We start from the raw sequence: 54,350 nt of genomic DNA, 5'->3' as shown, positions 1-54,350 counted from the left end.
CGTGGCTGCATCGCGGCCTGGCGGCGGCCAGCGGCGCCGCCGGCGGCGGCTTCGGCCTGCCCGGCACGCTGCTGGAGCTGCCGGTCTCCACCGCCCTGCTGCTGCGCCAGATCGCGGCCGAGGCGAAGGCGGCGGGGGAGGATCCGTCCGCCCCGGAGACCGCGATCGAATGCCTCAAGGTCTTCGCCATGGGCCGGCCCGATCCTTCGGACGACGCGGTCGAGACCGGCTATCTGGCCACCCGCATCGCGCTGGCCCGGGTGGTGCCGAACGCGACCGCGTCGGTGATGCCCCGGCTGGTCTCGGCCGTCGCCGCCCGGTTCAGCGGCCCGGTGCTGCTGAAGCTGTCGGCCCAGGCGGCGCCGGTCCTGGGCGCGGCCGCCGGCGCCGCGGTCAACCTGGCCTTCCTGGAGCATTTCCGGCGCCTGGCGCGGGCCCATTTCACCGTCCGGCGGCTGGAACGCACCCATGGCGCCGCGGCGGTCCGGCTGGCCTATGAGAGCCTGCGACCGGTCCCGCCGCCCGACCTGACGGCGCTGCCGCAGCGGCGTGGCCGTGCCTGATCCGGCAGGCATAATTATCTTATAAATGTTGTTATATAAATCGACATGCTGTCGGGATATGTAAATTAACGGATGGCGCGACCTCGCGCCGATGATTCTGCCCGAGGTGACCATGGCCACCGACACGCTCGCCCTTCCCCTGCTCGACCTGTCGCAGCTCGACGCCGGGCCGGCGGCGCGCCAAGCCTTCCTGGAGCGGCTGCGCGCGGCGGCCCGTGACGTCGGCTTCTTCTATCTCGGCGGGCATGGCGTGCCGGAGACGTTGGTGGGCCAGGTGAAGGCCGAGGCGCGCCGCTTCTTCGCCCTGCCGGAGGCCGACAAGCTGGCGATCGAGATGGTGCATTCGCCGCATTTCCGCGGCTACACCCGTGCCGCCTGGGAGCGGACGCGCGGCGAGCCGGACTGGCGCGAGCAGTTCGACATCGGGGCGGAGCGGCCGGCGATCCCGCAGGGGCCGGGCGTGCCGCCCTGGCTGCGGCTGCAGGGGCCGAACCAGTGGCCGGCGGCGCAGCCGGAGCTGAAGACCGTGCTGCTGCGCTGGCAGGCGGAGCTGACGCGGGTGGCGATCCGGCTGCTCGAAGCCTTCGCCGCGGCGCTGGGCCAGCCGAAGGATGCGCTGGAGCCGATCTATGGCGACACGCCGAACCAGCACATCAAGATCATCCGCTATCCGGGGCGCGAGGCCACCGGCAGCGACCAGGGCGTCGGCGCGCACAAGGATTCGGGCTTCCTGACCCTGCTGCTGCAGGACACGCAGCGGGGCCTGCAGGTCGAGGGCGAGGACGGGCGCTGGATCGATGCCGAGCCGGTGCCGGGCACCTTCGTGGTCAATATCGGCGAGCTGCTGGAGCTCGCCACCAACGGCTATCTGCGCGCCACGGTGCACCGGGTGATCACGCCCCCGGCCGGGACCGACCGGCTGTCCGTGGCCTTCTTCCTCGGCGCCCGGCTCGATGCGACGGTGCCGCTGCTCGAGCTGCCGCCGGCCCTGGCGGCGGAGGCGCGCGGCCCGGCCAGCGACCCGCAGAACCCGCTGTTCCACGATGTCGGCCCGAACTACCTGAAAGGCCGGCTGCGCTCCCACCCCGATGTGGCGCAGCGCCACTACGCCGATGTCCTGGCGGCGCAAGCCGCCTCCGCCTGAACACGCCGCGCCAACCGAACCCACAGGTCTATTATGATCCGTACCCTGGCCGCCCGCCTGGCGCGGGCGGCGATCGCTGCCGCCTTGCCTTTCACCCTGGCCGGCGCCGCCCTGGCGCAGGACGCGCCGCTGAAGGTCGCCGCCGACGCCGTGCCGCATGCCGAGATCCTGGCCTTCGCGCAGAGCCAGGCGCCCGACCTGAAGCTCGAGATCATCGAGCTCTCGACCGCCGTGAACCCGAACGAACTGCTGGCGCATGGCGACGTCGACGCCAACTACTTCCAGCACCTGCCTTATCTGCGCTCGCAGGAGGAGGCGCTGGACGAGACCTTCGCCGTGGCCGCGACCGTGCATATCGAGCCGCTCGGCGTCTATTCGCGTCGGGCGAAGAGCTTCGCCGAGGTGAGGGACGGCGGCACTGTGGCGGTGCCGAACAACGTCACCAATCTCAGCCGTGCCCTGTACCTGCTGCAGGACCAGAAGCTGATCCGGCTGAAGGACGGCTTCGCCGAGCCGGACAAGCAGCTGGCGACGCCCAACGACATCGCCGAGAACCCGAAGCATCTCAAGGTGCTGGAGGTCGAGGCGGCGCTGCTGCCGCGGGCGCTCGACGACGTCGACCTGGCGGTGATCAACGGCAACTACGCGCTCGAGGCTGGGCTGACCCCGGCCAGGGACGCGCTGGGGCTGGAGAAGGCCGAGGGCAACCCCTACGCCAACATCCTGGTGACCACGCCGAAGCTGGCCGGCGACCCGCGGATCAAGCGGCTGGCGGAACTGCTGGCCTCGCCGGCGGTCGCGAAGTTCATCCGCGACCGCTACCACGGCTCGGTCATCCCCGTGAACGACTGACGGGATGGTGAGTGGGTGCACTGCAGCTCCCACACAACATCGTCATGGCGAGCCCCGAAGGGGCGTGGCCATCCAGTGGCGCCGCCCTCTGGATGGCCACGGCGCTGCGCGCCTCGCCATGACGGTGTGGGAATCGGCTTGAACCGTTCGGCCTCGTCGGCCCATCAGCGCCGGCTGACGGCCAGGTTGTCGGCGCGGATGAAGTCGACGAAGGCCCGCAGCGCCGCCGGCATCTGGCGCTGGCGCGGATAGTACAGGAAGAAGCCCGGGAAGGGCGGCGACCAGTCCTGCAGCAGCGGGACCAGCCGGCCGTCGGCCAGCTCGGCCGTGATCATGCCTTCGAAGACGAAGCCCAGCCCGGCGCCGTCCAGCACCGCCTGGATCAGCAGCCGCTGGTCGTTGACGATCAGCGGCCCCTCCGGGCTGACGGTCAGCTCCCGGCCGTCCTTCTCGAACTCCCAGGCATAGACCACGCCGCTCGGGAACCGGTAGCCGATGCAGGCGTGCTCGGTCAGGTCGCGCGGCGTCCGCGGCGGCGGCCGTCCGGCGAGATAGGCGGGGGCGGCGACCACGACCAGCCGCTGCTCGCCGCCGAATCGCACCGCCACCATGTCCCGCTCCAGCTGCTCCCCCAGGCGGACGCCGGCGTCGAAGCCGCCGGCCACGATGTCGATCAGGGCGCTGGTGACCGACACCTCCAGCCGGATCTCCGGATAGGCGGCCAGGAACCGGGCCACCATCGGCGCCAGGATCAGCGCCGCCGCCGGGATCGAGGCGGTGATCTTCAGCGAGCCGGCCGGCCGGTGGCGGAACTGGTCGATCTCCTCCACCGCGCCCGCGATGTCGCGGAAGGCGGGCTCCAGCCGCGCCAGCAGACGGTCGCCGGCCTCGGTCGGGGTGACGCTGCGGGTGGTGCGGTTCAAGAGCCGCACGCCCAGCCGTTCCTCCAGCCCGCGGATCGCATGGCTGAGGGCAGAGGCGGACAGGCCCAGCTCGATCGCCGCCTTGCGGAAGCTGCGGTGCCGCGCCACCGCGGCGAAGGCGGCCAGGTCGGGAAGGTCGGGGCGGAGCATTCCTGAATCCTGCTCATCAGCTCATGTCGATCTCTACGGGTTATCGCACGATCGTGCAGCCCCCATTCTCCTGCCCGTGCCGTGCCGGCCTCCACGAACCGGGCGGCAGAGATCAAGGAGAGAGACCATGGACAGACGCTCCCTCGGTCAGGACGGCACCACCGTCTCCGCCATCGGCCTCGGCTGCATGGGCATGTCCGAATTCTACGGACCGCGCGACGACGCCCAGTCGCTCGACACCCTCGCCGCGGCGCTGGAGCACGGCATCGACTTCCTCGACACCGCCGACATGTACGGGGCGGGGCACAATGAGGAGCTGATCGGCCGTTTCCTGAAGAACCGTCGCGACCAGGTGGTGCTGGCCACCAAGTTCGGCATCGTGCGCGAGCCCGGCCGCTACGAGCGGCAGGTCGACAACTCGCCCGCCTATATCCGCGCCGCGGCCGAGGCCTCGCTGAAACGCCTCGGCACCGACGTCATCGACCTCTACTACATGCACCGCCGCAACCCGGACGTGCCGATCGAGGACACGGTCGGCGCCATGGCGGATCTGGTGAAGGCCGGCAAGGTGCGGCAGATCGGCCTGTCGGAGGTCTCGGTCGAGACGTTGCGCCGGGCGCATGCGGTGCATCCGATCGCGGCGGTGCAGAGCGAGTATTCGCTGTGGACCCGCGACCCGGAGCAGAACGGGATGCTGCAGGCCTGCCGCGAGCTGGGTGCCACCTTCGTCGCCTATTCGCCGCTCGGCCGCGCCTTCCTGGCCGGCGCGGTGACCGACACCTCGTCGCTGGCGCCGGACGACTTCCGCCGCGTCAACCCGCGCTTCGCCGAGGAGGCGCTGACGCAGAACCGGCGCCTGGCCGAGGCGCTGGCCGACATCGCCTCCGGCCTCGGGGCCAAGCCGGCCCAGGTGGCGCTCGCCTGGCTGCTCGGCAAGCACGGCCACGTCGTGCCGATCCCGGGCACCAAGCGCCGCGCCTATCTGGCCGAGAACGCCGCGGCCGCGTCGATCCGGCTGACGCCGGAGCAGGTGGCCGCGCTCGACGCCCTGTTCGCGCCCGGCGCCGTGGCCGGCGCGCGCTACACCGAGGAGGGCATGAAGGGAGTGGGGCTGTAACGATCGGACGCGTTGCCGCCTGGATAGGCTCCGGTTATCCAGGCGGCATGCGCATCCTGTTCGTCTGCACCGGCAACATCTGCCGCTCGCCGACCGCCGAGGCGGTGATGCGGGCCAAGCTCGCGGCCGCCGGGCTGGACCACGCGGTCGGCAGCGCCGGCACCCACGGCTTCCATGCCGGCGAGCCGCCGCATCCGCCGGCGATCCGCGCGGCCGCGGCGCGCGGCTACGATCTGCGCCCCTTGCGCGCCCGCAAGCTGGAACGGGCGGATTTCCGCCGTTTCGACCTGCTTCTGGCGATGGACCGCACGCATCTCGACCGGATGCGCCGGATCGCCGTCGCCGGTCCCGGCCGAATCGGCCTGTTCCTCGATCACGCGCCGGGGCTGGAGGGACGGGACGTGCCCGATCCCTATTACGGCGGCAGCGCCGATTTCGAGCACGTGCTGGACCTGATCGAGACCGGCTGCGACGGGCTGATCGCCGCGCTGCGCGAGGGGCGGCTGGGGTAGGGAGGCGATCCGTCCGTCGGTCAGCCCTGGGCGTATTGCGCCGCGTATTCGGGCGCCGGCGGGATAGGCTTGATCACGTCGATCAGCACGCCGTTCGGATCCTGCGTGATGAAGTGGCGCTGGCCGAAATCCTCGTCGCGGAGGTCCAGCAGGATCGGCAGCCCGGCCGCCTTCAGCCGCTCGTATTCGGCGTCGACATCCTCCACCTCGAAATTCAGCAGCAGCCCGGACACGCGGCCCCGGCCGGCCGCAGGAATGGTGCCGTGGCTGCCGTCGAGGATGGCGAGGTTGACCTGCGTCTCCTCGGCCGACTGCAGATGGACGTACCACTCGGCCTCGAACAGCGGCCGGAACCCGAAGTGCCGGACATAGAAGGCGGCGGTCGCGGCGACCTCCGGCGTCATGATCACGGGATAGTAGCTGGTGGTCCTCATGGACTTTTCCTCCCGGCCGCATAAACATGCAAGGTGCATGTTTTTGGGTTAACATACAGGCTGCATGTATGCAAGAGCGAGGACGCAGAACCAATCGGGAGCGGTCGGACCGGACGCAGGCCGCGCTGGTCGCGGCCGCGCGCCGGCTGTTCGTCGAGCGCGGCTACGCCGAGACGGGAACGCCGGAGCTGGTGGCCGCCGCCGGCGTCACGCGCGGGGCGCTGTATCACCACTTCGCCGACAAGCAGGCGCTGTTCCACGCCGTGATCGAGGCAGAGGCCGCGGCCGTGGCCGAAGAGATCGAGCAGGCCGCCCCGGCCGGCCTGCCGCCCCTCGAAGCGCTGGCCCGGGGCGGCGACGCCTTCCTCCGGGCCATGGTGGTGCCGGGCCGGACCCGGCTGCTGCTGATCGAAGCGCCGGCCGTGCTGGGGCGGCAGGCGCTGGACGAGATCGATGCCCGGCACGGCGGCCGGACACTGCGCGAAGGGCTGGCGGCGGCGATGGCGGCCGGGGCGCTGCGCCCCCTGCCGCTGGACGCCGCCGCCCAGCTGCTGGGTGCCGCCTATGACCGCGCGGCGCTCGCCATCGCCGGCGGGGCCGACCCGGCCGAGTGGCGGGCGGTGCTGGCGGCGCTGATCGACGGGCTCACGCCTCCGCGGTCTGCGCCCGGCACGACCGGGCCGGGCCGAAGATCGCGAAGCTGAGCGCGGCCAGGACCCAGGCGCCGACGCCGCCATACAGCATCACCCAGCCGAAGCCCTTGACCAGGGCCGTGTGCACGGCGGCCCCCGACGGGTCAAGCGTCGCCAGCGCCGGATAGGCCTGCGGCAGCGCGCCGAGATTGCCGGCGGCGACGGAGGCGGTCAGCGCCTGCAACTGCGATGCGTCGAGAGCACCGGCCATGGCGTCCGGCAGCGACCAGCGGATCCCTTCCACCAGGATCAGCCCCATCACCGCGATGTTGATGGCCAGCGTGATCAGCCGGGCGCTGATATCGATGCCGGACGCCATGCCGGCCCGGTTGGCGGGGACCGAGCCGGTGGTGGTGTTGGTCACCGGCGTGCTGGTCAGGCCCAGCCCGATGCCGGCCAGCAGCGTGCCGGGCAGCACGGTCAGCCAGCCGGCCTGCTCGACCCCGCTGCCGAGCCACATCAGGAGGAAGCCGGTCCCCATCACGGCCATGCCGAACGGGATGATCATGTGCGGGCCGCGGCGCTGCAGCAGGCGGTCGGCCAGCGGCGGCGTGACCAGGAACGGAATGGTGTAGGCCAGCAGCAGGAGGCCCACGGTCCGGCTGTCGAGGCCGAGCCCGCCCTGGAAGTAGATCGGCAGGTAGATCATGAACGGCCAGTAGCAGCAGTTCATGCCGATGCAGCCGATGATCGCGCCGCTGAACCGACGGATCCGGAACACCGAGAAGTCGAACATCGGATGCGGGCTGATCCGCTCCGCCACCAGGAATCCGGCGAAGCTGGCGACGGTCAGGACGGCGAGCCCGATCGCCGTGGCGCGGCCCAGCTCCGCCCCCTGGGTGATCAGATAGGCTAGGCCGAACACCGCCAGCGTCAGGGTGACGATACCGGCGACATCCAGCTTCTGGGCGTGCGGGTCGCGCGATTCGCGGATGCCGATCACGGCCGGGATCAGCGCCAGGACGGTCAGCGGGACATGGATCAGGAACACCCACTGCCAGCTCGACCAGGTGACGATCAGGCCGCCGATGATCGGGCCGAAGCCGAGGCCGATGCCGCTGATCACGCCCCAGGTGGAAAAGGCGCGGCCGCGCTCGCGCCCGTCCTGGAACTGGTGCGAGATGATCGCGACCACGCAGGTGAACATGGCGCCGCCCGCCAGGCCCTGCAGGAAGCGGGCGGCGATCAGCACCGACGCGCTCTGGGCCAGGCCGCAGATCAGCGAGGTCATCCCGAAGGCGACGGTGGTGACCACGAAGACGCGCTTGCGGCCGTAGCGGTCGGCCAGGGTGCCGGTCGCCATCAGCACCGTGGTGCAGGCGATGGTGTAGGCGTTCATGATCCATTGCAGGCCCCTGAAATCGGCCGGCAGCGCCGTTTCCAGGGTCGGCAGGATCACCGGCACGCTGGAGATCTCGAGGCCGAACATCAGCGAGGCCAGGCAGACGCCGACCAGCGCGGCCATGTTCCGGGCAGATGGGGACAGAGCCATGATCCTTCTCTCGAAGCGACAGGCCGCGCCGCCGCGCAAAGAGCTTGCGCGAACCGGTACCGGCGCGGCGGAGGGTGTCGGTGTGGGCCGCTCGAGCGGGCCTGGACCGGACTCTCTCCAATCCTGGCTCATGATGGAAATGAATTAATTTTGTGGCGTCCATTTTCCGCCATCATATATTTGGGTCATGGATTTCGACCCTGCCCTGCTGCGCGCCTTCGTCGCCGTCCATGAGGCCGGCGGGTTCACCCGTGCGGCCCAGCGGCTGCACCTCACCCAGTCCGCGGTCAGCCACCAGATCCGGCGGCTGGAGGAACAGGTGGGCCGGCCGCTGCTGCACCGGACCACGCGCAAGCTGCTCCTGACCGAGGACGGCGAGGAGTTCCTGCGCCATGCCGAGCAGATCCTGCAGGCGCAGGACGCGCTGACCCGGCGCTTCCAGCCGTCCTCGGTCTCCGGCGTCGTCCGCTTCGGCGTGCCGGAGAACTTCATGGGCGACCGGCTGCCGCTGCTGCTGCGCCGCTTTGCCCGCGGCTTCCCCCAGGTGCGGCTGGAGGTGGCGGTCAGCGTCTGCCTCGACCTGCGCGCCAAGGTCGAGGCGGGAGAGCTCGATCTCGCCGTGGTGATGTCCCGGCCGGGCGAAACCGGCGGCACGGTGCTGCGACGGGCTCAGTTCGTCTGGGCCGCGGCCGAGACCTTCGACTGGCCGCCGGGCACGTCGCTGCCGCTCGCGCTCGCCCCGCCTCCCTGCCCGTGCCGGGCCATCGCCGTCGACGCCCTGGCGGGGGCGGCGGTGGAGTGGCATGTCGGCTTCACCTCGGGAAACCAGCACGGCCTGCGCGCGGCGGTGCTGGCGGGGCTGGCCGCGTCGAACTTCACCTGTGACGAGCTCGAGCCGGGGATGAAGATCCTCGACGGCCGCCACGGCCTGCCGCCCCTGCCGGAGGTGGAGTTCAGCCTGATCTGGCGGTCGGGCACCAAGGCCGCCTGCGCCTGCGAGCTCGGCCGGCTGATCGTCGAGGCGGCGGACGCTGCACCCGCGCTCGCCCGGGCGGTTTAGGCCGTGGCCACCCCGGCGGCTGGCCTCAGTCGGGAGCCATCTGGCAGTTCGGCCCGACCCATTTGCCGGTCGAGATGTCGAGCTCGCTATCCATGTCGGCGGCGCTGCACACCGGATAACGATCGTCGCCGCGCCGCTCCATGCTGAGGGCCCTGTACCGCTTCACCAGGGTGTCGTGATCCGGCGGCTGCTCGCGCTCCCGCTTCATCGAGAGCTTCATCACGCAATCGGCGAAGGGATCGGTTCCGTCCTGAAAGCCGAACTCGCTGCATTTCTGCCGGTCGGCAGTCAGCTGTTCAGCGTGGTCCGGACCGCCGCCGATGCAGCCCGGCAAGAAGAGGAGAAGAACAGCAGACCAGGCTGAGCGACGCATTTCCCCCTCGCGATAGCTGTAAGGCCGCTATGCATCAGCCCATGGCGCAGACGTGCAGTCAAGACGATGGCAGACCGGACGAGACTTATCCCTTGATCGCTCCCGCAGTCAGCCCGGCCACGATCTTGCGCTGGAAGATCAGCACCAGGGCGATCAGCGGCAGGGTCACCACCACCGAGGCCGCCATGATCGGGCCGAAGGGATACTCGTAGCGGCTGCCGCCGGCGATGGTGGCGATCGCCACCGGAACGGTCCGGTTCTTGTCCGACAGGATGAAGGTCAGGGCGAACAGGAACTCGTTCCAGGCCTGGATGAAGGCCAGCAGGCCGATCGAGGCCAGGGCCGGCCCCATCAGCGGCAGCAGCACGCTGACCAGCACCCGGCCGCGGCCGGCGCCGTCCATCAGCGCCGCCTCCTCCAGCTCGCGCGGGATGTCCTGGATGAATCCGGCCAGAACCCAGACGGTGAAGGGCAGGGTGAAGATCAGATAGGCGAAGGTCAGCGACCCCAGCCGGTTGTACAGGCCCAGCCAGCGCACCAGCTCGAACATCCCGGACAGCACCACGATCTGCGGGAGGATCGAGATCATCAGGATCACCAGCAGCACCGTCCGCCGCAGCGGGAACTCCAGCCGCCCCAGCGCATAGGCGGCGCCGATGGCGAGCAGGAGCGAGATGCCCGTGGCCGAGCCGGCGACGATCAGCGAGTTGACGATCGAGCGCAGGAACACCGGGTCCTGCAGCATCTGCCGGTAGTAGACCAGCTCGAAGGCCGGCAGCAGCGTCGCCTGGAACAGCGACGCCCCGGTCTTCAGCGAGGAGACGATCGCCCAATAATAGGGGAACAGGGTGTAGACCAGCACCAGCGCCACGGCGACGCCGAGGCCGATCGAGCGCAGCAGCCGGCGCCGGCGGTGCCGGGCGGCGGCGCGGGCCAGGGCGAGATCGGGAGCCGCGACGAGGGTCATCGCACGGTCGCCCGGTCCAGCCGGATCGCGCCGATGATGACGATCGCGATCAGGGCGATCAGCAGGAACACCCAGGTCGAGGCGGCGGAGCCGTAGCCCAGCTCCTGAAAGCTGACCAGCTGGTTGCGGGCGTAGATCGTCATGGTCATGGTCGGCTCGCCGTTGCCGCCGAGGACGTAGCTGAGGTCGAACATCCGGAGCGCGTCGAGGGTGCGGAACAGCACGGCGACGCCGATCGGCACCCGCAGCATCGGCAGGGTGATCGAGGTCAGGCGCTTCCACCAGGACACCCCGTCGACCCGTGCCGCCTCATGGATCTCGGTCGGGATCAGCTGCAGCCCGGCCAGGATCAGCAGGACCATGAAGGGTGTGGTGATCCAGACATCGACGAAGATGACGACGCCCAGCGCCAGCGACGGGTCGGCGGTCCAGGCCACGCCGTTCCCGATCAGGCCGAGATCGATCAGCAGGCGGTTGATGATGCCGAACTGGTCGTGCAGCAGCCATTCCCAGATCTTGGCCGAGACCACGACCGGGATCGACCAGGGCACCAGGATGGCGGCGCGCAGCACGCCGCGGCCGGGGATCGCCTCGTTCAGCAGCAGCGCGATGGCGAGGCCCAGCAGCGTCTCCAGCGCCACCGAGACGACGGTGAAGACCAGCGTGTTCTCCACCGCTCGCCACCATTGCGGATCGCGGGCGACCTCGACGAAGTTGTCGAGCCAGACGAAGTCGTAGTTCGTCGGGTCATCGAGCACGGCGTCGGTGGTGGAGAAGAACAGGGTGCGCAGCAGCGGCCACAGCGCCACCAGCACCAGCGCCGCCAGCGTCGGCGCCAGGAACAGCCACCCTGCCCGCCGATGCGACCGCGCCACCCGGCCGGTCATCGACGAAGTCCCCCGATCGAGTCCCCCCTCCCCTTGCGGGAGGGGGGTAGGGGGAGGGGGTTTTCTCGGCGAGGGCCGGCGATGGGATTTGGCAGATCAGTGGGGCCGGCCGGCGCACCAAAGGTCATTCGCGCACGGACGCGCGCAGACCCCTCCCCCTGCCCCCCTCCCGCAAGGGGAGGGGGGACAAGGATGGGAAAGCCGGTTGAAGATGCCGGCACCGGCCTATCCTCGTTGCCCGCTCACCACTTCGCCCGCTGGCGCAGCCGCTCCAGCTCCTTGGCCAGATCGGCCACCGCGGCGTCGGGCTTCTCGTCGCCGGTCAGCACGGCATGCACCGATTTGGAGAAGGCCTGCGACACCCGGTTGTAGCTGGCGCCGGTGACGGCGGAGGGGCGGGCGATGCTGTCGGCGAAGGCGGCTTCCGTGTCCTTCAGGAAGGGCAGCTTCTTCAGCACCTCCGGGTCCTCGTACAGCGCGGCGATGGTCGGGTTGTAGGCGCCCTGGATCGCCCGGCGCTTCTGGTCGGCGGCGCCGGTCATGTAGCGGATCAGGTCGACCGCCGCCTCCTTGTTCTCGGAGTATTTCGACACGCCGAGATAGGCGGGCCCGAGGCAGCCGCTCGACTTCTCGCCTTCGGCGCCGACCGGCAGCGCCGCCACCCCGACCTTGCCGACCAAGGCCCCGCCCTCGGCCTGCGAGGTGCCCCAGACATAGGGCCAGTTGCGCAGGAACACGGCCTTGCCGCTCTCGAACACGGCGCGGGAGGCCTCCTCGTCGTAGTTCAGCACGCCCTGCGGGCTGATCGTGTCGATCCAGCCGCGGGCCAGGGTCAGCGCCTCGGCCGCCTTGGGGTTGTCGATGGTGACGTCGCCCTTGGTGTCGATGATGGTGCCCCCGCCATGGCTGGCGACCCATTCGATGGCGTCGCAGGTCAGCCCCTCATAGGACTTGCCCTGCCAGACGAAGCCCCACATGTCGGCATTGCCGGCCTTGCGCTCGGCCTCCTGCACCGCCTTGGCCGTCTCGGTCAGCTCGGCCCAGGTCTTCGGCACCGGCTTGCCGTGCTTCTCCAGCAGGTCCTTGCGGTAGAAGATCAGCCCGGTGTCCATGTACCAGGGCAGGGCCAGCAGATGGCCGTCGATCGTCGCCGCGTCGATCGTGGTCGGGAAGTGCGCCGCCACCTCCTCCTTCGGCACCATCGGGCCGAGGTCGAGCAGATGGTTCTTCAGCATGCCCATCCAGATCACGTCGATCACCAGCACGTCGATGTCGGTCGACTGCGCCGCCAGCATCTGCTGGTACAGCGGCACGGCGTCGTCCCACACCGCCGGCATCTTGTTGATGGTGACCGCGTTGCCGGTCTGCTTGGCCCAGGCCTCGGCGGCGCTGCTGCACAGATCGTAGTCGGTGGCGCCGCAGAACAGCTTCACGGTCGCGGCCTCGGCCCCGCCCGTGGCGAAGGCGGCCAGCGCCGCGGTCAGGGATAATGTTGCGATCTTCACGGTTCCCTCCGTTCAAGCCCCTGTCTGAACATCTTGTCGTTGCGGGCGGGTTGGGTCCCGCCGCTCAGGTGGAGGCCGGAGCCTCGAGCCGCGCCAGCGCCAGCAGCTCGGCCTCGCGCGGCAGCGCCCTTCCGCCGTAATCGGTGGTGGCGAGCGCGCCGCAGGTCGCGGCCAGGGCCAGGCTGTCGCGGAAGCCGAAGCCGCGCAGCCGGCCGTAGAGGAAGCCGGCGTTGAAGCTGTCGCCGGCCCCGGTGGTGTCGACCACCCTCACCGCCGGGGCCGGCACTTCGCAACGCTCGCCGCGGCTGAGGCCGACCGCGCCGGCGGCGCCGCGCTTGACCAGGACGGTCGGAACCATGTTCGCCATCCGCTCCAGCGCGGCGTCGACATCCGGCGCCCCGGTGAAGGCCAGCGCCTCGGATTCGTTCGGGGCGAAGACATCGATCTCGCGGAACAGCTCGGCCACGCCCGGCGTGTCGATCTGGTGCGGCACGTGCTGGCAGTCGAGATAGACCAGCACGCCCCGCCGCTTCGCCGCCCGTGCCAGGGCCAGCAGCTCCGGCTGCAGCCGGAAGCTCTGCAGCAGCAGGGCCTTCGGCACGACCGCGGCCAGCGCCTCCGGCGTCGGCGGCAGGTCGTCGCGCACGGCGTAGGTGACGAAGCCGCGGTCGTGGTCGAAGGAGAAGGCGGCGCTGACCCGCTCCAGCGGCTGGTCCAGCCGGCGGAACAGCCGGTCATCCAGCCCTTCCGCCTTCGCCGCCTCCAGCGCCAGCCGGCTGAACAGGTCGATGCCGAAATCGGCAGCCCAGACGGTCCTGAGGCCCAGCCGGTGCGCCGCGGCGGCGGTGGTGAAGCTGGCGCCGGGCAGGGTGGCGAAGCCGCGCGCGAACAGGTCGGCGCCCAGCCGCGGCACCTCCGGCAGGCCGGTGAAGATCAGGTCCCAGTAGTATTCGCCGACCACGACAACGTCGCAGCCTGTATGCGCCGCGCCGGTCATTGCCAATTGCCGACATAGGGGGCATGGACGGCGAGGTATTCGTCGACCAGCGCCTCGGCCCGGGAATAGGACAGCACCAGCGGATGCGCCACCAGCGCCTCGACCGCAAGGTCGCGGTCGCGCTCGCGGATCGCCCGCACCGCCAGCCGCTCGTAGCGCTTGACGCTGTGCACCAGCTGGGCCTGCGCCTCCGGCATCGCGCCGATCGGCAGCGGCCGCACCCCGTCGCGGTCGACGACGCAGCTGACCTCGACCACATCCTCTTCGCGCAGCCCGTCGATGGCGCCCTGGTTCGGCACGTTCAGCCCGCTGTGGAGCGGCTTGCCGGTCTCCAGCGCGTCGACCAGGTCGAGCGCGACACCGGCATAGCCCTCGCCCTCATCGCCCAGCGGCGCATGGGCGCCGGCGGCCAGCGCCCGGTCCGCCTCCTCCATGCTCGGCGCGCCCTCCTGGGCGTAGTGCATGTAGGTGGCGTTGCGGCGATGGGCATAGGCGTAATAGGCCTCCAGCGCCTTCTCCGGGTTGCGGCGCCAGTCCAGCGCGGTCAGCTGCTCGATCAGGGTCCGGTTCAGGTCGCGCACCTCCTCGCCGCGGGTGCGGGCGTCCGACCGGATCGCCTCCACCGCCTTCTCCGCATAGTAGAAGTAATAGAGGTACTCGTTGATCCACATCCCGTGGCGGCGGACCACGCGCGGGCTGAACACCTTCTGGGCCGAGGCGGCCAGGAACGCGTCGTCGGCCAGAAGCCGCGGCAGCACGTCCTCGCCGCCGATCTCGGCGCGGCGGGTGAAGGACAGGTGGTTCAGCCCGAACACCTCGGTCCGCACCGACTTCTCCGGCACGTCGAACCAGCGCGCCACCGCCGACTGGGCGGCGTTGGCGCCGTCGCAGATGCCGACGGTGCGGTCGAAGCCGGCGTCGCGCAGCGCCTGGGTGACGAGGCCGGCCGGGTTGGTGAAGTTGAACAGCCAGGCGTCCGGGCTGACCCGCTTCAGCAGCTCGGCATAGCCCAGAATCGTCGGGATGCTGCGCAGCGCCATGGCGAAGCCGCCGGGCCCGGTCGTCTCCTGCCCCAGCACGCCATGCGCCAGGGCGATCCGCTCGTCCTTGATCCGGCCTTCCTCCAGCCCGGGCCGAACCGTGGTCACGACATAGGCGGCGCCGGCCAGCGCCCGCTCCGGGTCCAGGCTGGTGGTGATTTTCACCGGCGACTTCATCCGCCGGGCGATCTCCGACCCCAGCCCGCCGAACAGCTCCAGCCGCGGGCCGTCGATGTCCAGCAGGCACAGCTCGGTGAGGTTGCTCCACTCCGCCCGGCGCAGCGCCGATTCGATGAACAGGGGCGCGCGGACTCCGCCGCCGCCGACCAGGGTCAGTTTCATGCCGCCTCCCACGTGCCGGTCAAAGTTATGACTGGTTATAACCAGTCATGTCAATTGTGGCCGGGCCGTGGATTTGCGTGTATGCAGCGAGGATGATCCCCGCTCCCTCCGAGATGCCTCGCACGCCATGAATGATGGCCTGAGACGCGACGATCCGCAGCCCCTCTACCGCCAGATCAAGCAGCGAATCCGCGCGCAGATCGAGCAGGGCCAGCTCGGCACCGACGCCAAGCTGGAGTCGGAGCGCGGGCTGGAGAAGCGCTACGGCGTCAGCCGCATCACCGTCCGCCAGGCGGTGCGCGAGCTGGTGCAGGAGGGCTGGCTGCTGAGCCACCCCGGCAAAGGCTTCTTCGTGGCGCGGCGGGAGGAGACCTACGAGCTGCACCTGCTGCGCAGCTTCACCGCCATCGCCGAGGCGCATGGCCGGACGCCGACGAGCCGGCTGATCGAAGGCCGGCTCTGCCCGGCGCCGGCGGAGATCGCACGGCCGCTGTTCCTGCCGACTGGCGCCGAGGTGGTGATGCTGAAGCGGCTGCGCTGCCTCGACGGGCTGCCGATGGTGCTGACCCAGGACTGGTTCGCGGCCGGTCTGGTGCCGGGGATCCTCGAGCTCGACTGGTCGACCGGCAACCGCTCGCTCTACGCCGAGATCCGCGACCGCTATCGGCTGCGCCCGGACCGCGGCCGCACGACTCTCAGCGCCCGGCTGGCCAATACGGAGGAGGCGGATCTGCTGGAGCTGACCCCGCCGGCTGCGGTGCTGACGGTCGAGCAGATCGCCTATGACCGGCAGGGGCGGCCGGTGAACATGACCTTCTCCAGCCACCATCCGCTGCGCTATCCGCTCAGCCTGGATCAGCGGGGCGGGAGGGACGATCGTGGCTGACGGGCTCGATCCCGTCCTGGCCGACCGTATCGCCGCGGCGCTCGGCGTGCGCCCGGTGGCGGCCGAGCCGCTGCCGGGCGGCTCGACCGTCGCGGTGCTCCGGGTCGATCTCGCCGATGGCGGCCGGGTGGTGGCCAAGGCCGGCCCGGGACCGCTGCTTCTGGAAGCCTGGATGCTGGGCCAGCTGGCGCGGCATTCCGCCCTGCCGCTGCCGGCCGTGCTGCACGCGGCCGAGGACCTGCTGCTGCTGGAGTATATCGAGCACGAGCCCGGACCGCCGCCGGAACCGGCGCAGCTGCACGCGGCGGAGCTGCTGGCGGCGCTGCACGCGCCGGCCTGGCCGCGATTCGGCTACGACCGCGACACGACAATCGGCAAGCTGCCGCAGCCGAACCCGCCGGCCGACCGCTGGGTGCCGTTTTTCCGCGACCACCGCCTGCTGCACATGGCCCGCGCCGGCCATGCCGAGGGCACGGTCGACTCCGGGCTGCTGCGCCGCATCGAGGCCCTGGCCGGGCGGCTGGAGGCGCTGCTGTCGGAGCCGCGCCATCCGGCGCTGCTGCACGGCGACATCTGGACCGGCAACCTGCTGCACCGGGGCGGACGAGTCGTCGCCTTCATCGATCCCGCCATCTCCTGCGGTCATCCGGAGATGGAGCTGACCTACCCGACCCTGTTCGGCACCTTCGGCGAGGCCTTCTTCCGCCGCTACGCCGAACTGGCGCCGCTCGATCCCGGCTTCTGGGACGACCGCCGTCCGATCTACCTCCTGTACCCCCTTCTGGTGCATGTCCGGTATTGGGACCCGGCCTATGCCGGGCCGATCCGCCGGATTCTCGACCGCTACGGCGCCTAAGCGTCGGAAAGGTCTTACGATTCATTGCGATTGTAACGGTGCATTTTCTTCGCCATAGTCGCGCCAATCCGACGCTGACGCGGAGCTTGAACAGAGAAACGCCCTCGGTCTAAACGGCGAGCGAACAGAGAGGTCGACCATCCGCGGATGGTCTGTGGAGGCAATTCGGCGCGAGCATGGAATATTTCCTGCAGCAGCTCATCAATGGGCTGACGCTGGGCGCGATCTACGGTCTGATCGCGATCGGCTATACGATGGTGTACGGCATCATCGGCATGATCAATTTCGCCCATGGCGAGATCTATATGATCGGCGCGTTCATCGCGGTGATCGGATTCGTCGTGCTCGGCGCCTTCGGCGTGCCCGGCGTGTCGGTGGCCCTGGCGCTGGCGATCGTGCTGATCATCTCGGTGGTGGTGACCGCGGCCTATGGCTGGACGGTCGAGCGGCTGGCCTACAGGCCGCTGCGCAACTCCACCCGCCTGGCGCCGCTGATCTCGGCGATCGGCATGTCGATCTTCCTGCAGAACTACATCCAGCTGCTGCAGGGCGCCCGGCGCAAGCCGGTGCCGCCGCAGATCCCGGGCGGCTTCCAGCTGACCTCGGGCGGCGGCTTCGACGTCAACCTGTCCTATCTGCAGATCGTCATCGTCGTGCTGACCTTGGCCCTAATGCTGGGCCTGACCTGGGTGATCAACAGCACCTCGCTCGGCCGGCAGCAGCGCGCCTGCGCCCAGGACCGCACCATGGCGGCGCTGATCGGCGTCGATGTCGGCCGCACCATCTCGATGACCTTCGTCATCGGCGCGGCGCTGGCCGCCGTCGCCGGGGTGATGGTGACGCTGTACTACGGCGTGATCGACTTCTACATCGGCTTCCTGGCCGGCATCAAAGCCTTCACCGCCGCGGTGCTGGGCGGCATCGGCTCGCTGCCCGGGGCGATGTTGGGCGGCGTGCTGATCGGGCTGATCGAGGCCTTCTGGTCCGGCTACTTCTCGTCGGAATACAAGGATGTCGCCGCCTTCACCATCCTGGTGCTGGTGCTGATCTTCCGCCCGTCCGGCCTGCTCGGCCGCCCCGATATCGAGAAGGTCTGACGCCATGGCGACGATCGCGCAATCCGACGCGGCCGCCGGGCGCCGCTTCGACCTCGCCGCCATGGTGAAGGAGGCGGGGGCCACCGCCCTCATCGCCCTGGTCCTCACCGCGCCCCTGGTCGGCATCCGCACCATCGAGCAGAGCGGCGCGCTCAACTACCAGACCGATTTCACCGCGGTCGCCATCGCGGTGGCGTTGGTCTTCCTCGGCCGCATCGGCATCATCCTCAACCGCGAGGGCATGCCACGGCCGGTGTTCTGGGCCAGCCTGCTGTTCCTCGTCGTCTTCGCCCTGCCGCCGATCTACGAATATCTGCGGCCGTCGATCTCCGACGCGCTGCCGCCGCTGCCGGTGCAGGACCTGCACTCCGTGCCGCTGCTGCTGATCGGGTCGCTCGGCGCCGCCTGGCTGCTGATCCAGTCGATCCTGGTGCAGCGCCGCGCGCGGACCAGCCTGTCGCGGCAGGAGCGCGACCGGGCGATGGACCGGATCGGCGCCCGGGTGCAGCGCCTCAGCGTCTATGTCGGGCCGATCCTGGTCCTGCTGGCGGCCGTCTTCCCCTTCACCGACCTCGCCACGCGCAGCACGCTCGGCGTCGCCACCATCGTGCTGATCTACATCATGCTAGGCTGGGGGCTGAACATCATCGTCGGCCTCGCCGGCCTGCTCGACCTCGGCTACGTCGCCTTCTACGCCGTCGGCGCCTACTCCTACGCGCTGCTGTCGACCACCTTCGGCTTCAGCTTCTGGCTCTGCCTGCCGCTGGCCGGGCTGCTGGCCGCGGCCTTCGGCCTGATCCTGGGCTATCCGGTGCTGCGGCTGCGCGGCGACTATTTCGCCATCGTCACCCTCGGTTTCGGCGAGATCATCCGCATCGTCCTGATCAACTGGGCGCCGGTGACCGGCGGGCCGAACGGCATCAACAACATCCCGCGGCCCAGCTTCTTCGGCTTCCCCTTCGACCGCAGCCCGGAGGAGGGCGTGACCGCCTTCCACCAGCTGTTCGGCCTCGACTACGACCCGACGCACCGGATCATCTTCCTCTACCTGCTGATCCTGGCGCTGGCGCTCCTGGTCAACTTCATCAGCGTGCGGCTGCGCCGGCTGCCGGTCGGCCGCGGCTGGGAGGCGCTGCGCGAGGACGACATCGCCTGCCAGTCGCTCGGCATCAACCGCACCAACCTGAAGCTGGCGGCCTTCGCCACCTCGGCGATGTGCGGCGGCTTCGCCGGCAGCTTCTTCGCCACCTATCAGGGCTTCATCAGCCCCGAGAGCTTCTCCTTCATCGAATCCGCGATCGTGCTGGCGATCGTCGTGCTCGGCGGCATGGGCAGCCAGCTCGGCATCGTCGTCGCCGCCTGCCTGATCATCGGCCTGCCCGAGGCGTTCCGCGGCCTCGACCTCTACCGCATGCTGGTGTTTGGCCTGTGCATGGTCGGCATCATGGTGTGGCGCCCCCGCGGCCTCCTGGCGCATCGCGACCCGACCATCCTCCTCCACGGCAAGAAGGGGGCCCAATGATGACCGGGGTCGTGACCGCCCTCCTGACCATCGAGCACGTCTCGATGCGCTTCGGCGGCCTCGTCGCCATCGACGACGTCTCCTTCGACATCCGGGCCGGTGACATCACCGCGGTGATCGGCCCGAACGGCGCCGGCAAGACCACGCTGTTCAACTGCATCACCGGCTTCTACCGGCCGACCGCCGGGCGGATGACGCTGCGCGCCGAGAGCGGCGAGTTCCTGCTGGAGCAGATCCCCGGCTACCGCATCGCCCAGGAGGCGCGGGTCGCCCGCACCTTCCAGAACATCCGTCTGTTCGCGGGGATGAGCGTGCTGGAGAACCTGATGGTGGCCCAGCACAACAAGCTGATGAAGGCGTCGGGCCTCTCGATCGCCGGGCTGCTCGGCCTGCCGGGCTATCGGCGGGTGGAGCGCGAGGCGGTGGAGAAGGCGAAGTTCTGGCTCGACCGCGTCGGCCTGACCGAGCAGGCCGACCATCTCGCCGGCAGCCTGCCCTATGGCGGCCAGCGCCGGCTGGAGATCGCGCGGGCGATGTGCATCGACCCGGTGATCCTGTGCCTGGACGAGCCGGCCGCCGGCCTCAATCCGCGCGAATCGCAGGAGCTGAACCACCTGCTGCGCGCCATCCGCGACGAGCACAAGACCAGCGTCCTCCTGATCGAGCACGACATGAGCGTCGTCATGCAGATTTCCGACCACATCGTGGTGCTCGACCACGGCAAGAAGATCGCCGATGGCACGCCGGAGCAGATCCGCAGCGACGAGGCGGTGATCCGCGCCTATCTCGGCGAGCCCGAGGAGGAGGACCTGCCGCCGGAGATCGCCGCCGATGTCGCCGTCGTGACCGGGGAGGCCCGCTCGTGATGCTGTCGCTGCAGGGCGTGCACACCTTCTACGGGGCCATCGAGGCGCTGCGCGGCGTCGATGTCGAGGTCAAGGAAGGCGAGATCGTCACCCTGATCGGCGCCAACGGCGCCGGCAAGTCGACCCTCCTGATGACGATCTGCGGCAACCCGCAGGCGCGCACGGGGGCGGTGGTGTTCGACGGGCGGGAGATCACCCGGCTGCCGACCTTCGAGATCGTGCGCCGCGGCGTCGCCATCTCGCCGGAAGGCCGCCGCATCTTCCCGCGCATGACGGTGATGGAGAATCTGCAGATGGGGGCGCTGACCGCCGATCCGGTGGTGTTCGGCCGCGACCTCGAGCAGATCTTCACGCTGTTCCCGCGGCTGAAGGAGCGCCAGAACCAGCGCGGCGGCACCCTGTCGGGCGGCGAGCAGCAGATGCTGGCGATCGGCCGGGCGCTGATGAGCCAGCCGCGCCTCTTGCTGCTGGACGAGCCGTCGCTCGGCCTGGCGCCGATGGTGGTGAAGCAGATCTTCCAGGCGATCAAGGCGATCAACAAGGAGCGCGGCATGACCGTGTTCCTGGTGGAGCAGAACGCCTTCCACGCGCTGAAGCTGGCGCATCGCGGCTACGTCCTGGTCAACGGCCGGGTGACGATGAGCGGCAGCGGCCGGGAACTTCTGGCGAATCCGGAGGTCCGGGCCGCCTATCTCGAAGGCGGGCACTGAGAGGTTGGCGATGGAACAGATCCTCGGAACCTCGGTCGGCGACTTCATCTTCGTCAGCCTGATCCTGGGCGGCGGGGCCGCCTTCCTGACCGGACAGGGCCAAGCCCAGAACTGGGCGCCGATGCGCAAGCTCATCCCCTTCGTGGTGCTGCTGGCCTGCGCGACGCGGTTCCTGCACTACGCGCTGTTCCACGGAACGCTCTTGTCCGCGACCGGCTTCGTCATCGATCTTGTCTGGATCGGCCTGTGCGCCACGGTCGCCTACCGGATGACCCGGGCGGCGAAGATGGTGCGGCAGTATCCGTGGCTGTACGAACGCGCCGGCCTGTTCGGCTGGCGCGACCGGCGGCCGGCCGCACGGTAAGACGCCGGTCCTTCGGGCCGGCGGAAAGCAAGGCCCGGCGGGGTCGTCCCGCCGGGCGATGAACTGGGAGTGCGATCTGATGACGAGATTGAACCGAGTGCTCATGGTCGGCGTGGCGCTGGCCGCGCTGGGGTCGGCCCCGGCCTGGGCCGATGTGAAGATCGGCCTGGGCGCGCCGCTGACCGGCCCGAACGCCGCCTTTGGCGAGCAGATGAAGCGCGGCACCGACGCCGCGGTGAAGGCCCTGAACGACGCCGGCGGTGTCAACGGCGAGAAGATCGTCGTGGTCTATGGCGACGACGCGTCCGACCCGCGCCAGGGCGTGGCCGCGGCGAACGAGCTGGTGGGCGAAGGCGTGGTGGCGGTGATCGGCCACTTCAACTCCTCGGTCTCGATCCCGGCCTCCGCCGTCTATTCCGAGGAGGGCATCGTCCAGATCACCCCGGCCTCCACCAACCCGCAGCTGACCGAGCAGGGGCAGAAGACCACCTTCCGCACCTGCGGCCGCGACGACCAGCAGGGCGATGTCGCCGGCGCGTTCATCGCCGAGAAGTTCAAGGGCCGCAACGTCGCCGTCATCCACGACCAGACCACTTACGGCAAGGGCCTGGCCGACGCCACCAAGGCGGCGATGAACAAGGCCGGCCTGACCGAGAAGATGTACGAGGGCATCACTGTCGGCGAGCGCGACTTCTCGGCCGTCGTCTCGAAGATGAAGCAGGCCGGCATCGACCTGATCTATTTCGGCGGCCTGCACAACGAGGCCGGGCTGATCCTGCGCCAGGCGCGCGAGCAGGGGCTGAACGCCCAGTTCGTGTCGGGCGACGGCATCGTCACCCAGGAATTCTGGGGCATCACCGGCGATGCCGGCCAGGGCGTGCTGATGACCTTCGGCGCCGACCAGCGCAACAGCGAGGCCGCCAAGGACGTCGTGGCCAAGTTCCGGGCCGACAACTACGAGCCGGAAGGCTACACCCTGTACAGCTATGCCGCGGTCCAGGCCTGGGCTCAGGCGGCGACCAAGGCCAAGACCTTCGATGGCCCGAAGGTCGCCGAAGCGCTGCATGACGGCACCGAATACAACACCGTGATGGGTCCCCTGGCCTTCGACGAGAAGGGCGACCGGGTGAAGACCGACTACGTCTTCTACGTCTGGAACAGCGGCAAGTTCGCCGAGGCGACCCCGGGCGAGCTGGCCAAGGTCGGCGCCAAGTAGCAGCCTCGGCCCGGCAGATCGACTGCTCCTTTGGGACAAGTCGATCCGATCGGCAGGTGTCATCATCAAAGGCCGTTGGTATAACCATCGGCCGCCGACATCATCGACCCGGCGGAACGCTCCGCCGGGTCTTTTTGTCATATGATTTGATCGCCGTGCCGTTCCGTGGTGTAAGGAACGGCTCTATACCGCAGTGCAGCATTTGGGGGTCAGCGATGGACCTGCCAGCCACCCAGATCGCCATCGAGCCGCGCGGGCTCGACCGGGACTCGCTGAAGCGCGACATCCTGGAATGGCTGGTCTATGCCGTCGGGCGCGAGATCCATCGCGCCACCCGCCACGACTGGTTCGCCGCCACCGCGCTGGCGGTGCGCGACCGGCTGGTCGACCGCTGGATGGCGGCGCAGCACCGCGAGGAGGAGACCGACGGCAAGCGGGTCTACTATCTCAGCCTCGAGTTCCTGGTCGGCCGGCTGATGGCCAACGCCCTGACCAATCTCGGGATCTACGACACCTGCCGCGAGGCGCTGGCCGATTTCGGTGTCGATCTCGGCGCCGTGCTGGAGGTCGAGCCCGACGCCGCGCTCGGCAATGGCGGCCTCGGCCGCCTGGCCGCCTGCTTCCTCGACAGCATGGCCACGCTCGGCATCGCCGGCACCGGCTACGGCATCCGCTACGAATACGGGCTGTTCGAGCAGCAGTTCGACCGCGGCTGGCAGGTCGAATATCCCGAGGACTGGCTGAAATTCGGCAATCCGTGGGAGTTCGAGCGGCCGGAGGTCGCCTATCCGATCGACTTCTACGGCAAGGTCGAGCCGGGCGAGCCCGGGCCGGACGGCCGGCCCAGGGCGCGCTGGCACGGCAGCCAGCGGGTGCTCGCCGTCGCCTACGACACGCCGGTGGTCGGCTGGGGCGGCGACACCGTCAACACGCTGCGGCTGTGGTCGGCCAAGCCGGTGCGGGAGTTCGACCTCGCCCCCTTCAACTCCGGCGACTATATGAAGTCGGTCGAGGACAAGGTCCTGTCCGAGACGCTGTCGCGCGTGCTGTACCCCAACGACAACACGCCGGCGGGGCAGGAGTTGCGGCTGAAGCAGGAATACTTCTTCACCTCGGCCTCGCTGCAGGACGTGCTGCGCCGGCACCGGATGCATCACGACGGCTATGACGACCTGCCGGAGAAGGCGGCGCTGCAGCTGAACGACACCCATCCGGCGATCGCGGTGCCGGAGCTGATGCGCCTGCTGATCGACCGGCACCGGCTGGACTGGGACCGGGCTTGGAAGATCACCCGGGGCTGCATCAGCTACACCAACCACACGCTGATGCCGGAGGCGCTGGAGACCTGGCCGGTGGCCCTCCTGGAACGGGTGCTGCCGCGCCACCTGCAGATCGTCTACGAGATCAACGACCGCTTCCTGAAATCCTCGCGCGTGGTGGCGAAGGACCCGAGCCGACTGTCCAGCCTGTCGCTGATCCAGGAAGGGTGGGACCGGCGGGTGCGCATGGGGCCGCTGGCCTTCCTCGGCAGCCACCGGGTCAACGGCGTCTCGGCCTTGCATACCCAGCTGATGCGCGAGACGGTGTTCCGCGACCTGCATGAGGAATTCCCCGACCGCATCACCAACAAGACCAACGGCATCACCCCGCGCCGCTGGCTGGTGCAGGCCAACCCGAACCTGGCGCAGCTGATCCACAACATGATCGGCACCGGCTGGGAGGACGATCTGGAGCGGCTGTCGGCGCTGTCCGGCAAGATCGAGGACACCGCCTTCCGCGAGGCCTTCTGGGCGGTGAAGCGCCGCAACAAGGCCCTGCTGGCGCACCATATCGGCGAGATCGCCGACCTCCGCGTCTCCGGCGACGCGATGTTCGATGTCCAGGTCAAGCGCATCCACGAATACAAGCGCCAGCTGCTGAACATCCTGCATGCGGTGGCGCTGTGGCAGGAGATGCGCGACACCCCGGACGCGGCCTGGACGCCGCGGGTCAAGATCTTCGCCGGCAAGGCCGCCCCCGGCTACGCCATGGCCAAGCTGATCATCAAGCTGGCCAACGATGTCGCCAAGGTGATCAACGCCGACGCCGAGATCCGCGACCAGCTGAAGATGGTGTTCCTGCCGAACTACAACGTCACGCTGGCCGAGCGCATCATCCCCGCGGCCGACCTGTCGGAGCAGATCTCGACCGCCGGCATGGAGGCGTCGGGCACCGGCAACATGAAGTTCGCGCTGAACGGCGCGATCACCATCGGCACGCTCGACGGCGCCAATGTCGAGATCGCCGAGCGGGTGGGCGCGGACAACATCCTGATCTTCGGCCTGACCGCGGCCGAGGTGGCGGCGAAGCGGGCCCAGGGCTACGACCCGGCGGCGGTGATCGCGGCCGACCCGCGCCTGGCCCGCGCCGTGGCGGCGATCGAGGACGGCACCTTCTCGCCCGACGACCCGGGCCGGTTCCGGCAGATCACCGACGCGCTGCGGCACAGCGACTGGTTCCTGGTGGCGGCCGATTTCGCCGCCTATTGGGACGCCCAGGCCCGGGCCGCCGCGCTGTACCGCGACCGCGCCGCCTGGACCCGGATGGCGATCCGGAACACCGCCCATGTCGGCTGGTTCTCCTCCGACCGCACCGTGCGCGACTACGCCGAGGAGATCTGGGGCGTCTGGCCGCCCTTGGCCCGGGCCGCGGAGTGACGCCGCGGCGGGCCGGCCACCCTCCTCAACCCTTCACCGCCCCCAGCGTCAGGCCGCGCACTATGTAGCGCTGGGCGAACAAGGCCAGCAGCACCGGCGGGATCATCGCGATCAGCGCCCGGGTCGCCATGAACCAGAACTGCACGCCCCGGGTGTCGACCGCGCCGGCCATATGGGCGGGCATCATCTTGGTCTCGGTGATGCCGAGGGATGAGGAGAACAGGAACTCGTTCCAGGCGAAGGCGAAGATGATCATGGCGGTGGCCGCCACCGCCGGCGCCGCCAGCGGCAGCGCCACGCGCCAGAAGGCGCCCCAATGCGAGGCGCCGTCGACCAGCGCCGCCTCCTCCAGCTCGACCGGCAGGTCGAGGAAGGTCTGGCGCAGGATGACGACGACGAAGGGCAGGATGAAGGTCGCGTTGCACAGGATCAGCGCCGTCTTGCTGTCCAGCATGTCGAGCGACCGGAACACGAGGTAGAAGGGCAGCAGCGTCGCCACCGGCGGCAGCACGCGCTGCGACAGGAACCAGATGGTGATGTCGCTGTTGCTCCAGAACCTGAACCGGGCCAGGGCGTAGGCCGCCGGCAGGCCCAGCGCGAGGGCGAGCACCACGGCGCTGAGCGAGACGATCAGGCTGGTCCGCATCGCCCGCCAGCCCTCGGGCGTGCTCAGCTCCAGCGCGAAGTTGCGGAGCGTCGGCTGGAAATCGAGCCAGGGGACGCCGAGGCCGGCGACGGTGAAGGTGTCCGCCGGGTTGCGCAGCGCCGTCGAGATCGCCCAGTAGAGCGGGAAGAAGAACAGGATCGCGGCCGCGATCGCGACCAGCGACCAGATCGCGTCGGCCATGCCGCTGCGGCGGCCGATCGGTTTGACCCGGTCGATGGGCGCCTCGTGGATCGGTGCCGTGGCTTCAGGCGTAGACATTGCGCACCCGCTTGAAGAACAGGGTGACGACGGCCATCACCACGGCCAGGAGCGTCAGCGCCAGGGCCGAGGCGTAGCCGACGTCGAAGAAGCGCAGGCCCGTGCGGAAGGCGAGGTAGGAGACCGACTGCGTGGCGTTGCCGGGCCCGCCCACGGTCAGCGAGGCGACGACGTCGAACACCTTGATCGCCTCGGCCAGGCGCAGCAGCAGCACGATCACGATCACCGGCGTCATCAGCGGCAGCACCACCCCGGTCCAGATCCGGAGGCTGGAGCTGGTGTCCAGCCGCGCCGCCTCGATCAGGTCGTCGGGGATGGCCTGCAGCCCGGCCAGAAGGACCAGGAAGCAGAACGGCGTCCACTGCCAGATGTCGACGATCATCACCGACACCAGGGCCCAGCTCGGGTTCGACAGCCAGGGGATGCCGGTCCAGCCCAAGGGCCCGCCAGCCTCGTAGAAGATGGTGAAGAACAGGTACCCGGCCGCGACCGGCGTCGCGAAGATCGGCAGGATCATGATGGTGCGCAGCACGCCGCGGCCCGGGATGCTGCGGTTGAACAGGATGGCCAGCAGCAGGCCCAGCCCCATCTCGATGCCGACCGAGACGATCACGAAGATCGCGGTCACCCGCGCCGCCTCGCGCACCTGCGGGTCGGTGAAGACGCGGCCGAAATTGCCCAGCCCGGCGAAGGTCCAGGTGTTGAGCGTCTCGCGCTTGACCTCGGTCCGGGTGCGCGGCGTGCCGTCCGGCTTCAGCACCGGGTTGCCGCTGGCGTCCAGCCGCGGCACCTCGGTCCGGGTCATCACCGTCTCGGTCTTCACCGTGTGGAAGGCGGCGTAGACGGTGTAGAGCGTCGGAAAGATGGTGAACACCAGCACCCAGGCCACCGCCGGGGTCAGGAACAGCAGGCGGATTCGTCCGGTCCAGCGCATCGTGCCGTCTCGGCCCCCTTCCGGTCATGCGTCGGGCACGGATCGTGCCCGGCTTATTCTCCCTTCCAACCGATCGCCGCCTGGTAGTTCTTCAACTGCTGGTCGCGGCCGAGGCGGTCGGTGATCTGCTCCCAGGCCGCGGCCGTGTCGTCCAGCGCCTGCTGCGGCGTCTTCGATCCGCTCATCGCCGCCGACAGGTTGCTGTCCAGGGCGTCGTAATACTCCTGCGTGCCGGTGATCCGCAGATACGGCAGCGTGGTCTTGGCGTTGTAGGTCTCGTAATAGGCCTGCAGGTACTCCTTCACGTCCTGCTCGTCCCATTTCAGGCTGGATTCGGTGTAGTCGGTCAGCTTCGCCTCCCCGGTCGGCTCCAGCCATTGGTAGCTGTAGCCGGGATCGACGCCGTCCCAGCCGATCGTGGCCAGGAACTTCTGCGACGGCTTGATCGCCATCAGCGCCAAGAGGCTGTAGGCCGCCTCGGGATGCTGACCCAGCGACGACACCACGCCGTGCCACGACCCGCCGGTGTTGTTGCCGACCTGCCGCGGCCCCTCGGCCTTGACGAAGTCCTTCTTCTCCATGTCCCAGTAGGTGTCCGAGGCCGGCAGGACGGTGGAGCCGAGCTTGCCGCGGAGCTTCGACCGCTCCGGGTCCTGTGCCAGCGCGCCGACGTCGCCGTAGGAGAAGTTGAACACCGCCTTGCCGCGCAGGAAATAGTCCCACGCCTCGCCCAGGCTCCAGCTCACCTGGGCCGATGGGCCGTAGGAGGCCAGCTCCTTCAGGAACTCCAGCGCCCTGACGTGGCCGGGGCTGTTGATCAGCGGCTTCATGTCGACCGGGTCGAACCAGTAGACGTTGTGGGTCCGGTCCAGCGTCTCGCCCGGCGTCATGGCGAAGGAGGTGGCGAGGGTGGTGAAGTGGTACAGCCCCTGCTCACGCACCTTCAGGTGCAGGACGATGCCCGAATCCGGCTCCGGGTCGTTGCTGTCGAAGTTCTTGCCGTTGAAGTACTTGGCGATGTCGCGCACCTGCTGCGCCGTCTTCGGCGGCACCGGCATGTCGTAGCCGTACTCCGCCTTGAACGCCGTCTGGTGTTGCGGGTCGGTCAGCAGGTCGCGGCGGTAGTACAGGATCTGGCCGTCGACGTCGCTCGGCACGCCGTAGCCGGTGCCTTCCCAGGTGTAGATGGCGTGCACCGACGGCGGCATCACGCCGTAATCCCACTTGGGATACTCGCCGCTCTTGTTCCACTCATCGACCGGCAGGATGTACTTGCCGGCGATCAGGTCGCCGTAGAAGAAGGCGCCGACGATCATGGCGTCGTATTCGCCGGTGCCGTTGCGCAGGTCGAGGAAAGTCTTGGTGTAGAGCTCCGAGATCGGGGTCAGCGCGATGTTCAGCTTGGCGCCGGTCAGCTCCTCCCAGATCGGGCGGAACATGTAGAGCGGGCCGGAGATGCCGCCCTTGGGGCCGGAATCGAGGGTGAGGACCGTCACCGTCTCGCCCTCGAAGGGCTTCTGGCCGGGACCGAAGAGGGAGCCCAGCTCCTCCTTCGTCGTCTTGATCTCCATCCCGTATTCGGGATCGGATTTCAGGGTCACCGTCCCGTCGTCGTGCCAGGTGACGTGCGGCGTGTTCTGTGCGACGGCGGCGGCACCGCCCAGGACGATCAGCGCCGCCGACAGCAGCAGAGCCCTGCTGATGGCCATGGCTTTCCTCCCCCTGTGACATCGCCGGACCATGTCCGGTCAGCTTCGATCCTTGGATTCGCGCTCGACGCAATTCGCGTTCGTTATGTCAGGCGAAATCGTGCGATGCTTGCGCAAGGCTTGTCAAGCCGGCCGCCGGACGTATCGGTCTTGCACCGAGGCCTCTGGGCGGGAAGACTGCGCCCCATCCGAATCCGACCCCGGACAAGCCGCATGCGCGCCGCCCGCCTCCTGCTTTGCCTCGCCCTCGCCGTCCTGCTGCCCGGCGCTCTGCCGGCCGTCGCCCAGACGCAGGCCCCGGTACAGGCCGAGGCGCCGGCGGCCGGGGCCGGCATCGCCATGCACGGCCAGCCGAAGTATCCGCCGGGCTTCGACCATTTCGCCTATGCCAATCCGGATGCGCCGAAGGGCGGAGAGCTGCGCCAGGCCGTGATCGGCAGCTTCGACAGCCTGAACCCCTTCATCGTCGGCGGCCGGCGGGACCAGATCCTCTCCATCGTCCCGCCCTATCACTTCGCCCAGCTGATGGCGCGCAGCTATGACGAGCCGTTCAGCCTCTATCCCTATGTCGCCGACCGGGTCGAGATGCCGGACGACCGGCGGTCGATCACCTTCCACATCAACCCGAAGGCGGTGTTCCACGACGGCACGCCGATCACCGCCGACGACGTGATCTTCACGGCGCAGGCGCTGGGCACCAAGGGCCTGCCGACCTCCCGCGCCCTCTACGACCGGATCGCCTCGGTCGACCGGCTCGACGACCGCACCGTGCGCTTCACCTTCAAGGAGGAGGCGTCGCGCGAGGCGCCCCTGGTCGTGGCGCTGCAGCCGGTGCTCAGCAAGGCGTGGTACACGGCCCACCCCTTCGACCAGCCCAGCCTCGACATCCCGCTCGGCGCCGGGCCGTACAAGATCAGCCAGGTCGATCCGGGCCGCAGCATCGTGCTGGAGCGGGTCAAGGACTGGTGGGGCGCCGACCTGCCGGCGATGCGCGGTCAGCACAATTTCGACGTGATGCGCTACGACTTCTATCTCGACGACGATGTGGCGCTCGAGGCGTTCAAGGCCGGCGCCTACACGCTCCGGCGCGAATGGAACGCCGAGAAATGGGTCGGCGGCGCCTACGACTTCCCGGCGGCCCAGGACGGGCGCGTCACGCTGCTGACCCTGCCGCATTACCGGCCGGCCGGCATGATGGGCTTCGCCATGAACAGCCGGAAGCCGCTCTTCGCCGATCCGCGGGTGCGCAGGGCGATGATCCTGGCCTTCGACTTCGAATGGGTGAACAAGACCCTGCTGGGCGGCCAGTACAAGCGCGACGACAGCTTCTTCGCCAATTCGCCGCTGGCCGCCACCGACACGCCGAAGGGGGCGGAGCTGAAGCTGCTGGAGCCGTTCCGCGACCAGCTGCCGCCGCAGCTCTTCACCGAGCCCTACACCCTGCCGCCCAGCGACGGCAGCGGCCGCAACCGCGAGAACCTGCGGGCGGCGCAGGCCCTTCTGGCCGAAGCCGGCTGGACCATCCGGGACAATGTGCTGGTCGACGGCAGCGGCACCCCGTTCCGGTTCGAGATCCTGCTGCAGGACAAGACCTATCAGCGCATCGCGCTGGCCTATGCCGACCAACTGCGGCGGCTCGGCGTCGCCGCCTCGGTCCGGCTGGTCGACAGCGCCCAGTACCGCAACCGGACCGAGACCTACGACTTCGACATGCTGCTCAACAAATGGCTGGTGACGCTGTCGCCGGGGTCGGAGCAGATGGTCTACTGGGGCAGCCGGTCGGCCGATGCGCCCGGCACCCGCAACTATGCCGGGGTGAAGAGCGCGGCGGTGGACGAGCTGATCGAGGCCGTCACCAACGCCCGCAGCCAGGAGGAACTGGAGGCGGCCGTGCATGCCCTCGACCGGGTGCTGCTCTGGGGCAACTACGTGGTGCCGCTCTACTACCTCGACCGCGACTACATCGCCTATTGGGGCGATCTCGGCCGGGTCACCACGGTCAACCCGACCTACGGCACGGTGCTGGAGGCCTGGTGGGCCAATTCGAAGTAGCGGTTCCTAGCGGCTCCGCGGATCGGCGCAATTCTTCTCAATTGCTGGGAACATGGTCCGCGGCCGCGGGTTTTCCAGGCGCCGCTTCGGCTCGGTCCGCTGCGGCTCGTCTCAGAAGCCCAAGGAGCTTTTCGTGAAGCGCATTCTCTTCGCCGCCGCCATTGCCACCCTGGCGGCGTCGCCGGCTTTTGCCGGCTGCACCGATGATGCCCAGGCCCAGTCGCAGAAGGTCATGAGCCTGTCCCAGACCTTGGCCGGCAAGGCCACGGCCGCGAAGGACGAGCAGTGCTCGGCGATGAAGGAGGTCATGGCCGAGACCAGGAAGCTCAACGACCTGTACAAGACCTGCAAGGCCGAGCTGAACCTGACCGACGCCCAGATCCAGCAGATCGACCAGCAGGTGACTTCGGGCGATCAGGCCTACACCGCGCAGTGCGGCAGCTGATCGGACCATCCTCCCAGAGAAAAGCCCCGGCCGCCGGCCGGGGCTTTTTCGTGTCAGATCTCCCGCGTGAGCGCCGCCTGCAGGACCTCGATCCTGAGCGCGCTCGACAGGTTGCCCTCCGGGTCGCGGGCGGCGTCGACCTGTTCGACCAGCCGGTTGACCGGCACGCCGCGCGCGGCGGCCAGGCGGGTGAGGGCGTCCCAGAAGGCCGGCTCCAGCGACACGCTGGTGGCGTGGCCGGCGATGCTGACCGACCGCTTGCGGACGCCGCTCACCGCTGTCGATCAGGCGTGCGGGCCGACCATGGTCTCCGGCCGCACCCACTGGTCGAACTGCTCGGCGGTCAGGAGGCCGAGCGCGATCGCCGCCTGCTTCAGCGTGGTGTTCTCGGCATGCGCCTTCTTCGCCACCTTGGCGGCGTTGTCGTAGCCGATATGCGGGTTCAGCGCCGTCACCAGCATCAGCGATTCGTGCAGCAGCTGCTTGATCCGCTCGGTCCGGGCCTCGATGCCGACGACGCAGTTGTCGGTGAAGCTGCGGCAGGCATCGGCCAGGAGGCGGATCGACTGCAGCAGGTTGTAGATGATCACCGGCTTGAACACGTTCAGCTCGAAATGGCCGGTGGCGCCGGAGATGGTGATGGCGACGTGGTTGCCCATCACCTGGGCGCAGACCATGGTCATCGCCTCGGACTGGGTCGGGTTGACCTTGCCCGGCATGATCGAGGAGCCGGGCTCGTTCTCCGGCAGGTGGATCTCGCCGATGCCGCAGCGCGGGCCGGAGCCCAGCAGGCGGATGTCGTTGGCGATCTTCATCAGCGACGTGGCCAGCGTGTTCAGCACGCCCGAGGCCTCGACGCAGGCGTCATGCGCCGCCAGCGCCTCGAACTTGTTCGGCGCGGTCTTGAACGGGTAGCCGGTGATGCTGGCGACATGCGCCGCGAAGGCCTCGGCGAAGCCCTCCTTGGCGTTCAGCCCGGTGCCGACGGCGGTGCCGCCCTGGGCGAGGTCGAGCAGATGCGGCAGGCAGCCCTTCACCCGGGCGATGCCCAGCTCGATCTGCCGGGCGTAGCCGGAGAATTCCTGGCCCAGTGTCAGCGGCGTCGCGTCCTGCAGATGGGTGCGGCCGATCTTGACGATGTCCTTGAACTCAGTCGCCTTCTGGGCCAGGGCGCGGTGCAGGTGCTCCAGGCTCGGCAGCAGCTCGTGGCCGATCTGCTCGACCGCGGCGATGTGCATCACCGTCGGGAAGCTGTCGTTCGAGGACTGGCCGCGGTTGACGTGGTCGTTCGGATGCACCGGCTTCTTCGAGCCGATCTCGCCGCCCAGGATCTCGATCGCGCGGTTCGAGATCACCTCGTTGGCGTTCATGTTGGTCTGGGTGCCGGAGCCGGTCTGCCACACCACCAGCGGGAAATGGTCCGCCAGGGTGCCGTCGATCACCTCCTCGGCGGCGGCGACGATGGCGTTGCCGACCGTCGGGTCCAGCTCGCCCAGCGCGATGTTGGCCTGGGCCGCCGCCTTCTTCTGGATGCCCAGGGCCCGCACCAGCGGGGCCGGCATGCGCTCGCCGCCGATCTTGAAGTTCTGCAGGCTGCGCTGGGTCTGCGCCCCCCAATAGCGGTCGGCCGGCACCTCGACGGCGCCCAGGCTGTCGGTCTCGGTGCGGAATGCGGTTTCGGCGGCCATCGAACGGCTCCGGTTGCTGTCAGTTTTCGGCTGGCCGGCTTGCTAGCACGAAAGCGCCGGGGGCGGTAGGCTGGGCTGTCCCCGACGGTATCGATGTGTGGAGCAGGCCATGTCCGGGCATCATCACGACCACGATCACGACGACCACGACGGCAGCGCGCTGCCCGAGATCGCGCTGCGGGTGAAGGCGCTGGAATCGATCCTGGTCGAGAAGGGCTATGTCGACCCGGCGGCCCTCGACGTGCTGATCGAGACCTACGAGACCAAGGTCGGGCCGCGCAACGGTGCCCGGGTGGTGGCGAAGGCCTGGGCCGATCCGGCCTATCGCGAACGCCTCCTGGCCGACGCCAGCGCCGCGATCGCGGAGTTCGGCTTCGTCGGCCGCCAGGGCGAGCACATGGTGGCGGTCGAGAACACGCCCGACACGCACAACCTCGTCGTCTGCACCCTGTGCTCCTGCTACCCCTGGCCGGTGCTGGGCCTGCCGCCGGTCTGGTACAAATCGGCCCCGTACCGCTCGCGCGCGGTGATCGACCCGCGCGGCGTGCTGGCCGAATTCGGCGTCACCCTGCCGGAAGCGACCCGGATCCGGGTCTGGGATTCGACCGCCGAGACCCGCTACCTCGTGATCCCGATGCGCCCGGCCGACACCGAGGGCTGGGACGAGGACGCGCTGGCCGACCTCGTCACCCGCGACAGCATGATCGGCGCCGGGCTCGCCCGCGAACCGGGAGACGCACGATGAACGGCGCTCAGGACCTCGGCGGCATGATGGGCTTCGGCCCGGTGGTGCCGGAGCCGGAGGATGTCCGCTTCCATGCGGAATGGGAGAAGCGGGCGCTCGCCATCACCCTGGCGGCGGGTGCCCTGGGGCATTGGAATATCGACGCCGGCCGGCATGCGCGCGAGACGCTGCACCCGGCGGACTACCTGTCGTCCAGCTACTACGAGATCTGGACCAAGGGGCTGGAGAAGCTGCTGCAGGGCGCCGGGCTGGTCTCGGCGGAGGAACTGAAGGCCGGGCGCGCCATCGACCCGCCGGTCCCGGGCCAGAGGGTGCTGCGGGCCGACCAGGTCGCGGCGGTGCTGGCGCGCGGCACCAATTACGAGCGGCCGGCCGAGGCGCCGGCGCGCTTCGCCGTCGGCGACGCGGTGCGGACCCGCAACGAGCACCCCACCGGCCACACGAGGCTGCCGCGTTACGCCCGCGGCAAGGTGGGTGAGATCGAACGCGTGCACGGCGTCTTCGTGCTGCCCGACACCAACGCCCATGGCCGCGGCGAGAACCCGCAATGGCTCTACACCGTGCGCTTCACCGGACGGGAGCTGTGGGGCGAGGCGGCCGACCCGACCCTCACCGTCTCGATCGACGCCTGGGAGGGCTATCTTGAGCCGGCATGAGGTGGTGATCGACGCCCTGCGCGACGCAGCGCCGTTGCCGCGCGACGCCGACGGGCCGGTCTTCGCCGAACCCTGGCAGGCCCAGGCCTTCGCCATGGCGGTGGCGCTGCACCAGCGCGGCGTCTTCACTTGGCCGGAATGGGCGGCGGCGCTGGCGGATGAGATCGCCCGCGCCCGGGCCGCCGGCGATCCCGACGACGGCAGCCGCTACTACGAGCACTGGCTCGCCGCGCTCGAGCGGCTGGTGGCGGCCAAGGGCGTCGCCGATCCCGAAGCGCTGGGGCGGCGCAAGGCGGCCTGGGACCGCGCGGCCCGGGCGACGCCGCATGGCGCGCCGATCCTGCTGGAGAACGATCCGCTGTCTTCCGGTGGGTAGGTTGGGTTCGCGTTCGCGAACCCAACATGTCGATGGCGGGACCGGTGCTGGGTTCGCATTCGCGAACCCAGCCTACGATTGTCTTTCCTGGAGGACCCATGACCATTCAGCTGCACAACCCGGCCGGCGTCGCCGCGCCGTTCTCCCGCTACAGCCACGGCGCCTCGGCCCCGGCCGGGGCGAGCTGGCTGCACATCTCCGGCCAGGTCGGCGCCGGGCCCGACGGCGCCGTCCCCGACAACCCGGAGCGGCAGATGGAGCTGGCCTGGGACAATCTGTTCGCGGTGCTGGCAGATGCCGGCATGACCGTGACCGATCTGGTCAAGGTCGACGGCTTCATCACCCGGCCGGACCTGGTGCCGCTCTACCGCAGCGTGCGCGAGCGACGCCTGGCAGGGCACGCCACGGCCTCGACCCTGGTGATCGTCGCCGGCTTGGTGCTGCCCAGCCTGCTGGTGGAGATCCAGGCGGTCGCGGCCCGGTAGGCGTCATCCCTCCGGCAGCCCGGCGCGGCGCAGCCCGTCGAGATAGCGCCGCAGCAGGCCCGGCTCGAAATAGTGCAGCGCATCGGCCACGGTCGAGACGGTGATCCCGGGCCGGGAGGCCGTGAACTGCGCCAGCGCGCGGCGCGCGGCCTCAATCTGCCCGGCATGGGCGAGGAAGGTGGCGAGGTCGCGGAACATCCAGGTCGCCGCCGGCTTCTGGTGCAGGGCCCTTCGGGTCCAGCCGGCAGCCTCCTCGGGGCGGCCTTCGGCGAAGGCGGTGAGGCCCAGGCCGATGAAGCAGTTGAAGCTGAAGGGATCGAGGGGGCTGAGGCGGATCGCCCGCTCGAAGCAGGGGCGGCCCGCGCCCGGATCGCCGCGATAGACGTGCAGGAAGCCGCGGCGGGTCCAGGCCCAGGCGTGGTTCGGGTCGAGCGCCAGGGCGCGGTCGACGAACTGCTCCGCCCGGGCGACATCGCCGAACAGCAGCATGGTCGCCGTGGCCAGGGCGCTCAGCGCCGTGGCGTCGTCCTGGGCGCCTTCCGACGCCCGTTTGATCAGGCGGTCGCCCGCGGCCCGCTCGGCGGCGAAATCCGAGGCCCAGTTGTAGGTGACCTGCTGGCCATGCGCCCAGGCGGCGAGGGCCGCGGCGCGGCTGTAGCCCGGATCCAGCCGCAGCGCTTCGCCCAGCAGCCGGATCGCCTCGCTGTTTTCGGATTTCCGGTGGGCCCAGAGATGCGGCAGCGCCCGCAGCATCAGGTCGTAGGCGGCGAGGCTGTCCGGCCGCTTGCGCAGCGCCAGCGTGATCTCCGCCGCCCGGATCGACGGGTGCAGCGCCCCGGCGACGCCCTCGGCGATCCGGTCCTGCAGATCGAACATCTCGTCGACCGTCCCGTCGAAACGGCCGGACCAGAGATGCAGCGCGCTGGCCGCGTCGACCAGCTGGGCCGTGATCCGCACCCGGTCGCCGGATTTCCGCACGCTGCCCTCGAGCAGGTAGCGGACCTTGAGCGTGCGGGCGACCTCGCGCGGGTCCATCGGCCGCCCCGCGGCCCGATAGGCCTCGGCCGAATGGCGGGCGATCACGGTGAAGTCCCGGATGCGGGACAGCGTCGCGGTGATCTCCTCCACCGCGCCGTCGGCGAGAGCGGAGACGGCGGGATCGCCCGACAGGTTGTCGAAGGGCAGGACGACGATGGACGGCAGATCGTCCTCATCCAGCGCGCCGGCAGGCCCGGCCGGTTTCTCCGCATCTTCGATCGTCGCCCCTGGAGGTCCCCAGACCCAGACCTCCATCGGTTCGCCGATGTCCCGCAGCGTCTTCATGACCCGGACAAAGGGCGTCTGCAGCGCCCGGCCCAACTGCCAGCGCACGGAATGGGTGATGGCGATCCCGCCGGGCGGCGCCGCCTGCTGCAGGCGGACGACGAAGGCAACGGCGGCCCCGAAGCGGTCTTCCCCCTCGACGTAAACATCGGCCAGCGCAATGCCGGCGCGCACCAGGATCGGCCGTCCGGCCCGGCGCGCGTTGCGGGCCGCCATCGTCTCCTGGAAATCGACCGTCCAGGACACGGCGTCCTCGATGCTGGGGAACTCGATCAGCACGCCGTCGCCCATGGTCTTGAACACATGGCCGTTGCGGGCCTGCAGCGTCGCACCCAGCAGCTCGCGGCGGATGGAGGCCAGCGCCGCCAGCGTGGCGCGCTCATCCTCCTGCACCAGGCGGGTGAAGCCTGCCACGTCGAGGGAAACGATAACGGTCAGCCGGCGCTGGGCTCGCATGGGCAACGATCTTCGACGATTGCATCAGCTTGCGGCGCGCCTTGCGATCCTGCAATGCCGAAGGTCGGCCATGCCCGGCGCCGCGCTCATCCTTTCGGAGGGCGATAGCGGCGGGGCCGTGAATTCACCGTTATCCGGGTTCGTCCCGGCCCAAGACTGCGGCGAGGCGCCTCAGCCTTTCGGCACCAGCCGGTTCACATGGCCCATCTTGCGGCCGGGGCGTGGGGCGCCCTTGCCGTAGAGATGCAGCCTGGCGCCCGGCTCGGCCAGGAACTCCGGCCAGCGCAGCACGTCGTCGCCGATCAGGTTGTGCATCACCGCGTCGGAATGCCGCGCGGTCGACCCCAGCGGCAGGCCGCAGACGGCGCGGACCAGCTGCTCGAACTGGTCGCAGGCGCAGGCGTCCTGGGTCCAGTGGCCGGAATTGTGCGGCCGCGGCGCCAGTTCGTTGACCAGGAGGCCGCCGTCGCGCGCCTCGAACAGCTCCACGGCCAGGAGGCCGACCATGTCCAGCGCGGTGATCAGCGTCCGAGCGATCTCCTCCGCCTCGGCCGCACGCTCCGGCGCCAGGTCCGGGGCAGGGGCGATCGTCTCCGCCAGGATGTGGTCGCGGTGCCGGTTCTCGACCGCCGGGTAGCAGACCACCGACCCGTCGACACCGCGGGCGGCGATCACCGACAGCTCGCGGGCGAAGTCGACGAAGCCTTCGAGAATGGCGGGACGGCCGCCGAGCTTCTCCCAGGCCGCGGCGGCACCGGCGGGATCGCGGATCACCGCCTGACCCTTGCCGTCATAGCCCTCGCGCCGGGTCTTCAGCACCGACGGCGTGCCGATCGCAGCCACGGCCGCCGCCAGCTCCTCGGCCGAGCCGACGGCGCGCCAGGGCGCGGTGCCGATGCCGTGGCGGTTGCAGAAATCCTTCTCCGCCACCCGGTCCTGGCACACCGCCAGCCCGTCCGGCCCCGGCCGCACCGGCACACGGGCGGCCAGGTGCAGCACGGTCTCGTAGGGGATGTTCTCGAACTCGTAGGTGACGACGTCGACCTGCGCCGCAAAGGCGTCCAGCGCCGCATGGTCTGTGTAGGAGGACAGGGTCGACCGGTCGGTCACCTGGGCGCAGGGGCTGTCCAGGTCCGGGCACAGCACATGGGTGCGGTAGCCGAGGCGGGCGGCGGCGAGGGCGGTCATGCGGCCCAGCTGGCCGCCGCCCAGCATGCCGATGACGCTGCCGGGAGGAAGGGGGGAAACGGTGCTGGTCATTCGTCCTTCGGATGCTCGGCCACGGCCTCGGTCTGGCGCTTGCGCCAGGCGTCCAGCGCATCGGCGACGGCGGGGTCGCTCAGCGCCAGGATCGAGGCGGCCAGGAGCGCCGCGTTGATCGCCCCGGCCCGGCCGATGGCCAGGGTGCCGACCGGGACGCCACCCGGCATCTGCACGATCGACAGCAGGCTGTCCATGCCCTTCAGCGCCTTGCTCTCGACCGGCACGCCCAGCACCGGCAGCGGCGTCATCGCCGCCGCCATGCCGGGCAGGTGCGCGGCGCCGCCGGCGCCGGCGATGATCACCTTGACGCCGCGGCCCCGCGCCTCGCGGGCGAAGTCGTAGAGCCGCTCCGGCGTGCGGTGGGCGGAGACGATGCGAGTCTCATGGCCGATGCCCAGCAGCGACAGCGTCTCGGCGGCGTGGCGCATGGTCTCCCAGTCGGACTGGCTGCCCATGATGATCGCCACGGGCGGCGCGGCGGGTTCGGCCATCGGTCGGGATATCCTCGGGGCTGCGGGCGCTCAGGCAATGATGTCGGGCAAGAGCTTGCTCTCGATCATGGTGATCTGATCCTTGAGCAGCAGCTTGCGCTTCTTCAGGCGCTGGATCTGAAGCTGGTTGACGGGGCCGTCCGCGGTCAGCCGGTCGATGATCTCGTCGAGGTCGCGGTGCTCGACCCGCAATGCGGCCAGCTTCTCCTGCATCGACTCGATGTCGATCATTCCCTCCAACGACCTTTCCTGCGGATCCGGGTGCAGCGGTGCCCGATCATAGCAAAGGGAGTGGCCCGACCGGAACGCGTTTGACGCGGGGGTGGGGCGCATCCGGCTCTTACAGCACCGGCCGCTTCCCGGTACAAGAGGGAACCGCAACCGACAGGGAAACAAGGCACGGCATGGCGGGAGAGAAGCGCATCGGCATCCTGACCAGCGGCGGCGACTGCGCCGGGCTCAACGCGGTGATCCGGTCGGTGGTGTCCCGGGCCGACGGGCTGGGCTGGACCGTGATCGGGATCAAGGAGGGCACGTCGGGCCTGCTGGCCCGGCCGCTGCGCTACGAGGTGCTGACGCCCGACAAGATGACGACCGCGGTGATGCGCCAGGGCGGCACCATCCTCGGCACCACCAACAAGGGCGATCCCTTCGCCTTCCCGATGTCCGACGGCACGGTCAAGGACCGGTCGGTCGAGATCGTCAGCGGCTATCACGAGCTCGGCCTCGACGCGCTGATCGGCATCGGCGGCGACGGCAGCCACGCCATCCTGCGGCGCCTGGCCCAGCAGGGCGGGTTCAACTATGTCGGCATCCCGAAGACGATCGACAACGATGTCGGCCTGACCGAGGTCTCGGTCGGCTTCGACACCGCGGTGGCGGTGGCGACCGAGGCGCTGGACCGGCTGCAGCCGACCGCGGCCAGCCATGCCCGGGTGATGGTGCTGGAGGTGATGGGCCGTGATGCGGGCCACATCGCGCTGGCCGCCGGCATCGCCGGCGGCGCCGACGTGATCCTGATCCCGGAAATCCCGTTCTCGATCGACTCCGTCGCCCACAAGATCCGCGATGTTCGGCGGGCGAGCCGCAACTTTGCTCTCGTGGTGGTGTCGGAGGCGGTGAAGACCGCCGACGGCACCACCGTGCACAAGGAGTATCACGGCGGCGAGAAGCGGCTCGGCGGCATCGGCGACTACGTCGCCTCGAAGATCGCCGAGACCACGGGGGCGGAGACGCGGGTGACGGTGCTGGGCCATGTCCAGCGCGGCTCGATGCCCAGCTGGCGCGACCGGCTGATCGCCTCGGCCTTCGGCGCCCATGCGGTCGACCTGATCGCCGAGGGCAAGTTCGACCGCATGGTGGCCTGGTCCGACCGCCGCGTGATCGACGTGCCGCTGGAGGCCGCGATCGCCGAGTACCAGGACATCAAGCCGGACGACCCGCTGGTCAAGACCGCCCGGGCGCTGGGGATCTGCCTGGGGGATTGATTCCAGGCGTCAGCTTCTCGTGGCGATCGTCGCCGCGGCGCCGCCCATGCACAGCGCGGCCCCGCGGTTCAGCAGCCGCATGGCGCGGGGCGACTGCAGGGTCGTGCGCGTCCTGGCGCCGGCGACGGCGAAGGGGAACTGAACGGCGGCAAGGATCACCGCGGTGATCGCCAGCAGGGCGAGCGCGTCCATCACCGACACCGTGTCGATGTCGACCACGGTCGGCAGGATGGAGATGTAGAACAGGATCGATTTCGGGTTGCCGATGGTGACCAGGATGCCGGACAGGAAGGCGCCCTTGCCGCTCCGGGCCGGGCCTGCGCTGCCCTCTCCGACCGCTCCGCCCGCGCGCCAGAACTGGACCGCCAGCCAGCAGAGATAGCCGACGCCCGCCCATTTGATGGCGATCAGCAGGATGCTGAAGGTCTCCGCGATCACGGCCAGCCCGGCGAGGACGGTGGCCAGATAGAGGACGTCTCCCAGGACCATCCCGACCGTCATCCAGGCCGCCTGCCGGTACCCGCTCCTCAGCGCCTGGGCCACGATGGCGACGAGCTGCGGCCCGGGAATGACCGCGGCGATCGCCAGGGCGTCCGAATAGGCGATGAAACCCGATATCGTCATTCCCGTCTCGCTGTCTCTCTTTCGAATTTCAATCCAGCACCCGCGCCGGATCGCCGACCCGGATCTCGCCCGGCGTCTCGACCGTGCACAGGACGCCGAAATGGGTGCCGTTGCGCTTGGCGATGGCCATCAGCACCGCGGGATCGAGCGGCAGGTCGCCCTGGGCCAGGGTGGTGAAGGCGCAGCGCACGCAGGGCTCGGCGATGCGGATGCGCACATCGCCGACCACCGCTGTGCGGCCGATCCAGCCGGTCTCGGCGAAGCCTTCGGCGGCCGGCACATCGAGCACCAGGTTCGGCCGGAACCGGCGCTCGTCGATGGCGCTGCCCGGCAGGATCTCCCGCAAGGCCGCCAGCGATGCCGTCGTGACCAGATGGATCGGGTGGCGCTCGTAGCGCGGCTTCAGCGGCCCGGCGGTCGCCGTCTCCGCCGCGTCGGCGGCGTGCGGGCGCAGCGCCACCGGGAAGCCGAAATGGGCGGCCAGGGCGTCGCCGGCAGTCTCGGCCCGCAGGCTGCTTCCGTCCGGGAAATCGAGCCGCAGCCCGTCATCGGCGCTGCGGGCCCGGATCTGCGGCGCCGGCCGCCAGCGGCGCTTGGTCTCCGGGAAGGCGGTCTCGCCGCTGTCGCGGTCGGCCAGGCCCCAGGCCCGGTCGCCGGCCAGGCCGGTCGCATCGACGGCACAGGACTCCACCCGCTCGCCGCCGAGCGAGCTGACCGGATAGCGCCACAGCGCCGCGACCCGTCCCTCCATCGCATCCCCCTGCCGTTCCTCCCGGCATTATCGCGAATGCAGGGGCGTCCACAATGCCAGTCGCGGGCCGGCTACCGGTCCTGCCGGTGGATGTCGTGGGTGACCACGCCGATCTCCGGCGGCGGCCGGTCCAGCCGGCGCGGGTCGGCCAAAGTGCGGCGGATGTCGTCGAGGCCGCTCTGCCAGTGCTCGCGCATCGCGTCCAGGCCGAACTCGTAGTCCTTGGAATGGCCCTCATAGGCCTTCGACTGATAGATCAGGTGGACGATGTTGTAGGCGCGGTGGCAGGCCAACTCGGCGATCGCCTGCATCTCCGGATCCTGCTTCGCCTCCTCCGGCAGCCTCTCCATCACCCGCTGCAGCGCCTGGCGCATCTTCTGCATCTGCAGCATGTAGGTGGTGATGGCGCGGGTGCGGCTGGAATACTGGATGTCCTTCTGCCGGCTGGTGACCTCCATCAGGTCGTCCGGCAGCCGGCCCTTGGCCGACCACAGATCGACCTGGAAGGCCAGCGTGTCGCGCCGCGGCTCGGTCGACAGCACATAGGACAGGGGCGTGTTCGAGACCACGCCGCCGTCCCAGTAGAACTCGCCGTCGATCTCGATCGCCGGGAAGCCGGGCGGCAGGGCGCCGGAGGCCATGAAGTGCTCCGGCCCCAGCTTCCGCTCGGCCGTGTCGAAATAGACGAAGTTGCCGCTGCGGACATTGACCGCGCCGACGCTGACCCGGATCTCGCCGGAGTTCAGCCGGTCGAAATCGACCAGCCGCAGCAGCGTGTCGCGCAGCGGGGTGGTGTCGTAGAAGCTGGTGGCGGCGTCCCCGGCGAAGGGCGAGAGATAAGGCGGCGGGAAGCGCGGCTTGAAGAAGCCGGGCTGGCCCTGGAACAGCGCCCGCATCGCCGCCGCGGCGTTGTGCACCGACCGCATGTCGAAGGCGAAGGGCAGCGCCTCCGCCAGGCCTTCGCTCGCCGGCCACTCGACCGGGGCGGCGCAGATCGTCTCCCAGAACTCGCGCAGCCGGTCCACCCGCTCGGCTTCCGGCGAGCCGGCGATGATCGCGGTGTTGAGCGCGCCGATCGAGATGCCGGCCAGCCAGCCCGGCCGGATGCCGGCCTCGTGCAGCCCCTCATAGACCCCGGCCTGGTAGGCGCCGAGCGCACCGCCGCCCTGCAGCACCAGGGCGACGACATCGTAGGGCGGCACCTCGACCCGTCCAGGGGCGCTGCGCGCCTGCTTGCGTTTCACGCCACGCATCGCGTGTCTCCCTTCCGGCGCTCAGGCGAGGTAGTCGTGCACGACGGTGCCGAGACCGAGCGTCAGGTCGGCGACCAGATGCTTGGCCGACAGCACCTCCAGCACCGGCAGCTCGGCGATCGGGGCCAGGGCGTGCGGGTACAGGTCCAGCGCCGCCGGGCCGGTCCAGGCGCCCTTTACCGTGACGTCCTCGAGATGGTAGCGCACCAGCTCGCAGATCCGCGGGCTGCCGTCGACATGCGGGATGATCTTCAGGAGGAAGTTCGGCGCACCCAGCCCACGGGCCTCCGCCGCCAAGTCCAGGGTGCGGTGCTTGTAGCCCATGGTGCCGGTGGCGATGCGGATCGAGCCGTAGTTCAGCGTGCCGACCAGCGTGTCGGTCTCGACCGCCAGCGTCGGCTGCGCCAGCTTCTTCGGGAAACCCCACAGCTCGCGCCCGCCGGCGATCGGCGGATGGTCGTTCAGGAACATTTGGTGGGTGTAGCCGCCCATCTGCCCCTGGTAGCGCACCGGGATCACCTGGCCGCTCTCGGTGTAGTCGCCGAAGCCGGTCGAATCCGGCATGCGGATGAACTCGTAGTTCACCACCGGCTCGACGATCTCCAGCGGTTCCGGCACCACCCGGCGCAGCGCTTCGGGGTCGGTGCGGTAGCGGATGATGAAGTACTGCCGGTCGACGAAGCGGTAGGGGCCCGGCGGGAAGGCCGGGCTGGTCAGCGGCATGGCGAAGGCGGTCCGCCGCACGGTCTCGCGATCCATCACGCTGCATCCTCGCTGTTGTGCGCTGCACAAAGGTGAACCGAGCGGAGCGGTGCGGGAAGGCGGAAACCGTGCCGTTAAGGAAATTTCATGTCCGGCGCAGGACCGTTCGGGCCGGGCGACCGATTGTCTCGGCCCGGAAACAGGAATAGATGCCGCGTTGACTTGCAGCGGCCACCGGGGCGTAACATATCCGAAAAAGGAGGGGCTGAACCAACGTCCAGCTTTCAACAGAGGAGCGAGAGATGGCTGTTGCAGAGCGTATCGAAGCGCTTCGGACAAAGCACGCCGCCCTGGATCGCAGTCTGGAAGAGGCGATCCACCGCCCCCAACCCGACGAGCTCGAGATCGTACGGCTGAAAAAGGAAAAGCTGAGACTCAAGGATGAGATGGCGCGGCTGGGCCACGCCTGACGGGGAGATCACGGTTCACCGAAACACAAGGGGCGGCGCCGGGGGGTGCCGCCCTTTTTGCTCTCGGCCTCCCGAGTCGCGCCTCAGTCCTCCTGGGCTTCCTCGGTCTCTTCGTCGAAGCTGACCGTCGGGGCCGGGACCGCGCCCGGCGGCAGGTTGGCGCGGGCCTTGGTCAGGGCCGAATCCAGCTCCGCGTAGGAGCAAAGACCCAGCATCACCGGGCTGCGCGGCTTCAGGTTCGGCGAGTTCCAATGGGTCTTGTCGCGGATCGCCTGGATGGTCGGCTTGGTGGTGCCGATCAGCTTGCAGATCTGGGCGTCCGACAGCTCCGGATGCTCCTTCAGCAGATAGGCGATGGCGTCCGGCTTGTCGCCGCGCTTGGTCACCGGGGTGTAGCGCGGGCCCTTGGCGCGGACGACGGGCTGCGGGATGTCCGAGATCGCCATCCGCAGACGGGCGTTCGGATCGGCCTGGCAGCGGTCGATCTCGGCCTGGGTCAGCTGGCCGTTGACGATCGGGTCCAGCCCGACCATGCCGATCGCGACCTCGCCGTCGGCGATCGCCCGCACCTCCAGCTCGTGCAGGCCGCAGAAGGCGGCGATCTGCTCGAAGCTCAGCGACGTGTTCTCGACGAGCCAGACGGCAGTCGCCTTCGGCATCAGCGGTTGCTTGTTCATCCTTCTCGGTCTCCTCTGCGCAAAGCGATCCCGCCGCGACCGGCCGGAGGGGCCGGCCTGTCCTCTCGCACTCGCGCTTAAGGGAGGGGAGCGGGGTCGGCGCGGCGCCGCCCACGGTGCTCGACCTAGGGATGTCGCGCGCGCAAGTCAAGCGAGGAGTACGATCTTGCCGACATGGGCGCTCGATTCCATCAGCGCATGCGCCTCGGCCGCCTGCGCCAGCGGGAAGGTGGCGTGCAGCACCGGCCTGATCCGCCCGGCCTCGATCAGCGGCCAGACCTCGGCCTGCAGCGCGGCGGCGATGGCGCCCTTCTCGGCGACGCTGCGCGGCCGCAGAGTCGACCCGGTCAGGGTCAGCCGCTTGGCCATCACCTTCTGCAGGTCGATCTCGACCTTCGAGCCCTTGAGAAAGGCGATGCTGACCTGCCGGCCCTCCACCGCCAGCGCGTCGATGTTGCGGGCGACATAGTCGCCGCCGACCATGTCGAGGATCAGGTCGACGCCGCGGCCGCCGGTCTTCTCCTTCACCACCGCCAGGAAGTCCTGCTCGCGGTAGTCGATCGCGACATCGGCGCCGAGGTCGAGGCAGGCGCGGCACTTCTCGGCGCTGCCGACAGTGGCGAAGACGGTGGCGCCGCGGGCCTTGGCCAGCTGGATCGCGGTGGTGCCGATGCCGCTCGATCCGCCATGCACCAGGAAGCGCTCGCCGGCCTTGAGGCGGCCGCGCTCGACCACATTGGTCCAGACGGTGAAGAAGGTCTCCGGCAGGCCCGCCGCCTCGGCCGCGGACAGGCCCTTCGGAATCGGCAGGCATTGCGGCGCCGGGGCGACGCAGTACTCGGCATAGCCGCCGCCGGCGACCAGGGCGCAGACCGGGTCGCCGACCCCCCAGCCGGTGACCTCGGGCCCGACCGCAGCGACGGTGCCGGCGACCTCCAGCCCCGGCAGCGGGCTGGCGCCCGGCGGCGGCGCGTACAGGCCGCGGCGCTGCAGCACATCGGGCCGGTTCACGCCGGCGGCTTCGACCCTGATCAGGATCTCGTCCATGGCCGGCACCGGGCATGGCAGAGTCGCGGGCTTCAGCACCTCGGGCCCGCCGGGGGCCTCGATCGCGATCGCGGTCATGGTCTCGGGAAGGACGCTGGTCATCGGCTCACGCTTCCGTCTCGGGAATGGATGCGGATGATGGCCGAATTGTCATGCGGCCGTCATCCGGTGGTGGGATGAGGCGGCCTAAGGTCGCCCGACGCTGCGGAGGACCCGGGCGCATCGCGCTCCGGGCTTGCCGATCCTGGCGCCGACCGCGAGGATTGTCCATCCGCAGCCGAAGGAGATGGGCGATGGATCCTGAGGACCTCGAACCGCGCCAGCGCAAGGCGCAGCCGAAGCCGCTCGACAGCCTCTCGGTCGCCGAGCTCGAAGAGTACATCGCCGAGCTGGAGGCCGAGATCGCCCGCGCCCGCGGCGTGATCGCCGGCAAGCAGAGCCACAAATCGGCAGCGGATGCGCTGTTCAAGCGCTAGGGACCCGGAACGCCCCCGAAGACTTCCCCACCCGTCATCGCAAGGAACGGACCCATGTTGAAGGGCAAGGTAGCGATCGTCACCGGATCGACCAGCGGCATCGGGCTGGGCATCGCGAAGGTGCTGACCGGCCAGGGCGCGGACATCGTGCTGAACGGCTTCGGCGACGCCGCGGAGATCGAGGCGATCCGCAGCGGCATTGAGCGCGAGCACGGGGTGCGCGCGGTCTATGACGGCGCCGACATGTCGAAGGGCGACGCGGTGCGCGGCCTGGTGGCGGCGACGGTCGAGAGGCTCGGCCGGGTCGACATCCTGGTGAACAATGCCGGCATCCAGTTCACGGCGCCGGTGGAGGAGTTCCCGGCCGAGAAATGGGACGCGATCCTGGCGATCAACCTGTCGGCGGCGTTCCACGGCATCGCCGCGGCGGTGCCGCAGATGAAGCGGCAGGGCTGGGGCCGGATCATCAACATCGCCTCGGCGCACGGCCTGGTCGCCTCGGCCCACAAGGCGGCCTATGTCGCGGCCAAGCACGGCCTCGTCGGGCTGACCAAGGTGGTGGGGCTGGAGACGGCGGGGACCGGCGTCACCTGCAACGCTGTCTGCCCGGGCTGGGTGCGCACGCCGCTGGTGGAGAAGCAGATCAGCGCGATCGCGGCCGACAAGAAGATCAGCCAGGAGGAGGCGGCCAAGCAGCTGCTGGGCGAGAAGCAGCCCTCGATGACCTTCGTGACGCCGGAGCAGCTCGGCGGCACCGTCGCCTTCCTGTGCTCCCCCGCCGCCGACCAGATCACCGGCACCAGCATCTCGGTCGACGGCGGCTGGACCGCTCAATAAGCCCGGCGGACCGCGACGGCCGGGCCTCTTGAACCGGCCGGCGGTCCTTCCCAGATCGTACGGCGTGGCGGTGCCCAGCCGGGGCCGCCACGCTCGCAAACCCGCGGCGCGACCATCCGGTGCGCCGCCCAGGTATCGCTCATATGGAGGATATCCATGCGTACTCTTGACCTGTCCCCGCTGTTCCGCTCGACCATCGGCATCGACCGCATGTCGCGGCTGCTCGATTCCGCGCTGCAGTTCGACACCGCGGCGCCGTCCTACCCGCCCTACAACATCGAGAAGACCGGTGAGGACGCCTATCGCATCACCATGGCGGTGGCGGGCTTCGGGGAGGACGACCTGGAGGTCGTGACTTCCGAGAACAGCCTGATCGTCCGCGCCAAGTCGACCGCCGACGAGGAGGACAAGAACCGGGTCTTCCTGCATCGCGGCATCGCCGGCCGGGCCTTCGAGCGGCGCTTCCAGCTCGCCGACTTCATCAAGGTCACCGGCGCGACGCTGGTGAACGGCCTTCTGAACATCGATCTGGTTCGCGAGGTGCCGGAGGCGCAGAAGCCCCGCACCGTGAAGATCAGCGTCGGCCAGTCCGAGGCGCCGAAGCAGATCGCCGCCTGACGGGGCCGGACGGGGCGCCGCCGCGTCCGGCAGCGCCCCGGTTCCCGAGCCGGAAGACAAAAAAGAGGGCCGCTTCCCGCGGCCCTCGTTTTTTGAAGCCTCGCCTGCTCAACTCGAGCATTGCGCGACGATAAGAGTCATTTTGCCGCTGCGTCAAGCACTCGTTTGGGTCAGAAAAACCCTTTGTTTTGAAGGGTTTTCAGGTTTTTGCCCGACATGTGATGATATGCGCTGAATCGCAACCGCGCTAAATGAACTTAAAAATGTAATATTTCTGAGGGCTTGCCGTTCCGGGCTTAGACCGGGTGGAAACGGGAACGTTACCCGCGGCCATAGCCCGATCGCCGCAATGTCGCGCGGATTTCGTCGAGGATCGCCGGATCGTCGATCGTCGCCGGGACGGCGACGGGAAGCGAATCGGCGATTCGCGCCATGGTGCCGCGCAGGATCTTGCCCGAACGGGTCTTCGGCAGGCGGTCGACGATCATCGCCGTCTTGAAGGCCGCGACCGGCCCGATGCTGTCGCGCACCCGCTGCACCGCCTCCGCCGCGATGACCTCGTCCGGCCGGGCCACCCCCGCCTTCAGCACCAGGAAGCCCAGCGGCACCTGGCCCTTGAGGTCGTCCGCCGCCCCGATCACGGCGCATTCGGCGACGTCGGGATGGCCGGCCAGAACCTCCTCGATCTGCCCGGTCGACAAGCGGTGGCCGGCGACGTTGATGACGTCGTCCACCCGGCTCATGACGAAGACGTAGCCGTCTTCGTCGACCAGCCCGGCATCGCCGGTCTTGTAGAAGCCGGGATAATCCTCGAGATAGGCGCTGCGGAACCGCGCATCGGCCCGCCACAGCGTCGGCGCGGCGCCGGGCGGCATCGGCAGCCGGCAGGCCAGCGCGCCGATCTCGCCGCGTGGCACCTCCCGCCCGTCCGGCCCCAGCACCCGCACGTCCCAGCCCGGCATCGGCCTGGTGGGCGAGCCGGGCTTGACCGGCATCGCCTCCAGCCCCAGCGGGTCGGCACAGATCGGCCAGCCGGTCTCGGTCTGCCACCAATGGTCGATCACGGGCACCTTCAGCAGCCGTTCGGCCCAGCCCAGCGTGTCGGGATCGCAGCGCTCCCCGGCCAGGAACAGGGCGCGGAACCGCGACAGGTCGCGCCCGGCCAGAAGGCGGCCGTCCGGATCCTCGCGCTTGATGGCGCGGAAGGCGGTCGGGGCGGTGAACAGCACCGACACGCCATGCTGCTCGGCCACCCGCCAATAGGCGCCGGCGTCGGGCGTGCCGACCGGCTTGCCCTCGTACATCACGCTGGTGCAGCCGGCCAGCAGCGGCCCGTAGACGATGTAGGAATGGCCGACCACCCAGCCGACATCGGAGGCGGTCCACATCACCTCGCCGGGCTTGAGCCCGTAGATCGCGGGGATGCTCCAGGCCAGGGCCACGGCATGCCCGCCATTGTCGCGGACGATGCCCTTGGGCTGGCCGGTGGTGCCGGAGGTGTAGAGGATGTAGAGCGGATCGGTCGCCGCCACCGGCACGCAGCCGGCGGGCTCGGCCGCGGCCTCCAGCGCCGCCCAGTCGTGGTCGCGGCCCGGAGTCATCGCCGCCTCGCATTGCGGCCGCTGCAGGATCACGGTGGCCGGCACCTTATGCTTCGCCAGGCCGAGGGCGGCGTCGAGCAGCGGCTTGTAGGCGACGATGCGCGACACCTCGATGCCGCAGGAGGCGGAGACGACCAGCTTCGGCTCGCAATCGTCGATCCGCGCCGCCAGCTCGGGCGCCGCGAAGCCGCCGAACACCACGGAGTGCACCGCGCCCAGCCGGGCGCAGGCCAGCATGGCGATCGCCGCCTCCGGCACCATCGGCATGTAGATCACCACCCGGTCGCCGGGGCCGACGCCCAGGGTCCGCATCGCCCCGGCGAAGCGGGCGACGCGGCCGGTCAGCTCGGCATAGGTGAAGCGCCGCACCGTGCCGGTGACCGGGCTGTCGTGGATCAGGGCGATGCGGTCGCCATGGCCGGCGGCGACATGGCGGTCGAGCGCGTTGAAACAGGTGTTGAGCCGGCCGCCGGCGAACCAGCGGAAGAAGGGCGCGTTGCCGCCGTCCAGCACCCGGTCCCAGCGCCGGTCCCAGTCGATCGCGGCGGCGGCCTCGCCCCAGAATCCCTCGGGGTCGTCGAGCGCGCGGCGATAGGCCTCGGCATAGGCTCCCATGGCGTCCTCCCGTGTTTTGCGAAGCCTAGCGCCGCCGCGGCGCCGGCGCGAGGGTCTGTCCCGCTTTCCGCCCGGGCCGGCGCGGTGCCAGAATATGCCGGACAGGGAGTCCCAACCGATGCCGCACGCCTACGACACCGATCTCGACCGCAACCCGGCCAATTACGTGCCGCTGACGCCGATCTCCTTCCTCGGCCGCACCGCGCTGGCCCATCCGGACCGGACGGCCGTTGTCTATGGCGACGTGAAACGGAGCTGGCGCGAGACGGCGGAGCGCTGCCGCCGCCTGGCCTCGGCCCTATCCCGCCGCGGCATCGGCAGGAACGACACGGTGGCGGTGATGGCGCCGAACGTGCCGGAGGCGTTCGAGGCGACCTTCGGCGTGCCGATGGCGGGCGCCGTGCTGTGCGCCCTCAACATCCGGCTCGACGCCGCGGCCATCGCCTTCCAGCTGCGCCATTCCGAGACTCGGGTGCTGCTGGCCGACCGGGAATACGCCGCGGTGGTGCGGGACGCGCTGGCGCAGCTGGAGGCGCCGCCGGTGGTGGTCGACATCGTCGACCCTGCGGTGGCGGGCGAGCCGATCGGCGATCTCACATACGAGGACCTGCTGGCCGAGGGCGACCCGGCCTGGCCGGGCGTGATGCCCGGCGACGAGTGGGATGCGATCGCGCTCGGCTACACCTCCGGCACCACCGGCGACCCGAAGGGCGTCGTCACCCACCACCGCGGCGCCTATCTGAACGCGCTCGGCAATGTCGTCACCTGGGGGATGCCGCATCATCCGGTCTATCTCTGGACCCTGCCGATGTTCCACTGCAACGGCTGGTGCTTCCCCTGGACGATCACGGCCATGGCCGGCACCCATGTCTGCCTGCGCCGGGTGGCGGCGCGCGAGATCTACGCCGCCATCGCCGATCACGGCGTCACCCATCTCTGCGGCGCGCCGATCGTCATGAGCATGCTGCTGAACGCCCCGGCCGGGGAGCGGCGCGATTTTCCGCAGGCGGTGCAGATGATGACCGCCGCCTCGCCCCCGCCGGCGGCGGTGCTGGAGGGGATGGCCCGGCTCGGCATCAAGGTCACCCATGTCTACGGCCTGACCGAGGTCTACGGCCCGGCCGTGGTCTGCGACTGGAAGCCGGAATGGGACGCCCTGCCGGCCGGGGAGCAGGCTCGGCTGCAGTCGCGCCAGGGCCTGCCCTATGTGGTGCAGGAAGGGCTGATGGTGGCCGACCCCGAAACCCTCGCCCCGGTCCCCGCCGACGGGCAGACGCTGGGCGAGGTGTTCATGCGCGGCAACATCACCATGAAGGGGTATCTGAAGAACAAGGCGGCGACCGAGAAGGCCTTCGCCGGCGGCTGGTTCCACACCGGCGACCTCGGCGTCATGCACCCGGACGGCTATATCGAGCTGAAGGACCGGTCGAAGGACATCATCATCTCCGGCGGCGAGAACATCTCGACCATCGAGGTCGAGGGCGTTCTGTACCGCCACCCGGCGGTGCTGGAGGCGGCGGTGGTGGCGCGGCCGGACGAGAGATGGGGCGAGACCCCCTGCGCCTTCGTCACGCTGCGGCCGGGGGCAGAGGCGACGGCGGAAGAGATCATCGCCTTCTGCCGCCAGCACCTGGCGCATTTCAAATGCCCGAAGACGGTGGTGTTTGGCGAGCTGCCCAAGACCTCGACCGGCAAGATCCAGAAATTCGTGCTGCGGGACCGGGCGCGGGCGCTGTAAGGCTACCCTGGCCTGGCCCCATCGAGAAAGCCGTGGATGGCGGCGGCGACCTCTGCCGGGGCCTCCAGCGGCGACAGGTGTCCGACGCCCGGCAGGGACAGCAGGGTCGTGCCGCCGATCCGGCCGACGACCTCGCGCCGAAGCGTCTCGACCGTGTCGATCCGGTCTGCCTCGCCGCCGATCACCAGCGTCGGCACCGCGATCCGCGTCGCCTCCCGGGTGAGATCGAGAGTCATGCCGCGTTCGGGCCAGGCGCGCTTCGCCGCGGGGGCGCCGCACAGGCTGTCGGCGATCACCTGCTCCCGGAGCGCCGAGTTCAGGGGCCTCGCCGCCAGCACCTCCAGCGCCGTCTCCACGGCCTCTCGCGAATCGTACGCATGGGTCATGGCCCGGCGCTGCTCATCGAGAATCGCCATCGGTGCCGGCGGCGCAGGGGCGACGAGGATGAGGGCCTCGAGCCCGGCAGGGCGGCGCGAGGCCAGCAGCTGCGCCACCTTGCCGCCCATCGAGTGGCCGACCAGGACATAGCGGGTCAGGCCGAGGCGCTGGATCAGAGCCGTTGCATCATCGGCCAGAAGCGGCAGGTCGAATGCGGCGGCATTCTTGTCGGATCCGCCCCATCCGCGCTGATCGGGGGCGATGCAGCGATGGGCGGCGGCGAGGCGGTCGATCACCCCCATCCAGGTCCTGCCGGACCCGCCCCAATAGTGCAGGAACAGCAGGGCCGGCTCGCCCTGTCCCTGGTCACGGACGTTCAAAGTGACCCCGTTCACCGTGTGGCGGCTTTCCTTGATATGCATCGGTCGTGCTCCTTGCTTCTGCCGACAGGAAACATGGAGAGCCCCGAATGATCCGATAATCGATGCTGTATTAAACTCACTCTGAAACACAGCTTTGGAATGAGCGATGGATCGGCTGACCAGCATGGCGGTCTTCACACGCGCGGTCGACGACGGCAGCTTCGCCGCCGCCGCCCGGCATTTCGGCATCTCGCCCGAGATGGCGGGCCATCATGTGCGCGGCCTGGAGGCGCATCTCGGCGTGCGCCTGCTGAATCGGACGACCCGCCGGCTGCACCTCACGGAAGCCGGGCGGCAATATTATGCCCGCTGCAGCCGGATCCTGGCGGATGTCGAGGAGGCGGAGACCGAAGCCGGTGCGCGCCAGGCGGTGCCCCGCGGGCTGTTGCGCGTGGCGGCGCCGGGGACATTCGGCGTGCTGCGCCTGGCGCCTCTCATCGGCGATTACGTGCGACTCTATCCCGAGGTGTCGGTCGACATCGTGCTGTCCGACCGCTTCGTGAACCTGATCGAGGAAGGCTTCGACGTCGCGCTCCGCATCGGCGCCCTGCCGGATTCCAGCCTCGTCGCCCGGCAGGTCTCCTCGGCGCGTCTTGTGGCCTGCGCCGCGCCCGCCTATCTGCAGCGGGCCGGGACGCCGGAGGCGCCCGCCGATCTGGCCCGGCACCCCTGCCTGATCTATGCCGAAACGGCCGCACCCCGCCTCTGGCAATTCACCGATGCGGGCGGCCGGACGGAGACGGTGCGCGTCTCGGGGCCGGTCACCGCGAACGGCACGGAGTTCCTGCTCCGTCTCGTCCTCGACGGGCATGGCGTGATGCTGGCGCCGAGCTTTCTGGTCGATGCCGAGATCGCGGCAGGGCGCCTGACGCCGGTGCTGACGGAATGGCGTCTCCGCGACCTGCCGGTCCACCTTCTCTATCCCCATCGTCCGCTGCTGGCGGCGAAGGTGCGAAGCTTCATCGACTTTCTCGTGGCCAGGCTCGGCTGACGGTCGGCTCAGCGCGGCGCTGGCGCCGCCTCGGCGGTTCCCGGGCCGTCGGACGCGGGCTCCACCGCCGCCAGGTCGGCGCCGCGGGTTTCGCGCGACAGCAGCACGCACAGGATGCCCGGCACCGCCATCAGCGCGGCGTAGACCGCGACGGATTGCGGCGTGCCGGTCCAGCCCAGGAGGGCAGTGCCGATCAAGGGCGCCACCGACCCGCCGACGACCGAGGCGACCTGGTAGCTCACCGACATGGCGGTGTAGCGCACCCGGGTCGGGAACAGCTCGGTGAAATACGCCGACATGCTGCCGACGATGATGCCGTGGCAGGTCAGGGTCAGCAGCGTGACCTGCAGCACCGTTTCCGGCGCCGTCCCGGGCGGCAGGGTGAACAGCAGCGCCGCGGCGCCGATGCCGCCGACGAGGCCCAGCAGCATCACCGGCCGCCGGCCGACCACGTCGGAGACCCAGGCCGCGGCCATGATCACCGCGACCTCCAGGATCGAGCCCCAGAACAGCGCATCGGACCCGACGCCGCGGGCGAGACCGAGGAACTGCACCACCAGCACCAGGAAGAAGGTGGTGAACAGGTAGAACAGCGTGTTCTCCGCCGCCTTCACCAGGAACACCTGGCCCATCGGCCGCCAATGGCTGCGCAGGGCCTCGGCCAGCGGCGCCGCCGGCACCTCGCGGCGCTTCGCCGCCAGCTCGGCGAAAACCGGCGATTCCTCGACCCGCCGCCGCACCCAGAGGCCCAGCAGCACCAGCACGATCGAGAACAGGAAGGGCAGGCGCCAAGCCCATTCGGCGAAGCCGGCCTCGCCGTAATGCGCGGTCAGGGCGCCGATGGTGGCGGCG

The 54,350-nt window shown here is 69.7% G+C and carries 56 protein-coding genes (2 of these 56 cut by a window edge); 29 read left to right on the top strand and 27 right to left on the bottom strand.

The window, feature by feature from the left end:
* The 3 genes from G537_RS0107000 to G537_RS0106990 all read left to right on the top strand — a co-directional run.
* Positions 1-563 carry the 3' portion of an EcsC family protein gene (locus G537_RS0107000; protein WP_051248049.1) on the top strand. The gene continues 268 nt to the left of window position 1, outside the view, so the window shows 563 of its 831 coding nt (coding positions 269-831); the start codon falls outside the window, past its left edge; it ends in the stop codon at positions 561-563.
* A gap of 112 nt (positions 564-675) precedes the next feature.
* Positions 676-1,707, top strand: coding sequence for an isopenicillin N synthase family dioxygenase (locus G537_RS0106995; protein ID WP_155888531.1), 1,032 nt, complete (start codon positions 676-678; stop codon positions 1,705-1,707).
* Between the two features lie 33 nt (positions 1,708-1,740).
* On the top strand, positions 1,741-2,559 hold the full coding sequence (locus tag G537_RS0106990; protein ID WP_026869497.1) for a MetQ/NlpA family ABC transporter substrate-binding protein: 819 nt from the start codon (positions 1,741-1,743) through the stop codon (positions 2,557-2,559).
* Between the two features lie 164 nt (positions 2,560-2,723).
* Here G537_RS0106990 and G537_RS0106985 read toward each other — a convergent pair whose 3' ends face one another.
* Positions 2,724-3,632 carry a LysR family transcriptional regulator gene (locus G537_RS0106985; RefSeq protein ID WP_026869496.1) on the bottom strand — a complete coding sequence of 303 codons (909 nt, stop codon included), beginning with the start codon at positions 3,630-3,632 and terminating at the stop codon, positions 2,724-2,726.
* A 127-nt stretch (positions 3,633-3,759) separates the two neighbouring features.
* Between G537_RS0106985 and G537_RS0106980 the strand changes: the two genes are divergently transcribed.
* Positions 3,760-4,749, top strand: coding sequence for an aldo/keto reductase (locus G537_RS0106980; protein WP_026869495.1), 990 nt, complete (start codon positions 3,760-3,762; stop codon positions 4,747-4,749).
* 47 nt (positions 4,750-4,796) lie between these two features.
* A complete protein-coding gene (locus G537_RS0106975; RefSeq protein WP_026869494.1) occupies positions 4,797-5,261 on the top strand; it encodes a low molecular weight protein-tyrosine-phosphatase in 465 nt (154 codons plus the stop codon).
* Between the two features lie 20 nt (positions 5,262-5,281).
* Here the strand turns inward: G537_RS0106975 and G537_RS0106970 are convergent, their stop codons facing one another.
* The gene (locus G537_RS0106970; RefSeq protein ID WP_026869493.1) at positions 5,282-5,695 is read right to left on the bottom strand and encodes a VOC family protein; all 414 of its coding nucleotides are present in this window, start codon (positions 5,693-5,695) and stop codon (positions 5,282-5,284) included.
* A gap of 68 nt (positions 5,696-5,763) precedes the next feature.
* On the opposite strand from G537_RS0106970, the gene G537_RS36810 reads away from it, so the two are divergent.
* On the top strand, positions 5,764-6,399 hold the full coding sequence (locus tag G537_RS36810) for a TetR/AcrR family transcriptional regulator (RefSeq protein WP_051248047.1): 636 nt from the start codon (positions 5,764-5,766) through the stop codon (positions 6,397-6,399).
* Here the strand turns inward: G537_RS36810 and G537_RS0106960 are convergent.
* A complete protein-coding gene (locus tag G537_RS0106960) occupies positions 6,341-7,879 on the bottom strand; it encodes an MFS transporter (protein WP_026869492.1) in 1,539 nt (512 codons plus the stop codon). The genes G537_RS36810 and G537_RS0106960 overlap by 59 nt on opposite strands.
* Positions 7,880-8,066: 187 nt before the next feature.
* Between G537_RS0106960 and G537_RS0106955 the strand changes: the two genes are divergently transcribed.
* Complete coding sequence (locus G537_RS0106955) at positions 8,067-8,939, top strand: LysR family transcriptional regulator (RefSeq protein WP_026869491.1); 873 nt, start codon at positions 8,067-8,069, stop codon at positions 8,937-8,939.
* Positions 8,940-8,964: 25 nt separating this feature from the next.
* Here the strand turns inward: G537_RS0106955 and G537_RS0106950 are convergent, their stop codons facing one another.
* The 6 genes from G537_RS0106950 to G537_RS0106925 all read right to left on the bottom strand — a co-directional run bounded on the left by G537_RS0106950 (position 8,965) and on the right by G537_RS0106925 (position 15,050).
* Entirely contained in the window at positions 8,965-9,312 is a 348-nt protein-coding gene (locus tag G537_RS0106950) for a hypothetical protein (RefSeq protein ID WP_026869490.1), read from the bottom strand.
* Between the two features lie 85 nt (positions 9,313-9,397).
* Positions 9,398-10,279: a carbohydrate ABC transporter permease gene (locus tag G537_RS0106945; protein ID WP_026869489.1), complete on the bottom strand. Its 882-nt coding sequence runs from the start codon at positions 10,277-10,279 to the stop codon at positions 9,398-9,400.
* Positions 10,276-11,166, bottom strand: a complete 891-nt coding sequence (locus G537_RS0106940) for a carbohydrate ABC transporter permease (protein ID WP_026869488.1) — start codon at positions 11,164-11,166, stop codon at positions 10,276-10,278. Before G537_RS0106940 ends, G537_RS0106945 begins: the two co-directional genes overlap by 4 nt.
* Positions 11,167-11,408: 242 nt before the next feature.
* The gene (locus tag G537_RS0106935) at positions 11,409-12,671 is read right to left on the bottom strand and encodes an ABC transporter substrate-binding protein (protein WP_026869487.1); all 1,263 of its coding nucleotides are present in this window, start codon (positions 12,669-12,671) and stop codon (positions 11,409-11,411) included.
* A gap of 64 nt (positions 12,672-12,735) precedes the next feature.
* The gene (locus tag G537_RS36805; RefSeq protein ID WP_034850751.1) at positions 12,736-13,668 is read right to left on the bottom strand and encodes a carbohydrate kinase family protein; all 933 of its coding nucleotides are present in this window, start codon (positions 13,666-13,668) and stop codon (positions 12,736-12,738) included.
* Complete coding sequence (locus G537_RS0106925) at positions 13,665-15,050, bottom strand: 6-phospho-beta-glucosidase (RefSeq protein WP_026869486.1); 1,386 nt, start codon at positions 15,048-15,050, stop codon at positions 13,665-13,667. The genes G537_RS36805 and G537_RS0106925 overlap by 4 nt, the downstream gene beginning before the upstream one ends.
* Before the next feature lie 127 nt (positions 15,051-15,177).
* Here G537_RS0106925 and G537_RS0106920 point away from each other — a divergent pair, with 127 nt between their 5' ends.
* From G537_RS0106920 to G537_RS0106880, 9 genes are all read left to right on the top strand, one after another.
* On the top strand, positions 15,178-15,936 hold the full coding sequence (locus G537_RS0106920) for a GntR family transcriptional regulator (protein ID WP_026869485.1): 759 nt from the start codon (positions 15,178-15,180) through the stop codon (positions 15,934-15,936).
* Positions 15,929-16,792 carry a fructosamine kinase family protein gene (locus tag G537_RS0106915; RefSeq protein WP_026869484.1) on the top strand — a complete coding sequence of 288 codons (864 nt, stop codon included), beginning with the start codon at positions 15,929-15,931 and terminating at the stop codon, positions 16,790-16,792. The genes G537_RS0106920 and G537_RS0106915 overlap by 8 nt, the downstream gene beginning before the upstream one ends.
* Positions 16,793-16,968: 176 nt before the next feature.
* Positions 16,969-17,889, top strand: a complete 921-nt coding sequence (locus G537_RS0106910) for an ABC transporter permease subunit (RefSeq protein WP_026869483.1) — start codon at positions 16,969-16,971, stop codon at positions 17,887-17,889.
* Between the two features lie 4 nt (positions 17,890-17,893).
* A complete protein-coding gene (gene livM, locus G537_RS0106905) occupies positions 17,894-19,411 on the top strand; it encodes a high-affinity branched-chain amino acid ABC transporter permease LivM (RefSeq protein WP_026869482.1) in 1,518 nt (505 codons plus the stop codon).
* The gene (locus G537_RS0106900; RefSeq protein WP_425402276.1) at positions 19,408-20,277 is read left to right on the top strand and encodes an ABC transporter ATP-binding protein; all 870 of its coding nucleotides are present in this window, start codon (positions 19,408-19,410) and stop codon (positions 20,275-20,277) included. Before livM ends, G537_RS0106900 begins: the two co-directional genes overlap by 4 nt.
* Complete coding sequence (locus tag G537_RS0106895) at positions 20,277-20,987, top strand: ABC transporter ATP-binding protein (protein WP_026869480.1); 711 nt, start codon at positions 20,277-20,279, stop codon at positions 20,985-20,987. The genes G537_RS0106900 and G537_RS0106895 overlap by 1 nt, the downstream gene beginning before the upstream one ends.
* Before the next feature lie 10 nt (positions 20,988-20,997).
* A complete protein-coding gene (locus G537_RS0106890; protein ID WP_026869479.1) occupies positions 20,998-21,351 on the top strand; it encodes a DUF6867 family protein in 354 nt (117 codons plus the stop codon).
* A gap of 79 nt (positions 21,352-21,430) precedes the next feature.
* Entirely contained in the window at positions 21,431-22,567 is a 1,137-nt protein-coding gene (locus tag G537_RS36800) for a branched-chain amino acid ABC transporter substrate-binding protein (RefSeq protein WP_211230307.1), read from the top strand.
* Between the two features lie 215 nt (positions 22,568-22,782).
* Positions 22,783-25,263, top strand: coding sequence for a glycogen/starch/alpha-glucan phosphorylase (locus G537_RS0106880; protein WP_026869478.1), 2,481 nt, complete (start codon positions 22,783-22,785; stop codon positions 25,261-25,263).
* A gap of 25 nt (positions 25,264-25,288) precedes the next feature.
* On the opposite strand, the gene G537_RS0106875 is transcribed toward G537_RS0106880, so the two are convergent.
* From G537_RS0106875 to G537_RS36795, 3 genes are read right to left on the bottom strand one after another with little or no spacing between them, the layout of a single operon-like run.
* Positions 25,289-26,188 carry a carbohydrate ABC transporter permease gene (locus G537_RS0106875; protein ID WP_211230306.1) on the bottom strand — a complete coding sequence of 300 codons (900 nt, stop codon included), beginning with the start codon at positions 26,186-26,188 and terminating at the stop codon, positions 25,289-25,291.
* A complete protein-coding gene (locus tag G537_RS0106870; protein ID WP_026869476.1) occupies positions 26,175-27,122 on the bottom strand; it encodes a carbohydrate ABC transporter permease in 948 nt (315 codons plus the stop codon). The genes G537_RS0106875 and G537_RS0106870 overlap by 14 nt, the downstream gene beginning before the upstream one ends.
* A 53-nt stretch (positions 27,123-27,175) precedes the next feature.
* Positions 27,176-28,831 carry an extracellular solute-binding protein gene (locus tag G537_RS36795; protein ID WP_026869475.1) on the bottom strand — a complete coding sequence of 552 codons (1,656 nt, stop codon included), beginning with the start codon at positions 28,829-28,831 and terminating at the stop codon, positions 27,176-27,178.
* A 213-nt stretch (positions 28,832-29,044) separates the two neighbouring features.
* On the opposite strand from G537_RS36795, the gene G537_RS0106860 reads away from it, so the two are divergent.
* Together G537_RS0106860 and G537_RS0106855 are read left to right on the top strand one after the other, a co-directional pair.
* Positions 29,045-30,883 carry an extracellular solute-binding protein gene (locus tag G537_RS0106860; protein ID WP_034850749.1) on the top strand — a complete coding sequence of 613 codons (1,839 nt, stop codon included), beginning with the start codon at positions 29,045-29,047 and terminating at the stop codon, positions 30,881-30,883.
* Between the two features lie 133 nt (positions 30,884-31,016).
* Complete coding sequence (locus G537_RS0106855) at positions 31,017-31,328, top strand: hypothetical protein (RefSeq protein ID WP_155888529.1); 312 nt, start codon at positions 31,017-31,019, stop codon at positions 31,326-31,328.
* A 53-nt stretch (positions 31,329-31,381) separates the two neighbouring features.
* Here G537_RS0106855 and G537_RS0106850 read toward each other — a convergent pair whose 3' ends face one another.
* Together G537_RS0106850 and fumC are read right to left on the bottom strand one after the other, a co-directional pair.
* Positions 31,382-31,603, bottom strand: coding sequence for a ribbon-helix-helix domain-containing protein (locus G537_RS0106850; RefSeq protein ID WP_026869472.1), 222 nt, complete (start codon positions 31,601-31,603; stop codon positions 31,382-31,384).
* 9 nt (positions 31,604-31,612) lie between these two features.
* Positions 31,613-33,016 carry a class II fumarate hydratase gene (gene fumC / locus G537_RS0106845; protein ID WP_026869471.1) on the bottom strand — a complete coding sequence of 468 codons (1,404 nt, stop codon included), beginning with the start codon at positions 33,014-33,016 and terminating at the stop codon, positions 31,613-31,615.
* Positions 33,017-33,125: 109 nt separating this feature from the next.
* On the opposite strand from fumC, the gene nthA reads away from it, so the two are divergent.
* The 4 genes from nthA (at position 33,126) to G537_RS0106825 (ending at position 35,278) form a co-directional block, all read left to right on the top strand.
* The gene (gene nthA / locus G537_RS0106840; protein ID WP_026869470.1) at positions 33,126-33,761 is read left to right on the top strand and encodes a nitrile hydratase subunit alpha; all 636 of its coding nucleotides are present in this window, start codon (positions 33,126-33,128) and stop codon (positions 33,759-33,761) included.
* On the top strand, positions 33,758-34,417 hold the full coding sequence (gene nthB, locus G537_RS0106835) for a nitrile hydratase subunit beta (RefSeq protein WP_026869469.1): 660 nt from the start codon (positions 33,758-33,760) through the stop codon (positions 34,415-34,417). Before nthA ends, nthB begins: the two co-directional genes overlap by 4 nt.
* Positions 34,404-34,793, top strand: coding sequence for a nitrile hydratase accessory protein (locus tag G537_RS0106830; protein ID WP_081688631.1), 390 nt, complete (start codon positions 34,404-34,406; stop codon positions 34,791-34,793). Before nthB ends, G537_RS0106830 begins: the two co-directional genes overlap by 14 nt.
* Positions 34,794-34,891: 98 nt before the next feature.
* Entirely contained in the window at positions 34,892-35,278 is a 387-nt protein-coding gene (locus G537_RS0106825) for a RidA family protein (protein ID WP_034850746.1), read from the top strand.
* A 3-nt stretch (positions 35,279-35,281) separates the two neighbouring features.
* On the opposite strand, the gene G537_RS0106820 is transcribed toward G537_RS0106825, so the two are convergent.
* The 4 genes from G537_RS0106820 to G537_RS0106805 form a co-directional block, all read right to left on the bottom strand.
* Complete coding sequence (locus tag G537_RS0106820; protein ID WP_026869466.1) at positions 35,282-37,057, bottom strand: adenylate/guanylate cyclase domain-containing protein; 1,776 nt, start codon at positions 37,055-37,057, stop codon at positions 35,282-35,284.
* Positions 37,058-37,228: 171 nt separating this feature from the next.
* The gene (locus G537_RS0106815) at positions 37,229-38,317 is read right to left on the bottom strand and encodes a 5-(carboxyamino)imidazole ribonucleotide synthase (RefSeq protein ID WP_026869465.1); all 1,089 of its coding nucleotides are present in this window, start codon (positions 38,315-38,317) and stop codon (positions 37,229-37,231) included.
* Positions 38,314-38,811 (bottom strand): 5-(carboxyamino)imidazole ribonucleotide mutase, encoded by a 498-nt coding sequence (gene purE, locus G537_RS0106810; RefSeq protein WP_026869464.1) that lies wholly within the window; start codon positions 38,809-38,811, stop codon positions 38,314-38,316. The genes G537_RS0106815 and purE overlap by 4 nt, the downstream gene beginning before the upstream one ends.
* Positions 38,812-38,841: 30 nt before the next feature.
* Positions 38,842-39,042: a YdcH family protein gene (locus tag G537_RS0106805; protein ID WP_026869463.1), complete on the bottom strand. Its 201-nt coding sequence runs from the start codon at positions 39,040-39,042 to the stop codon at positions 38,842-38,844.
* Positions 39,043-39,215: 173 nt separating this feature from the next.
* On the opposite strand from G537_RS0106805, the gene G537_RS0106800 reads away from it, so the two are divergent.
* Positions 39,216-40,298 carry an ATP-dependent 6-phosphofructokinase gene (locus G537_RS0106800; protein WP_026869462.1) on the top strand — a complete coding sequence of 361 codons (1,083 nt, stop codon included), beginning with the start codon at positions 39,216-39,218 and terminating at the stop codon, positions 40,296-40,298.
* A 9-nt stretch (positions 40,299-40,307) separates the two neighbouring features.
* Here G537_RS0106800 and G537_RS0106795 read toward each other — a convergent pair whose 3' ends face one another.
* The 4 genes from G537_RS0106795 to G537_RS0106780 form a co-directional block, all read right to left on the bottom strand.
* Positions 40,308-40,922 carry a LysE family translocator gene (locus tag G537_RS0106795; RefSeq protein WP_026869461.1) on the bottom strand — a complete coding sequence of 205 codons (615 nt, stop codon included), beginning with the start codon at positions 40,920-40,922 and terminating at the stop codon, positions 40,308-40,310.
* Between the two features lie 28 nt (positions 40,923-40,950).
* A complete protein-coding gene (locus G537_RS0106790) occupies positions 40,951-41,673 on the bottom strand; it encodes an MOSC domain-containing protein (RefSeq protein ID WP_026869460.1) in 723 nt (240 codons plus the stop codon).
* Between the two features lie 71 nt (positions 41,674-41,744).
* On the bottom strand, positions 41,745-42,926 hold the full coding sequence (locus G537_RS0106785; RefSeq protein ID WP_034850744.1) for a DUF3734 domain-containing protein: 1,182 nt from the start codon (positions 42,924-42,926) through the stop codon (positions 41,745-41,747).
* Positions 42,927-42,947: 21 nt separating this feature from the next.
* Positions 42,948-43,685 carry an acetoacetate decarboxylase gene (locus G537_RS0106780; RefSeq protein WP_026869458.1) on the bottom strand — a complete coding sequence of 246 codons (738 nt, stop codon included), beginning with the start codon at positions 43,683-43,685 and terminating at the stop codon, positions 42,948-42,950.
* A gap of 245 nt (positions 43,686-43,930) precedes the next feature.
* Between G537_RS0106780 and G537_RS42885 the strand changes: the two genes are divergently transcribed.
* Positions 43,931-44,098, top strand: a complete 168-nt coding sequence (locus G537_RS42885; protein ID WP_081688629.1) for a YdcH family protein — start codon at positions 43,931-43,933, stop codon at positions 44,096-44,098.
* Between the two features lie 83 nt (positions 44,099-44,181).
* Here the strand turns inward: G537_RS42885 and G537_RS36790 are convergent, their stop codons facing one another.
* Together G537_RS36790 and G537_RS0106765 are read right to left on the bottom strand one after the other, a co-directional pair.
* Positions 44,182-44,775: a DUF1013 domain-containing protein gene (locus G537_RS36790; RefSeq protein WP_051248039.1), complete on the bottom strand. Its 594-nt coding sequence runs from the start codon at positions 44,773-44,775 to the stop codon at positions 44,182-44,184.
* A 147-nt stretch (positions 44,776-44,922) separates the two neighbouring features.
* Positions 44,923-45,924, bottom strand: coding sequence for an NAD(P)H-quinone oxidoreductase (locus G537_RS0106765; RefSeq protein ID WP_026869456.1), 1,002 nt, complete (start codon positions 45,922-45,924; stop codon positions 44,923-44,925).
* Positions 45,925-46,115: 191 nt separating this feature from the next.
* Here G537_RS0106765 and G537_RS0106760 point away from each other — a divergent pair, with 191 nt between their 5' ends.
* The 3 genes from G537_RS0106760 (at position 46,116) to G537_RS0106750 (ending at position 47,753) form a co-directional block, all read left to right on the top strand.
* Entirely contained in the window at positions 46,116-46,298 is a 183-nt protein-coding gene (locus G537_RS0106760; RefSeq protein ID WP_026869455.1) for a DUF1192 domain-containing protein, read from the top strand.
* Between the two features lie 54 nt (positions 46,299-46,352).
* Positions 46,353-47,135, top strand: coding sequence for a 3-hydroxybutyrate dehydrogenase (locus tag G537_RS0106755; RefSeq protein ID WP_026869454.1), 783 nt, complete (start codon positions 46,353-46,355; stop codon positions 47,133-47,135).
* Between the two features lie 156 nt (positions 47,136-47,291).
* Positions 47,292-47,753, top strand: coding sequence for an Hsp20 family protein (locus tag G537_RS0106750; RefSeq protein ID WP_026869453.1), 462 nt, complete (start codon positions 47,292-47,294; stop codon positions 47,751-47,753).
* A 320-nt stretch (positions 47,754-48,073) separates the two neighbouring features.
* Here G537_RS0106750 and G537_RS0106745 read toward each other — a convergent pair whose 3' ends face one another.
* The gene (locus G537_RS0106745; RefSeq protein WP_026869452.1) at positions 48,074-49,969 is read right to left on the bottom strand and encodes a propionyl-CoA synthetase; all 1,896 of its coding nucleotides are present in this window, start codon (positions 49,967-49,969) and stop codon (positions 48,074-48,076) included.
* A 118-nt stretch (positions 49,970-50,087) separates the two neighbouring features.
* Here G537_RS0106745 and G537_RS0106740 point away from each other — a divergent pair, with 118 nt between their 5' ends.
* Complete coding sequence (locus G537_RS0106740) at positions 50,088-51,707, top strand: acyl-CoA synthetase (protein ID WP_026869451.1); 1,620 nt, start codon at positions 50,088-50,090, stop codon at positions 51,705-51,707.
* A gap of 2 nt (positions 51,708-51,709) precedes the next feature.
* Here the strand turns inward: G537_RS0106740 and G537_RS0106735 are convergent, their stop codons facing one another.
* On the bottom strand, positions 51,710-52,507 hold the full coding sequence (locus tag G537_RS0106735) for an alpha/beta fold hydrolase (protein WP_026869450.1): 798 nt from the start codon (positions 52,505-52,507) through the stop codon (positions 51,710-51,712).
* 106 nt (positions 52,508-52,613) lie between these two features.
* On the opposite strand from G537_RS0106735, the gene G537_RS0106730 reads away from it, so the two are divergent.
* The gene (locus G537_RS0106730; protein ID WP_026869449.1) at positions 52,614-53,498 is read left to right on the top strand and encodes a LysR family transcriptional regulator; all 885 of its coding nucleotides are present in this window, start codon (positions 52,614-52,616) and stop codon (positions 53,496-53,498) included.
* A gap of 8 nt (positions 53,499-53,506) precedes the next feature.
* Here G537_RS0106730 and G537_RS0106725 read toward each other — a convergent pair whose 3' ends face one another.
* On the bottom strand, positions 53,507-54,350 hold the 3' portion of the coding sequence (locus G537_RS0106725) for an MFS transporter (protein ID WP_211230305.1). The gene runs 500 nt beyond the window's last position; only the last 844 of its 1,344 coding nucleotides appear in the window; the start codon falls outside the window, past its right edge; its stop codon occupies positions 53,507-53,509.

Origin of the sequence: Inquilinus limosus DSM 16000 (assembly GCF_000423185.1) — a bacterium.
Lineage (GTDB): Bacteria > Pseudomonadota > Alphaproteobacteria > DSM-16000 > Inquilinaceae > Inquilinus > Inquilinus limosus.
The sequence above is the reverse complement of the archived record's forward strand: the minus strand, read 5'-3'. Positions and strand labels throughout refer to the sequence as shown.

Excerpts from the sequence above, each read along its gene's own strand:
- G537_RS0106995 (WP_155888531.1), top strand. The coding sequence starts at position 676 with ATGGCCACCGACACGCTCGCCCTTCCCCTGCTCGACCTGTCGCAGCTC.
- G537_RS0106990 (WP_026869497.1), top strand. The coding sequence starts at position 1,741 with ATGATCCGTACCCTGGCCGCCCGCCTGGCGCGGGCGGCGATCGCTGCC.
- G537_RS0106985 (WP_026869496.1), bottom strand. The coding sequence starts at position 3,632 with ATGCTCCGCCCCGACCTTCCCGACCTGGCCGCCTTCGCCGCGGTGGCG.
- G537_RS0106980 (WP_026869495.1), top strand. The coding sequence starts at position 3,760 with ATGGACAGACGCTCCCTCGGTCAGGACGGCACCACCGTCTCCGCCATC.
- G537_RS0106975 (WP_026869494.1), top strand. The coding sequence starts at position 4,797 with ATGCGCATCCTGTTCGTCTGCACCGGCAACATCTGCCGCTCGCCGACC.
- G537_RS0106970 (WP_026869493.1), bottom strand. The coding sequence starts at position 5,695 with ATGAGGACCACCAGCTACTATCCCGTGATCATGACGCCGGAGGTCGCC.
- G537_RS36810 (WP_051248047.1), top strand. The coding sequence starts at position 5,764 with ATGCAAGAGCGAGGACGCAGAACCAATCGGGAGCGGTCGGACCGGACG.
- G537_RS0106960 (WP_026869492.1), bottom strand. The coding sequence starts at position 7,879 with ATGGCTCTGTCCCCATCTGCCCGGAACATGGCCGCGCTGGTCGGCGTC.
- G537_RS0106955 (WP_026869491.1), top strand. The coding sequence starts at position 8,067 with ATGGATTTCGACCCTGCCCTGCTGCGCGCCTTCGTCGCCGTCCATGAG.
- G537_RS0106950 (WP_026869490.1), bottom strand. The coding sequence starts at position 9,312 with ATGCGTCGCTCAGCCTGGTCTGCTGTTCTTCTCCTCTTCTTGCCGGGC.
- G537_RS0106945 (WP_026869489.1), bottom strand. The coding sequence starts at position 10,279 with ATGACCCTCGTCGCGGCTCCCGATCTCGCCCTGGCCCGCGCCGCCGCC.
- G537_RS0106940 (WP_026869488.1), bottom strand. The coding sequence starts at position 11,166 with ATGACCGGCCGGGTGGCGCGGTCGCATCGGCGGGCAGGGTGGCTGTTC.
- G537_RS36805 (WP_034850751.1), bottom strand. The coding sequence starts at position 13,668 with ATGACCGGCGCGGCGCATACAGGCTGCGACGTTGTCGTGGTCGGCGAA.
- G537_RS0106925 (WP_026869486.1), bottom strand. The coding sequence starts at position 15,050 with ATGAAACTGACCCTGGTCGGCGGCGGCGGAGTCCGCGCGCCCCTGTTC.
- G537_RS0106920 (WP_026869485.1), top strand. The coding sequence starts at position 15,178 with ATGAATGATGGCCTGAGACGCGACGATCCGCAGCCCCTCTACCGCCAG.
- G537_RS0106910 (WP_026869483.1), top strand. The coding sequence starts at position 16,969 with ATGGAATATTTCCTGCAGCAGCTCATCAATGGGCTGACGCTGGGCGCG.
- livM (WP_026869482.1), top strand. The coding sequence starts at position 17,894 with ATGGCGACGATCGCGCAATCCGACGCGGCCGCCGGGCGCCGCTTCGAC.
- G537_RS0106900 (WP_425402276.1), top strand. The coding sequence starts at position 19,408 with ATGATGACCGGGGTCGTGACCGCCCTCCTGACCATCGAGCACGTCTCG.
- G537_RS0106895 (WP_026869480.1), top strand. The coding sequence starts at position 20,277 with ATGCTGTCGCTGCAGGGCGTGCACACCTTCTACGGGGCCATCGAGGCG.
- G537_RS0106890 (WP_026869479.1), top strand. The coding sequence starts at position 20,998 with ATGGAACAGATCCTCGGAACCTCGGTCGGCGACTTCATCTTCGTCAGC.
- G537_RS36800 (WP_211230307.1), top strand. The coding sequence starts at position 21,431 with ATGACGAGATTGAACCGAGTGCTCATGGTCGGCGTGGCGCTGGCCGCG.
- G537_RS0106880 (WP_026869478.1), top strand. The coding sequence starts at position 22,783 with ATGGACCTGCCAGCCACCCAGATCGCCATCGAGCCGCGCGGGCTCGAC.
- G537_RS0106875 (WP_211230306.1), bottom strand. The coding sequence starts at position 26,188 with ATGTCTACGCCTGAAGCCACGGCACCGATCCACGAGGCGCCCATCGAC.
- G537_RS0106870 (WP_026869476.1), bottom strand. The coding sequence starts at position 27,122 with ATGCGCTGGACCGGACGAATCCGCCTGCTGTTCCTGACCCCGGCGGTG.
- G537_RS36795 (WP_026869475.1), bottom strand. The coding sequence starts at position 28,831 with ATGGCCATCAGCAGGGCTCTGCTGCTGTCGGCGGCGCTGATCGTCCTG.
- G537_RS0106860 (WP_034850749.1), top strand. The coding sequence starts at position 29,045 with ATGCGCGCCGCCCGCCTCCTGCTTTGCCTCGCCCTCGCCGTCCTGCTG.
- fumC (WP_026869471.1), bottom strand. The coding sequence starts at position 33,016 with ATGGCCGCCGAAACCGCATTCCGCACCGAGACCGACAGCCTGGGCGCC.
- nthA (WP_026869470.1), top strand. The coding sequence starts at position 33,126 with ATGTCCGGGCATCATCACGACCACGATCACGACGACCACGACGGCAGC.
- nthB (WP_026869469.1), top strand. The coding sequence starts at position 33,758 with ATGAACGGCGCTCAGGACCTCGGCGGCATGATGGGCTTCGGCCCGGTG.
- G537_RS0106825 (WP_034850746.1), top strand. The coding sequence starts at position 34,892 with ATGACCATTCAGCTGCACAACCCGGCCGGCGTCGCCGCGCCGTTCTCC.
- G537_RS0106820 (WP_026869466.1), bottom strand. The coding sequence starts at position 37,057 with ATGCGAGCCCAGCGCCGGCTGACCGTTATCGTTTCCCTCGACGTGGCA.
- G537_RS0106815 (WP_026869465.1), bottom strand. The coding sequence starts at position 38,317 with ATGACCAGCACCGTTTCCCCCCTTCCTCCCGGCAGCGTCATCGGCATG.
- purE (WP_026869464.1), bottom strand. The coding sequence starts at position 38,811 with ATGGCCGAACCCGCCGCGCCGCCCGTGGCGATCATCATGGGCAGCCAG.
- G537_RS0106805 (WP_026869463.1), bottom strand. The coding sequence starts at position 39,042 with ATGATCGACATCGAGTCGATGCAGGAGAAGCTGGCCGCATTGCGGGTC.
- G537_RS0106800 (WP_026869462.1), top strand. The coding sequence starts at position 39,216 with ATGGCGGGAGAGAAGCGCATCGGCATCCTGACCAGCGGCGGCGACTGC.
- G537_RS0106795 (WP_026869461.1), bottom strand. The coding sequence starts at position 40,922 with ATGACGATATCGGGTTTCATCGCCTATTCGGACGCCCTGGCGATCGCC.
- G537_RS0106790 (WP_026869460.1), bottom strand. The coding sequence starts at position 41,673 with ATGGAGGGACGGGTCGCGGCGCTGTGGCGCTATCCGGTCAGCTCGCTC.
- G537_RS0106785 (WP_034850744.1), bottom strand. The coding sequence starts at position 42,926 with ATGCGTGGCGTGAAACGCAAGCAGGCGCGCAGCGCCCCTGGACGGGTC.
- G537_RS0106780 (WP_026869458.1), bottom strand. The coding sequence starts at position 43,685 with ATGGATCGCGAGACCGTGCGGCGGACCGCCTTCGCCATGCCGCTGACC.
- G537_RS42885 (WP_081688629.1), top strand. The coding sequence starts at position 43,931 with ATGGCTGTTGCAGAGCGTATCGAAGCGCTTCGGACAAAGCACGCCGCC.
- G537_RS36790 (WP_051248039.1), bottom strand. The coding sequence starts at position 44,775 with ATGAACAAGCAACCGCTGATGCCGAAGGCGACTGCCGTCTGGCTCGTC.
- G537_RS0106765 (WP_026869456.1), bottom strand. The coding sequence starts at position 45,924 with ATGACCAGCGTCCTTCCCGAGACCATGACCGCGATCGCGATCGAGGCC.
- G537_RS0106760 (WP_026869455.1), top strand. The coding sequence starts at position 46,116 with ATGGATCCTGAGGACCTCGAACCGCGCCAGCGCAAGGCGCAGCCGAAG.
- G537_RS0106755 (WP_026869454.1), top strand. The coding sequence starts at position 46,353 with ATGTTGAAGGGCAAGGTAGCGATCGTCACCGGATCGACCAGCGGCATC.
- G537_RS0106750 (WP_026869453.1), top strand. The coding sequence starts at position 47,292 with ATGCGTACTCTTGACCTGTCCCCGCTGTTCCGCTCGACCATCGGCATC.
- G537_RS0106745 (WP_026869452.1), bottom strand. The coding sequence starts at position 49,969 with ATGGGAGCCTATGCCGAGGCCTATCGCCGCGCGCTCGACGACCCCGAG.
- G537_RS0106740 (WP_026869451.1), top strand. The coding sequence starts at position 50,088 with ATGCCGCACGCCTACGACACCGATCTCGACCGCAACCCGGCCAATTAC.
- G537_RS0106735 (WP_026869450.1), bottom strand. The coding sequence starts at position 52,507 with ATGCATATCAAGGAAAGCCGCCACACGGTGAACGGGGTCACTTTGAAC.
- G537_RS0106730 (WP_026869449.1), top strand. The coding sequence starts at position 52,614 with ATGGATCGGCTGACCAGCATGGCGGTCTTCACACGCGCGGTCGACGAC.